Origin of the sequence: Pseudoalteromonas piscicida (assembly GCF_002744175.1) — a bacterium.
In the GTDB taxonomy this organism is placed as follows: Bacteria; Pseudomonadota; Gammaproteobacteria; order Enterobacterales; family Alteromonadaceae; genus Pseudoalteromonas; species Pseudoalteromonas piscicida_B.
On sequence record NZ_NKHF01000022.1, the window covers coordinates 1 to 54770 of the forward strand.

The 54770-nt window shown below is 43.0% G+C and carries 44 protein-coding genes and 3 pseudogenes; 24 read left to right on the forward strand and 23 right to left on the reverse strand.

What is annotated here, in order from left to right; translation table 11 throughout:
• Positions 1-409: 409 nt before the first annotated feature.
• Together CEX98_RS23190 and CEX98_RS04130 are read right to left on the reverse strand one after the other, a co-directional pair.
• The gene (locus CEX98_RS23190; RefSeq protein ID WP_242441617.1) at positions 410-1369 is read right to left on the reverse strand and encodes a methyl-accepting chemotaxis protein; all 960 of its coding nucleotides are present in this window, start codon (positions 1367-1369) and stop codon (positions 410-412) included.
• Positions 1366-3174 carry a HAMP domain-containing protein gene (locus CEX98_RS04130; protein ID WP_242441618.1) on the reverse strand — a complete coding sequence of 603 codons (1809 nt, stop codon included), beginning with the start codon at positions 3172-3174 and terminating at the stop codon, positions 1366-1368. Before CEX98_RS04130 ends, CEX98_RS23190 begins: the two co-directional genes overlap by 4 nt.
• A gap of 202 nt (positions 3175-3376) precedes the next feature.
• Between CEX98_RS04130 and CEX98_RS04135 the strand changes: the two genes are divergently transcribed.
• The 5 genes and pseudogenes from CEX98_RS04135 to CEX98_RS04155 all read left to right on the forward strand — a co-directional run bounded on the left by CEX98_RS04135 (position 3377) and on the right by CEX98_RS04155 (position 7322).
• Complete coding sequence (locus CEX98_RS04135; RefSeq protein WP_099640857.1) at positions 3377-4489, forward strand: sensor histidine kinase; 1113 nt, start codon at positions 3377-3379, stop codon at positions 4487-4489.
• The gene (locus CEX98_RS04140; protein WP_099640858.1) at positions 4482-5108 is read left to right on the forward strand and encodes a response regulator; all 627 of its coding nucleotides are present in this window, start codon (positions 4482-4484) and stop codon (positions 5106-5108) included. Before CEX98_RS04135 ends, CEX98_RS04140 begins: the two co-directional genes overlap by 8 nt.
• A gap of 39 nt (positions 5109-5147) precedes the next feature.
• Positions 5148-6053, forward strand: a complete 906-nt coding sequence (locus CEX98_RS04145) for a histone deacetylase family protein (RefSeq protein WP_099640859.1) — start codon at positions 5148-5150, stop codon at positions 6051-6053.
• Positions 6054-6203: 150 nt separating this feature from the next.
• Positions 6204-6496, forward strand: a pseudogene (locus CEX98_RS23195) (histone deacetylase); the annotation flags it as partial.
• 244 nt (positions 6497-6740) lie between these two features.
• Positions 6741-7322 carry a hypothetical protein gene (locus tag CEX98_RS04155; RefSeq protein ID WP_099640860.1) on the forward strand — a complete coding sequence of 194 codons (582 nt, stop codon included), beginning with the start codon at positions 6741-6743 and terminating at the stop codon, positions 7320-7322.
• A 208-nt stretch (positions 7323-7530) separates the two neighbouring features.
• Here CEX98_RS04155 and CEX98_RS04160 read toward each other — a convergent pair whose 3' ends face one another.
• The gene (locus CEX98_RS04160; RefSeq protein ID WP_099640896.1) at positions 7531-8211 is read right to left on the reverse strand and encodes a substrate-binding periplasmic protein; all 681 of its coding nucleotides are present in this window, start codon (positions 8209-8211) and stop codon (positions 7531-7533) included.
• 129 nt (positions 8212-8340) lie between these two features.
• Here CEX98_RS04160 and CEX98_RS04165 point away from each other — a divergent pair, with 129 nt between their 5' ends.
• The gene (locus tag CEX98_RS04165; RefSeq protein ID WP_099640861.1) at positions 8341-9219 is read left to right on the forward strand and encodes a TPR end-of-group domain-containing protein; all 879 of its coding nucleotides are present in this window, start codon (positions 8341-8343) and stop codon (positions 9217-9219) included.
• Between the two features lie 43 nt (positions 9220-9262).
• On the opposite strand, the gene CEX98_RS04170 is transcribed toward CEX98_RS04165, so the two are convergent.
• From CEX98_RS04170 to CEX98_RS04190, 5 genes and pseudogenes are all read right to left on the reverse strand, one after another.
• On the reverse strand, positions 9263-10096 hold the full coding sequence (locus CEX98_RS04170) for a hypothetical protein (RefSeq protein ID WP_242441619.1): 834 nt from the start codon (positions 10094-10096) through the stop codon (positions 9263-9265).
• 61 nt (positions 10097-10157) lie between these two features.
• Complete coding sequence (locus CEX98_RS04175) at positions 10158-10898, reverse strand: ferredoxin--NADP reductase (protein ID WP_099640862.1); 741 nt, start codon at positions 10896-10898, stop codon at positions 10158-10160.
• Between the two features lie 75 nt (positions 10899-10973).
• Positions 10974-11945, reverse strand: a complete 972-nt coding sequence (locus tag CEX98_RS04180) for a tetratricopeptide repeat protein (protein WP_099640863.1) — start codon at positions 11943-11945, stop codon at positions 10974-10976.
• A 349-nt stretch (positions 11946-12294) separates the two neighbouring features.
• Positions 12295-12995, reverse strand: a pseudogene (deoD, locus tag CEX98_RS04185) (purine-nucleoside phosphorylase).
• Between the two features lie 14 nt (positions 12996-13009).
• Positions 13010-14220: pseudogene (locus CEX98_RS04190) on the reverse strand (phosphopentomutase).
• A 308-nt stretch (positions 14221-14528) separates the two neighbouring features.
• Here CEX98_RS04190 and udk point away from each other — a divergent pair.
• The gene (udk, locus tag CEX98_RS04195; RefSeq protein ID WP_099640864.1) at positions 14529-15158 is read left to right on the forward strand and encodes a uridine kinase; all 630 of its coding nucleotides are present in this window, start codon (positions 14529-14531) and stop codon (positions 15156-15158) included.
• Positions 15159-15170: 12 nt separating this feature from the next.
• Positions 15171-16394, forward strand: a complete 1224-nt coding sequence (locus CEX98_RS04200) for a NupC/NupG family nucleoside CNT transporter (RefSeq protein WP_099640865.1) — start codon at positions 15171-15173, stop codon at positions 16392-16394.
• A gap of 130 nt (positions 16395-16524) precedes the next feature.
• On the opposite strand, the gene CEX98_RS04205 is transcribed toward CEX98_RS04200, so the two are convergent.
• Positions 16525-17412 carry a DMT family transporter gene (locus tag CEX98_RS04205; RefSeq protein WP_099640866.1) on the reverse strand — a complete coding sequence of 296 codons (888 nt, stop codon included), beginning with the start codon at positions 17410-17412 and terminating at the stop codon, positions 16525-16527.
• Positions 17413-17597: 185 nt separating this feature from the next.
• Here CEX98_RS04205 and CEX98_RS04210 point away from each other — a divergent pair, with 185 nt between their 5' ends.
• Both CEX98_RS04210 and CEX98_RS04215 read left to right on the forward strand, forming a co-directional pair.
• Complete coding sequence (locus tag CEX98_RS04210) at positions 17598-18587, forward strand: WD40 repeat domain-containing protein (protein WP_099640867.1); 990 nt, start codon at positions 17598-17600, stop codon at positions 18585-18587.
• Between the two features lie 171 nt (positions 18588-18758).
• The gene (locus tag CEX98_RS04215; protein ID WP_242441620.1) at positions 18759-19385 is read left to right on the forward strand and encodes a DUF3667 domain-containing protein; all 627 of its coding nucleotides are present in this window, start codon (positions 18759-18761) and stop codon (positions 19383-19385) included.
• A 154-nt stretch (positions 19386-19539) separates the two neighbouring features.
• On the opposite strand, the gene CEX98_RS04220 is transcribed toward CEX98_RS04215, so the two are convergent.
• From CEX98_RS04220 to CEX98_RS04230, 3 genes are all read right to left on the reverse strand, one after another.
• Complete coding sequence (locus tag CEX98_RS04220) at positions 19540-19791, reverse strand: DUF2999 family protein (RefSeq protein ID WP_099640869.1); 252 nt, start codon at positions 19789-19791, stop codon at positions 19540-19542.
• A gap of 8 nt (positions 19792-19799) precedes the next feature.
• On the reverse strand, positions 19800-20999 hold the full coding sequence (locus CEX98_RS04225; RefSeq protein ID WP_099640870.1) for an RsmB/NOP family class I SAM-dependent RNA methyltransferase: 1200 nt from the start codon (positions 20997-20999) through the stop codon (positions 19800-19802).
• Positions 21000-21133: 134 nt separating this feature from the next.
• On the reverse strand, positions 21134-22573 hold the full coding sequence (locus CEX98_RS04230) for a chitinase (protein ID WP_099640871.1): 1440 nt from the start codon (positions 22571-22573) through the stop codon (positions 21134-21136).
• Between the two features lie 214 nt (positions 22574-22787).
• Here CEX98_RS04230 and CEX98_RS04235 point away from each other — a divergent pair, with 214 nt between their 5' ends.
• From CEX98_RS04235 to CEX98_RS04245, 3 genes are read left to right on the forward strand one after another with little or no spacing between them, the layout of a single operon-like run.
• Complete coding sequence (locus CEX98_RS04235) at positions 22788-23345, forward strand: GNAT family N-acetyltransferase (protein WP_099640872.1); 558 nt, start codon at positions 22788-22790, stop codon at positions 23343-23345.
• Position 23346: 1 nt separating this feature from the next.
• Entirely contained in the window at positions 23347-24681 is a 1335-nt protein-coding gene (locus CEX98_RS04240) for an NAD(P)/FAD-dependent oxidoreductase (protein ID WP_099640873.1), read from the forward strand.
• Positions 24681-25211 carry a GNAT family N-acetyltransferase gene (locus CEX98_RS04245; RefSeq protein ID WP_099640874.1) on the forward strand — a complete coding sequence of 177 codons (531 nt, stop codon included), beginning with the start codon at positions 24681-24683 and terminating at the stop codon, positions 25209-25211. Before CEX98_RS04240 ends, CEX98_RS04245 begins: the two co-directional genes overlap by 1 nt.
• Here the strand turns inward: CEX98_RS04245 and CEX98_RS04250 are convergent.
• The 7 genes from CEX98_RS04250 to CEX98_RS04280 form a co-directional block, all read right to left on the reverse strand.
• On the reverse strand, positions 25192-26175 hold the full coding sequence (locus CEX98_RS04250) for an HD domain-containing phosphohydrolase (protein ID WP_099640875.1): 984 nt from the start codon (positions 26173-26175) through the stop codon (positions 25192-25194). The genes CEX98_RS04245 and CEX98_RS04250 overlap by 20 nt on opposite strands.
• A complete protein-coding gene (locus CEX98_RS04255) occupies positions 26172-29453 on the reverse strand; it encodes an MHYT domain-containing protein (protein WP_099640876.1) in 3282 nt (1093 codons plus the stop codon). Before CEX98_RS04255 ends, CEX98_RS04250 begins: the two co-directional genes overlap by 4 nt.
• Before the next feature lie 151 nt (positions 29454-29604).
• A complete protein-coding gene (locus CEX98_RS04260) occupies positions 29605-30669 on the reverse strand; it encodes a lipocalin-like domain-containing protein (RefSeq protein WP_099640877.1) in 1065 nt (354 codons plus the stop codon).
• Complete coding sequence (locus CEX98_RS04265) at positions 30659-33121, reverse strand: FtsX-like permease family protein (RefSeq protein WP_099640878.1); 2463 nt, start codon at positions 33119-33121, stop codon at positions 30659-30661. The genes CEX98_RS04260 and CEX98_RS04265 overlap by 11 nt, the downstream gene beginning before the upstream one ends.
• Positions 33114-33770 (reverse strand): ABC transporter ATP-binding protein, encoded by a 657-nt coding sequence (locus CEX98_RS04270; protein WP_099640879.1) that lies wholly within the window; start codon positions 33768-33770, stop codon positions 33114-33116. The genes CEX98_RS04265 and CEX98_RS04270 overlap by 8 nt, the downstream gene beginning before the upstream one ends.
• Positions 33771-33820: 50 nt before the next feature.
• Positions 33821-34513 carry an SDR family oxidoreductase gene (locus CEX98_RS04275; RefSeq protein WP_099640880.1) on the reverse strand — a complete coding sequence of 231 codons (693 nt, stop codon included), beginning with the start codon at positions 34511-34513 and terminating at the stop codon, positions 33821-33823.
• A 144-nt stretch (positions 34514-34657) separates the two neighbouring features.
• Entirely contained in the window at positions 34658-35044 is a 387-nt protein-coding gene (locus CEX98_RS04280) for an STAS/SEC14 domain-containing protein (RefSeq protein ID WP_099640881.1), read from the reverse strand.
• A gap of 169 nt (positions 35045-35213) precedes the next feature.
• Between CEX98_RS04280 and CEX98_RS04285 the strand changes: the two genes are divergently transcribed.
• The 6 genes from CEX98_RS04285 (at position 35214) to CEX98_RS04310 (ending at position 46012) form a co-directional block, all read left to right on the forward strand.
• The gene (locus CEX98_RS04285; RefSeq protein ID WP_099640882.1) at positions 35214-36011 is read left to right on the forward strand and encodes a putative porin; all 798 of its coding nucleotides are present in this window, start codon (positions 35214-35216) and stop codon (positions 36009-36011) included.
• 152 nt (positions 36012-36163) lie between these two features.
• The gene (locus CEX98_RS04290; RefSeq protein WP_172439718.1) at positions 36164-39415 is read left to right on the forward strand and encodes a S41 family peptidase; all 3252 of its coding nucleotides are present in this window, start codon (positions 36164-36166) and stop codon (positions 39413-39415) included.
• Between the two features lie 370 nt (positions 39416-39785).
• A complete protein-coding gene (locus CEX98_RS04295) occupies positions 39786-42119 on the forward strand; it encodes a ferritin-like domain-containing protein (RefSeq protein ID WP_099640883.1) in 2334 nt (777 codons plus the stop codon).
• Positions 42120-42131: 12 nt separating this feature from the next.
• Positions 42132-43082 carry an MNIO family bufferin maturase gene (gene bufB, locus CEX98_RS04300; protein WP_099640884.1) on the forward strand — a complete coding sequence of 317 codons (951 nt, stop codon included), beginning with the start codon at positions 42132-42134 and terminating at the stop codon, positions 43080-43082.
• Positions 43082-43957 carry an HvfC/BufC N-terminal domain-containing protein gene (locus CEX98_RS04305; RefSeq protein ID WP_099640885.1) on the forward strand — a complete coding sequence of 292 codons (876 nt, stop codon included), beginning with the start codon at positions 43082-43084 and terminating at the stop codon, positions 43955-43957. The genes bufB and CEX98_RS04305 overlap by 1 nt, the downstream gene beginning before the upstream one ends.
• A 111-nt stretch (positions 43958-44068) precedes the next feature.
• Positions 44069-46012, forward strand: a complete 1944-nt coding sequence (locus CEX98_RS04310; RefSeq protein WP_099640886.1) for a winged helix-turn-helix domain-containing protein — start codon at positions 44069-44071, stop codon at positions 46010-46012.
• Positions 46013-46063: 51 nt separating this feature from the next.
• Here CEX98_RS04310 and CEX98_RS04315 read toward each other — a convergent pair whose 3' ends face one another.
• The 4 genes from CEX98_RS04315 to CEX98_RS04330 form a co-directional block, all read right to left on the reverse strand.
• On the reverse strand, positions 46064-47173 hold the full coding sequence (locus CEX98_RS04315) for a tetratricopeptide repeat protein (RefSeq protein ID WP_099640887.1): 1110 nt from the start codon (positions 47171-47173) through the stop codon (positions 46064-46066).
• Positions 47174-47369: 196 nt separating this feature from the next.
• Positions 47370-47771, reverse strand: coding sequence for a hypothetical protein (locus CEX98_RS04320; protein ID WP_099640888.1), 402 nt, complete (start codon positions 47769-47771; stop codon positions 47370-47372).
• A 144-nt stretch (positions 47772-47915) separates the two neighbouring features.
• Positions 47916-49820 (reverse strand): S9 family peptidase, encoded by a 1905-nt coding sequence (locus CEX98_RS04325; RefSeq protein ID WP_099640889.1) that lies wholly within the window; start codon positions 49818-49820, stop codon positions 47916-47918.
• A 121-nt stretch (positions 49821-49941) separates the two neighbouring features.
• A complete protein-coding gene (locus CEX98_RS04330; protein WP_099640890.1) occupies positions 49942-50733 on the reverse strand; it encodes an AraC family transcriptional regulator in 792 nt (263 codons plus the stop codon).
• A gap of 98 nt (positions 50734-50831) precedes the next feature.
• Here CEX98_RS04330 and CEX98_RS04335 point away from each other — a divergent pair, with 98 nt between their 5' ends.
• From CEX98_RS04335 to CEX98_RS04355, 5 genes are all read left to right on the forward strand, one after another.
• Entirely contained in the window at positions 50832-51548 is a 717-nt protein-coding gene (locus CEX98_RS04335) for a type 1 glutamine amidotransferase (protein WP_099640891.1), read from the forward strand.
• A gap of 305 nt (positions 51549-51853) precedes the next feature.
• The gene (locus CEX98_RS04340) at positions 51854-52345 is read left to right on the forward strand and encodes a hypothetical protein (protein WP_099640892.1); all 492 of its coding nucleotides are present in this window, start codon (positions 51854-51856) and stop codon (positions 52343-52345) included.
• A 121-nt stretch (positions 52346-52466) separates the two neighbouring features.
• Positions 52467-52895 (forward strand): hypothetical protein, encoded by a 429-nt coding sequence (locus CEX98_RS04345; protein WP_099640893.1) that lies wholly within the window; start codon positions 52467-52469, stop codon positions 52893-52895.
• Between the two features lie 252 nt (positions 52896-53147).
• On the forward strand, positions 53148-53642 hold the full coding sequence (locus CEX98_RS04350; RefSeq protein ID WP_099640894.1) for a GNAT family N-acetyltransferase: 495 nt from the start codon (positions 53148-53150) through the stop codon (positions 53640-53642).
• A gap of 342 nt (positions 53643-53984) precedes the next feature.
• Positions 53985-54494 carry a hypothetical protein gene (locus tag CEX98_RS04355; RefSeq protein WP_099640895.1) on the forward strand — a complete coding sequence of 170 codons (510 nt, stop codon included), beginning with the start codon at positions 53985-53987 and terminating at the stop codon, positions 54492-54494.
• The last annotated feature ends 276 nt before the right edge of the window (positions 54495-54770 follow it).

Below are 54770 nucleotides of genomic sequence, written 5' to 3' on the forward strand. Positions count from 1 at the left end.
ATGCCCTTAAAAAGCGCCGACGGACTAACCTAACCAACTGCGAACGCTTGCTGGGTTAAATAGACTCACATTCATAACTTCAGTATTCCTGACTATGTGCTCTCAGGAGTTCTCCTGTGCGTGATAATAACTTTTGATCTTGAAAAGCAATTCATTTCTGTAAATCAACTGGTTTATACAAGTCTTATCCGCTAAAAAGCGCTAGAGATTAGCCCCTGTTCAGCGACTTTTCACATAAATACCTAAAATAACAGTGGGTGTCAGCTATTATAGTTATAGGGCAAGCGTCGAGAATCTACAGCTATACAAACCGTATTTTACTGAGTGGAGGAGCGTCCTTTCACCTCACAGTTCATTGCCGCTGGCCAACTAAGCCCAAGGGCTGGTAACCAGTACCAGCTGGCAAAGGTTAACTAACCGCTTTGACCAACTCCGTTTTTGTTTTGCCAATATCAAACTGCTCTACCATATCGCGCAGCTCATTGGCTTTGCTCAACAGAGAAAGTCCTGAGGCGTTGGTCATTTCAACTAAGGTATTGTTCTGTTGTGTGATCCCATCAATTTGCTTAATCGCGAGGTTTATCTGTTCGATACCACTGGATTGCGTATCACACGCTTCTGCTATGGTCTGTACTTGTGATGCAAGTCCGTAAACACTCTCAACGATGGTTTTTAGGGTTTTTCCAGACTCAGATGCGAGTTTTGATCCTTGATTTACCTTAATATTACTGCTTTGCAATAGCTCAGAGATATCTTTCGATGCACTGGCGCTGCGTAGTGCAAGGTTTCTTACTTCAGATGCAACTACGGCAAACCCTTTACCTTTTTCTCCCGCTCTAGCTGCTTCAACTGATGCGTTTAATGCCAGCAAGTTCGTTTGAAAAGCAATAGAGTCAATAACTTCTATTACAGTTAGAATTTCTCTAGCGCTCTTGCTGATCTCCGCCATAGACTCGATGGTAGCCTCTACCACTTCGCCACCTTGTTGCGCCTGCTGATTAACCTCAATGGCTAGTTGATTAGCTGATTGCGCATTACTGGCATTTGAGTGGACGGTATCGGTAATTTCACCAACCGATACCCGCGTTTCTTCAATGGAAGCGGCTTGCGAAGACGATCGTTCGCTAAGTTCTTCTATTCCCGTGGTGATCTGCTGCACTGAAACGGTAATAGACTCAGCCATTGCGAGTAGCTTTTGCATCATGTTCGCGAGATTGCCAACACTCGTATTAACCGACTGTTTCAACAATGCAAAGTCTCCAGAATAAGACTGCTCGACTTGACGGGTTAAATTACCTTGAGATAGCCCATCCATCACATTCATACATTCCGTTAGCGGTGCTTCAATGGAGTCTATGGTTTCATTCATTGCGGTAATGATACAGCCATAGGCTCTTGATGTTTTTGTGCTTCAGCTCTGTGATGTAAGTCCCCTTCACTGGCGGCCTCTGCAAGTTTTTCAGCATCCGCCAACATCATATTAATCGCACCGACACACGACGTTAGGCTTTGGTAGATATTGCCAAACTCACCTTTGTACTCTACTTCTGTCAGCGTTGGCAACTCCCCCTTAGCGATAGACTCTAGGTAACTACTTGTTAGCTCGACAGGTTTAGATACGGCATCGAGTGTTTCATTTACACCGCGGATGATCTTCTTAAACTCTCCTTGATGTTTTGTTTCATCGGCACGAGTTGACAATGCTCCCTCTCCCGCCGCAGCCACTAAACTATAAGTGTCATCTAACAACAGGGATAAGGAGGCAGTGGCACGCTGTAGCGCCGCATGAATTTGTGCAAATTCACCTTTAAATTCGCCATCAATTTGCTGTGGAATTTCTCCTTTTGAAAGCGCAGTTAAATACTGTTTGGTTTGACGAATGGGTTGTTCCACAGCGTCTAACAACTTATTGAGGCCGCCTGCAATCAACTTCATTGAACCAACATACCCTTCAAGGTTAACCCGCTCAGAGAGGTTGCCATCGGAGGCAGACTTAATTAGCTGCGCAACTTGCTTTTCGGCACGCCTAGCTTGGCTCAAGTCAGTAAATTCGAATACGGTGCCAAGTACTGCACCTTGTTGGTCTGATACCGGGTTAGCGGTTGTTGCAATGATCACAGCACCTGCGCACCACTCCCACTCTAATTGCCTCACCAATGCGCCAGACGCTTTAGCTAACTCAGCTGAGCTTTTCAGTAAAGAATCAGGAAGTGCTTGATTAACAAGCTGCTCGGGGACCTCTAGTGATGACTGGTATCGTTTGAATAAAGACTCACATTGGGCATTGATATAAATCACTTGGTTTTTGTCATTACATAACAGCACCGGTGCCGCCACATTATTTAAGGCATAGCGGATCCTTAGGTTTTCTCTGGCTTGAGTTTCTAGCTTTTGTGTTGCCTCAACTAAGTTAGTTTGCATCTGTCGCAAATTCAGTAATAAGTCGCCAATTTCATCATCACTATTTATATGTACATCATTATCTAGTCGCCCATTGGCAATGGCTTTGGCAACCACGGAGGCTTGATGGATTGGTCGAGTAATGAGTAGTTGCATAAACCAAGTCAACAGCGCCAAAGTTAACAACGCGACGACGACAAGCCCAATCGTACTGTACAAGATCACCTGATTTTTTGCTGCAACTGTGGCTGCTGTACGCACATTTACCAGTTCGTTTATTTGCTCATTGATGTCCAGTAAGTAAGCACTCGCCTTTCTATCAATACCACTCACTGCTTTATCGGCAAGTTTAATATCAAAATTGGATTGCTGAAAAATCGCCAGCGCCTCACGATACTTTTCACCCAACACAAGATGCTCTTGTTGATAGTCTTGGAGTTTGCCCTCCAGTTTACGCGGTAGTGAATAGTTAGCTAGAATTGCGGTGATCTGTGCTTGTACATTTGCCTCTTTAGCTTCAAACCTTGACCAGTATTTGTCAAATTGGCCACGTTCACTGCCTCTGATGAGTACGTTTTTCCATTCTTGAACTTGTGTTTTAAAGTCATCGAGTACCAGATTGATTTGCTCTCTAGCGGCAAGTTCGTTGTCTATTAACGCGTCATATTGCTCCGACACTTGTTTCATGGTGATCACAGTTATCATGGCACCCACTAACATTACTACTAAACCCGCTGTGACAGCTGTAATCAGTTTTGCTTTAACACTTTTCACTGCGCGTATCCCTAATTATGAAAAGATTATTACATAAAGATAGAACAGGAATTAAGGGGTCACAAATATTGCGTTTTTATTTATAAGGTAAAATTTGTGACATTCGTCATCATCACAGCGTCACAATTATCTGGTAGGATAATCTGCTGAGTATTAAAGGAATAACAATACCTGTTGCAAGGTGTTTTGGTGGAGTAAACAGATGTCGGGGTTTTTTCGCTATCCAACTTCTTGGTTAGTGACAACTATTGTTACTTGGCTAGCAGTTGCTATACCAAGCCTTGTGTATGCAAAGCAACAACTACAATGGCTACCTTGGTTTCAACATATTGGCGTGTTGATCTTAGTACTTTTATGTATCAATGAGTCTGAAAAGCACTACGGCTATAAAGTCAGGTACGCCATGCTGCTGGTATTAGCCCTGCTGATCCAGTCAATCAATTTAACCTCTCCCGCTGCTATCCATCTAATTTATAACGTTAAGTTTGTTGGAATTCTGGCCTTTTATGTGCCACTGAGTTTTGCACTTGGGTATATAGGCATGACGGCCTGTGCGTATATTGCTGCGCAATACTTTTTTTGGGAAAATGGATTTGAATATTTAAATGCAATATTGTTTGCCTGCTTTCAGCTATTTGCCTTTGTTGTATGCAAAAGAATGCAAAAGGAACAAGAAGCAAAAGAGGCATTGCAGTTAGCCCACAGTCAACTTTCTGCCACACAGTCCCTACTTAGTCAAAGTATCGCGAAACAAGAAAGATTGCAGCTAGCACGAGAACTCCACGATGATGTTGGCCACCAAATTACTAGCCTAATCGTAAACTTAGATGTCGCTCGTCGAACCGCAGCAGCACCTCTAACAGAATTACTAGATAGTTGCTATTTACAAGCAAAAGACACTTTAAAATGTATTCGTGATTTAGTCAGCGATAAACGCAGTAACGAACATATTGACTTGTATGACGCCTTATTAAAACTCACAGAATCCATTCCACGGCTGAATATCGAGCTGGACTACGAACACCACCCATTACTTGAAAAGCTAAGCTATGCCAATTGCATTTTAAAATGTTGCCAAGAAGCAATCACTAACACCTTAAAACATGCCAAAGCCGATAAAATGCATGTTCGGGTGTCTAGTCAAAATGGCTTGAAAATACAGATCAGTGACAATGGGATCACCTTAAATAGTATACGCTTTGGCAATGGTCTGGCTGGCATGCTTGAACGCATTCAAGAACTTGGTGGCAGTCTAGATGTGGCAACACAACAGGGCGTAACCTTAACAATCCAATTTGGAGCTCATAATGACTAAAATATCAGTATGTTTGGTAGATGACCAAGCGTTGGTGCGTCAAGGCATGCAAGCACTCCTTTCACTAAGCGGCGATATCGTATGTACTGGTAGCTATGGCAGCGGTGACGAGTTCCTGCAATCGCTTAAACTTGGACAAATCGCCACTGATATTGTACTGCTAGATATGCGTATGCCCGAGCTTGATGGTGTCGATGTGCTAAGCGCGCTTTCCACTTTGAATCTAAACTTTAAGGTGATTATTCTCACAACCTTTAACGATACCGCGAAGCTAAAGCAGGCTATCGAACTTGGTGCCAAAGGCTGCTTACTAAAAGATGTCGAGCTAGAGCAATTGATAGATGCCGTTCGACAAGTTCATCAAGGTGAAGTTGTCATTCAAGAGGAACTTGCAGACTCGCTGTTAAAGCCAGATGCCACCATGGAAAAGCTCACCACGCGAGAAAAAGATATATTAAGATTGATTGCTAAAGGTTACTCCAATAAAGAAATAGCAAATACCCTATTTAAGGCAGAAGGTACTATTCGTAACTCGGTCTCTTGTTTATTGTCTAAATTACAAGTTAGAGATAGGACACAAGCCACATTAAAAGCTAAAGCCCTCGGATTTGGAGACTGATATTGCTAAACTGAGACGTCACTTTTATTGGAGTCGTCTTTGAATAACCCAAATTTACCCTTGGTTTACCATCCGAATTATTCGTTTAATTTCGACCCTAAACATCGCTTTGTGATGAGCAAGTTTGCACGCCTCTTCCAAGAGGTAAAAACTATGGGGCTAGTAAATAACAATGTACATAACCCTGAAACTGGCTCGCCATCACCACTTGAGCTAGTACATTGTGAACAATATATTTGGGACTTATGGCGTAACCAGCTCGATATCAAAATGATGCGAAGAATAGGCTTGCCTTGGTCTGAAGCACTCATGGCACGTACTTTTACCGCACCACTTGGTACGCTAAAAACTGCAGAGTTAGCGCTTGAACATGGCATAGCTTGCCATCTAGCTGGCGGTACGCACCATGCACATTTTGATTTTGGTTCAGGCTTTTGCATGGTAAATGACCTCGCCTTTGCGGCCACTCATCTTATCAACACCAAAAAAATCACCAATGCACTCATCTTTGATTTGGATGTCCACCAAGGAGATGGCACCGCTGCGATGTTAAAGCACAATCCATACGTGTTCACCTGCTCAATTCATTGTGAGAAAAACTTTCCCTTTCGTAAGCACGCCAGTGATTTAGATATTGGGCTTGAGATTGGTTTAAGTGACACCCACTATTTAGAAGTTGTGGCAAGCACCCTTGAGTCGCTACTGTTAGACCTCAATCCAGATATTGTTTTTTATGATGCTGGCGTCGATATTTGGCAAGGTGACAGCCTAGGTAAACTTGATATTTCTTGGCTGGGAATTGCCAAGCGAGATGCGCTAGTACTTGGGCTATGCCAAAAGCATGGCATTCCCGTAGCTACTGTGATTGGTGGTGGATACGACAAAGATCACCAGCGTCTTGCAAAGCGACACGCAATAGTGGTGCAACAAGCTGCAAAATTTTAAATGCTTTAAGTGGTTTGAGTGACACCCACTGTTTAGAGGTTTTGCCACCCCCCCTGAGTCGCTGCTGCTAGACCTCACCTCAAATGTTGCCTTTTATGATGCTGGCTCGATATTTGACAAGGTGACAGCCTAGGTAAACTAGAAATTACTTTAAGTGACACCCACTGTTTAGAGGTTGTGGCAAACACTCTTGAGCCGCTGCTGCTAGACCTCAACCCAAATGTTGTCTTTATGATGCTGGCGTCAATATTTGGCAAGGTGACAGCCTAGGTAAACTTGATATTTCTTGGCTGGGAATTGCCAAGCGAGATGCGCTAGTACTTGGGCTATGCCAAAAGCATGGCACTCCCGTAGCTACTGTGATTGGTGATGGATACGACAAAGATCACCAACGTCTTACAAAACGACACGCAATAGTGATGCAAAAAACTGCAAAATTTTAAAAATAGTTGATCCCTTTTAAATCGAGCAACGTTTACTATTTTGAAGGGTTTGAACAGCCTAAAGCTATTGGATAACCCCCCTTCACGATGGCACTGATTATGCGCACCACTGGTGCGCATATCCTCTTCAGACAAAGCTCTCACCCTTACCTAAGCAAAAAACAAACATTTAAAATTCATTTATTTACTAAAAACACAAAAACTGTTAACGTACCGGCTTTCACAACAATAACAAGGAGTTATTATGAAGACAACCCTCACGCTTATCGCATCACTATTTATTGCAAATTCAGCTTATGCTTCTGTTGATTTATATTCTGGTGCAAATCACTGCTCATTGGATGCAACATTAGAATCTAAGGCTTTCACAAAATATGCAGGTATTGTCGGTACTACTGAAGCAATCAAGCAAAAGCTAAGCGAAGAGATGGGAGCTACGGCAAACGGCTACTTTGTTTTTAACCCTACTTACTTAAGAACTGAGCGATTCTTTAACTGTAGCGTACCGTTAAATGCAAATATGGATCGCTTCACATTAACGGTTAGCGGCATCACTGAAGGGCTGAACAACTCAAATGGTGGCTGCCTTATTTCTAGATTGCGTAAGGTTAGCGATGGTGGTCAAGACAAGTGGATAAAATACGGCACAGGAAAAGGCTTCGACTGGATTGATTTATCAGACTCAAGTATTTCAGGTGAACAGTTTGTAACCTATAATACTACGCTAGATAACAACAATGATAGCGACAGCATCTTAACATTAAAATGTAGAACAACTTGGGCGGAAGGCAGCGTTTCGGTCGGTCAAATAAAGCTTAACTACTAATTAATACTATAAGCAAATAATCTATTTTGAGGCGAGAAAATCTTGTCGATAACAACGCTACCGAATCCTGCTCACACTAAGGCACTGACGCCCATGCAGGCAAGGAAAAAAATTTGCTATTTAGTTGTCTAAATAGCAATTTTTAACAGAGTTAGCGTCTGGTTTCCTCCCTCATATTGAGCAAAAATCAAGGCTAGATGGTATTACATCAAGGCCCAACAAACGCTTTGTTGTGCTGAGCTAAAGCCCGCTTCACACTGTCAATAATGACAGGAGCTGTTTCTTTATTAAATGCGATACAGCCTCGTTGTTGATTCGCTTTCGTAACTTCTATCAATAACTCAACATCATCATATTGCATTCCAGCTTCTTCTAGCGCTTCGCTCATCAGGTATTCTGTAGACATCACTAAATCAATGCGCCCTTTAAAAAAAGGCTTATAAAAGCTATCAGGTTGTGCTGAAACAATCAAATGCTGACCAGGAATAAAACCATGCTCGATTAAAAACTCGTGATAGAGGTTGCCCTTTACCACTGCCGAGGTGTAATTCTTCGCCTCTTCAAGGGTCGCAACTTGTATATCATTGCGGGTTTTCAGCTTGAAAAAATACATGGGCACAGGACGAATAAGCGGACAAGCCCATTCAAAGTCGTCTTCTCTACTTGCCGTCCGGTAAATAGTGTATAACATGGTATTGGGCCTAGTTTTAGTGGTTTCCATCGCTCGGATCCATGGATAGCTTTTTATCTCGTAGTCGACTTCTGCTATTGCCAAGACTTCACGTACTTTTTTTGTGGCTCTCCCCACAATAAGGCCTTGCTCATTGGTATAATTATATGGACGCCACTCTTCAGTTAATACCAATAACTCGGTAGCGTTTATTCGCATGCTCAGTGTGAATAAAAACAGTAATTGTAATAAAAAACACCTACCCACCCTGACCTTCCTACCTAAGCTTTTGCAATTCCAAGTTAACTCATGCACCATATCGCAAAATATAGTTTTTAGAACATTAATATGAAAAGCATAGTACTATTTATTTTTCTTGCCGCTTTTAGTTTATCGACTTTTGCAGCAGAGCAAACAGCGCAGAGCAAACCATCCGAGGGTCAACAACAGCAAGCGCTATCACAATTACAAGAGCCTATGTATCGCCCTTTGATTGAGCGTTATATTCTTGATGAATTGAAAGCGGTCAGAGAAGACCAAATGCGCTTAAGAGCAGATATTGAAAAAAAGATCAGCCACTCGCAACTGGATACCGCAGACCGCGCAATCACTTACACAACGGATACTATCAATAATGTGCTTTTCTTGATCACTGCTGCTGCATCTATTTTAGTGGTCGTTGGTTGGACGTCATTCAGAGATATAAAGAGTAAAGTAGAAGATATTGTCAGCCAACGTGTTGGCACTATTACCGACGAGTATGAAGAGCGCCTACAGGTACTCGAAGAAAAGCTTCGCGAGCGCTCAGAAGAAATTCTTAACAACCAAAAGAAAATCTCAATTACCAATGAAGTTCACTCACTGTGGATGCGAGCAAACCTTGAAAGTGATATGAATTCAAAAATTGAAATTTACGACGAAATTTTAAATCGCAAACCAGAAGATGTTGAAGCCATTGCTTATAAAGCCGACGCTTTGCTGGAGCTAGGCCAAACCAACACGGCTATTGCCCTATGTAATCAAGCATTGGAGATTGATAGTGACTATGGCTATGCCTACTGGCAACGAGCTTGTGCTTACGCCATGTTATATAAACATGCAGACGCCATGGCAGATATAAAAATGGCACTTGAATACGCTCCAAACTTAAAGAATGAGCTACAACATGAACCGGCGTTTGCAAGTCTTGCGGACAATCAAAGCTTTAATGACCTGGTAAACAGTTAATATTAAGGATGAGATTGCGGGTGTTGGCTTTACAGCAATTGTATTACTCAACACCCAAAACTTGTAACAGCTCAGTCTGTAACTGAGTGATCATCTCAAGCTGCTTTTTTGAGGCGATTTGTGAGTTATCTAGCCGGTAAATCTGCGCGTCGTTGAGCTCTATACGTTTGAACTCGCGCATCAATTTACTGCGATAAAATAAGTCATGTAAAGTGCCGTCTTGCATCGCCAGTTCAAGACCGCTTTTAATCCGTTTATACAGCCCGTTGTCGTCTTTTCTAATATAAAAGTAAACCATTGAAGGGTAAACAAATAAGTGCTTTTTACTATAGCTTACCTGACCCTGTTTATGGGCCTCCAACTCTGGCAATAACTCAATGAGTCCCCGCGGAAAAACTTTACCTGATGTGTTGGCAAGTACACGATAAATCTCGGCTCCATGCGCATAAGTTTCTACCTTGAAAGTCGAGTTGTTAAAAATAGTGACATCAGGCCAATCCTTTCCCAGCAGAATGTCAAAGCGTTTCATTTCATCAAGCGTAAGAGGAACATTGAACTTTCCGCTATCTGCAACATTGAAGGCAAGTAGCCGAACGCCAAAGCTACCAAACGCAATAGGTATGGGTATTGGGCGAGCTTCAGCATTTCGCTGCGCTGTAGCGACAGTCCAGAATACGTCAATATTGTGCTTGGCAAGTTCCTTAAACTGGCGAGACTGAATAATCGGCAAGTCAATTGGTTCTATCCAATATTCCCCATACTGCGTCCGAGATTTATCAAGCGCTAAGCGCAAGACCGACAAGAAATACTGATTCTGAGGCGTACCATTTTCCTCTGCCGCATCAATTACCCTTACCACAGTAGGTGCTGCACTCACTGAACTACAAAGCACCAACAAGCATATAAACAGTAGACTTTTACTCAACACTAGCATCGCTTTACCAATATTGTTCAACCGTGATTTGCCCAGGCTTCGCCCTACGGTGACGGGCATAGCCACGATTTTGCAACTGACTACTGAGCGCTTTGACCATCTCTGGATTTCCGCACAACATAAAATGGCTGTTCTTTGGGAAATCGTCAAACTCAAGATGTGTAAGCAGTGCTCCGTTATCAATCAGTTCTGTCACACGTCCAGACAACCCAACCTGGGGCTGCTCTCTAGTGATCAAAGGTACATATGTGAACTTGGGTTGGTTATTTTGTAGAGATTCAAGCTCTGCCCGATAACAGAGATCGTTATTTAATCTCACCCCATGGATCAAGATCACTTGCTCTATTTGTTGCCAAACGCTTCCCTCCATCAGCATGGATAAAAAAGGGCCTATCGCTGTTCCCGTGCTAATCATCCAAAGCGTATCGCACTGCGGTAACTCATCAAGGGTAAAAAAACCATTCGCTTGCTTTGCCACTTCAATTTCGTCACCAACTTTTAGCTGGTGCAATGGCGGGGTTAACAGCCCTTCTTTCACTTCAACGAGTAAAATTTCGTGTAAATCTGACTCCGGACTGTTAACAAAGGAGTATGCCCTAGCCACACGTTTGCCGTCTCGCTGTAGACTGATCTTGGTGTACTGGCCGGCCTTAAATGGTGCAATGTCTGCTATGAATTTGATGCTAAATAAGGTATCGGTCCAGTGAATTATCTCGACTATTTCTCCAGTTACCCATTGCGACATAATGCTCCTCAAAATCTCGACTAATAGCGTTAAAACCCTAACCTTTCTTTAACCATGGCAAAGATTGTGAGATTGTCAAAGGCTCCGACACCAAGGTTTCGCCAATTCATCTGGTAGCGGCGCTCGATTGGCACTAAACTTACTGACATGTAATAGAGGTAAGGTAAACTGATCAATATGAGCATTCACAATGCGAGCATAACCTTCTTTGGCAGCGCCTAACGCAAGCGCTTGCATATCTTCTGTGGTCGAAAATACTTTGCCTCTTTGTTCTGCTTCTAAGCGCTGCGCTAACAAAGCTAGCCATTTCATGTAGTGCGCTGTTTGGGCCACAAATCTTTTGTCTTGAGCCAGAGCTTTCAGTTTGTCAAAGTAAGGCATGAGTTCTTGGCGAAGTATATATACACCTAAGGTATTTAGCTCCACCTCCCAAACCCCTCTGCCATTACCCGCTTTAGTATGGTAGGCGCTAGCACGTTGATAGTGTGTCAGTGCTTCTTGGTATTTTCCTAAAGTAAAAAGTGCATTACCTAAGGCTGTGTTTAGCCCAGCTTGCATAAAGCTGGGCAGTAATTCACTATCAATCCCAATGAGTAAGTCATAACCCACTGTGGGCTGACCCAACCTCATATACGCAATGGCAATATTGACCTTAAGCGCAGACTTATGATGGTAGTTTGACGATGCATTCATGGCGCAGCGATAGTGCAGTATTGCTTGTTCGTTTTGGTCCCGCAACCGATAACCAACACCGATATTGCTTACCAGCTTCACTTTATTCTGTTCGACTAGCGTTTGAAACTCATCCGCTTGTAACGCCTTCACTGCGTTGCTAAAAACCTGATTGTCAAACGCCATTGCACTGGCCCTAATAGCAGCGAAATGTAAGTCATATTGTGTTTCAACACTCAGTCCTGGCCGGACAATTTCTCGTTGATATTGCTCTATTGCCTCAGCTGGTTTATTTTTTACCAATTGTTTAAAGGCATCAAAGTCAAAAGTAGTGCTCGCTGTTGTCACTAATAAGAAAAACGCTACAATTTTCAAAGTTCAGCACCAAAAGTGGATAAGGCTTATCACTAGTATAATAGTAATACCAATTGAGTTAACTCTCTAATCAATTTGAATGACCAAATCGCATATTAGCGTCGTTAAAAATTTCTTATTTAGAACCACTAAATAGCAAAACTCTTGCCTAGCGACTAACGCTATTTCTGTGCTTCAAATAGTGCATGTTCTTAATACAAATGGTGCAAAACCCTCCACTTTGCTTAAGCGTCATTATTGATGGGCAAAAAAAAGCCGCAAATAGCGGCTTTTTTGGGTGTGATTCGCGTTGTTTTAGGCGTGTCTCCAAAACTCTGCGATTACGTTACCAAGGAACTTTCAAATTGTATTAAATTGACTCTAGGGCAATTTTTACCATTTCATTGAACGTGCTTTGACGCTCTTCTGGGGGGGTTGCTTCACCTGTTATTACATGGTCACTTACTGTGAATAGTGCCATTGCTTTTGCGCCGTACTCAGCTGCAACGCCATATAAACCGGCGGTTTCCATATCAACAGCCATTACGCCTAGCTTGTCTAATTCTTTGTAGAACTCGCCATCAGCTTGATAGAAAGTATCTGTTGTAAATACGTTGCCAACTTTTGCATCAATACCTAAGCGTCGTGCTGCGTTTACACCGTTTTCTAATAAACCAAAATCAGCGATAGCGGCAAAATCATAGCCACGTACGCGTGCACGGTTTACGTTTGAATCTGTACTTGCACCTTGGGCAAAAATAACATCGCGGATCTTGATGTCTTGGCTAATACCACCGCAGGTCCGATGCGGATCAGATTTTTTACGCCGAAACTAACAATAAGCTCACGCGCGTAAATTGACATAGAAGGGATCCCCATGCCTGAGCCCATGATACTGACTGGTTTACCATTATAAGTACCAGTAAAACCAAACATGTTGCGAACATCAGTTACCTGGCGAGCATCTTCCAAAAAGTTTTCTGCAATATACTTTGCTCTTAATGGATCGCCTGGCATTAATACCGTTTCTGCAAAATCACCTGGCTTTGCGCTAATGTGTGGAGTACTCATATTGTTTCCTTTAGTTAGGCTTTTATCTCGGCCTTAAAGCCTTCACCGTACTGCGTTGCGTCTAAATCAAACCACTGGGCAAGTGTTTGACCTATGTCAGCAAAACTTTGTCTCTCTCCTAACGGAGTATTGTTCATACCCGGTGTATACGCCAATACCGGCACGTACTCGCGAGTATGATCTGTACCTTCAGCGGTTGGGTCACAACCGTGATCAGCCGTTACTAATAGCAGGTCGTCTGCTCTTAGCTTAGCAATAATTTCCGGCAAAAATGCATCAAATTCAGCCAATGCCTCAGCATATCCCACAGCATTTCTGCGATGACCAAACTTTTCGTCGAAATCAACCAAGTTGGTAAAGATAAGGCTGTGATCCGGCGCTGAGTCCATCACTTCGCTAGTCTTTGCAAGCAAATTCAGCAAACCAGGAGCTTTGTGCTTTTGCGTGATCCCTTGATGCGCGTAGATATCTGCAATTTTACCAATACTAATTACTTCACCACCATCATTTGCCAGTTTATCTAGCACTGTTGGTGAAGGCGGTAACACCGAATAATCTCGGCGGTTACCGGTACGAATAAAGTCGCACTTGAAGTGCCTATAAATGGCCGCGCAATCACTCGTCCTATATTCATTTCATCAAGCAGTGCCCGTGCGATTTCACATACTTGATAAAGCTTGTCAAGTCCAAACGATTGCTCATGAGCGGCTATTTGAAAGACGCTATCAACTGAGGTGTAACAAATCGGCTTGCCGGTTTGCATATGTTCTTCACCTAGTTGTTCTAAAATCGTTGTGCCCGATGCATAGCAGTTACCCAAAATACCCGGAATATCTGCACGCTTGCACAATTCATCTATAAATTCTTGTGGGAAACAAGGGTTAGTATTTGGGAAGTACCCCCAATCAAACAATACCGGCACCCCTGCCATTTCCCAGTGGCCAGACGGCGTGTCTTTACCACTTGATAATTCTTTTGCATATCCCCAAGCAGCACTTGGTGCAATATTTTGCGCAACCGCGCAGGTTTCTTTTCCGGCAGCTTCACAGGCTGCGATCAAGCCAAGTTTAGAAAGATTCGGTAAGTCTAACGCTTGCCCTTTTTCTTTTTTATAAGCCTGTAATAAGTGTGCGAGAGTATTAGCGCCAACGTCACCAAACTTTTCTGCGTCCGGTGCTGCGCCAATGCCTAGGCTATCCGCCATTAAAATGATTGCTCTTGCCATAGATACCTCTCTATACTGCTTAGGCTGTTATTTATTCTTAAATACATGGTTACCTTAAGCGTTGGTTACTTTATGTTTGGTTAAAAAAATCGTACAGGACATAAGTCCGCTGAAATAAAATAGTCACAAAATTCACGAAAAGCTGCGATCTTGCTAATTTGACTCAGTTGTCCACAAGCGGACATAAGTCCTGTTTTGAGCACGCTAAACCCGTTAAATTTGCTCATTAAGCGAGGCAAAAGAGATTAATCGTGTCTTTTTTGCTATTGTGATCTTCCATCATAAACAACTGCTGGGTGTGAACTTTAGTGACACGAACTATTATAGCCATAGCTGGCGCATCTGCGTCCGGAAAGTCTCTTTTTAGTCAAACGATCTACAACGAATTAGTAAATGAGCTTGCCTCAGGTACTATCGCGGTAATCGAAGAGGACGCCTATTATAAAGATCAATCGCATTTACCTATAGAGCATCGTACTCAAACGAATTATGATCATCCTGATGCGTTTGAACACGAGTTATTACGCGAGCATTTAACTAAGCTTCGCCAAGGTGAATCCGTAGAGGTTCCTACCTACGATTACGGACAGCATACACGTAGTGATAAAACACGAATAGTAAACCCTGCTAAGATATTAATCGTAGAGGGTATATTACTACTGAGCGATCCTGCATTAAGTGAAGAGTTTGATATCAAGGTGTTTATTGATACACCTTTGGATATCTGTTTGCTGCGTCGCATGCAAAGAGATATAGAGCACAGAGGAAGAAGTTTGTCTTCTGTGGTAGATCAATACCAGGCGACGGTAAGACCGATGTTTTATCAGTTTATCGAGCCATCCAAGCATAATGCCGACTTGGTTGTGACCCGTGGCGGTATGAATCGCGTTGCGATTGATATTATAAAAAGTAAAATAAAATATTTGCTACAAGAATAACGGGAAATTGGCATGACAACAATTATGAGCCTAGTAGGCATGATGATGCTTCTGGGCGTGGCATTTGCGTGTTCAACAAACCGCAGTGCTATCAATAAGCGTACCGTGGGCGTTGCATTTATCTTGCAAGTCCTCATCGGTGGCTTTGTACTCTTTATTGAAGCGGGCAAAAATGTACTCGCTTCAATGTCTAGCGCAGTTGCCAAAGTGATTAGCTATGCTAATGACGGTATTGGCTTTTTGTTTGGCCCGTTAGCCCAGCAAGACTCGCTAGGGTTTATTTTTGCGATTCAGGTATTACCGGTGATCGTGTTCTTCTCAGCACTCGTTGCTGTGTTGTATCACCTTGGTATCATGAATTGGATCATTAAAATTTTAGGTGGTGGTTTACAGAAGCTACTGCAAACATCACGACCTGAGTCGTTATCTGCTACGGCAAACATTTTTGTTGGCCAAACGGAAGCGCCTTTGATCGTCAAACCATTTATTCCAAAAATGACACAGTCAGAATTGTTTGCTGTCATGGTAGGTGGTTTAGCAACCGTTGCAGGTTCGGTGATGGCAGGCTATGTAGCAATTGGTGTTGAACTGAAATACCTTATTGCCGCAAGCTTTATGGCAGCCCCAGGCGGTTTCTTAATGGCAAAAATGATAGTGCCAGAAACTGAGAAACCACATGAAAACCTATCAGAAGTAGATAGCGGCGACGAAAAGCCGGTAAACGTTATTGATGCTGCGGCATCTGGTGCATCTAGTGGAATGCATTTAGCGCTCAATGTAGGTGCAATGTTACTTGCGTTTGTCGCACTTATTGCACTACTGAACGGTTTACTTGGCAGTATTGGGGGAATTTTTGATTACCCAACACTGACGCTACAAGAGATTTTAGGCTACGTCTTTGCCCCTGTTGCTTGGTTGCTTGGGGTGCCTTGGTCGGAAGCTGTAACGGCAGGTAGTTTTATCGGCCAAAAATTGGTAGTTAACGAGTTTGTTGCCTACCTAGATTACATGAATTATCGCGATACGTTGAGCGCTCACACTCAGGCGATTGTCACATTTGCTTTATGTGGATTTGCTAACTTATCGTCGATTGCCATCTTACTAGGCGGACTTGGTGGTATGGCCCCAAGTCGTAGAAAGGATATCGCTCGCCTAGGGCTCAGAGCAGTGTTAGCAGGGTCTATGGCTAACCTCATGAGTGCAGCAATTGCAGGTTTCTTCCTCTCGCTAGCTTAGAAACTTATTGAGATAAGCCGCAGTTGCAAAACAATTGGTTGGTTGCTTTAAGGGGTTAAAGTGACCACACTAACTTGAACGATACTTCACCAAAGGGCCTTTTAGGCCCTTTTATCGTTTCTGAAGCTGCTTATTTCACTACACTATGTTCTTTCGGTGGGAATATCTTCTCTTGTAACCCTGTCACTAAGCTTACTCCAAGCAACACCAAAATGCTGCCAAAGATGGTATTTGCGCCTATCTGTTCTTGTAAAAAAACATGTCCCCATAAAATGCCAAAAACCGGAATTAAAAAGGTTACGGATAACGCCGATGGCGCACCAAGCTCCTCCACTAATTTAAAATATAGGATATAAGCAAACCCGGTACATACAATACCTAGCCCAATCACAGCACTAATTACCGCACTATCTGGTGTTTCTCTTACTGGCATAAACCAAATAAACGGTAAGACTAATAATGCCGCTCCCCATAAATTGCCATGTGCATGATTAAATGCCGTCATCTTTGGAGCCGTTTTGGTATAGTGGGAAGCGACAGCGTAGCTTAACGTTGCGCAAAGCGTCGCAATAATAGGCAGCCAAGCACCTTGGTTTAACACCGTACTATCTAATCCAACCAATGTGATCACACCAGCAAGTCCACAAACACATCCTAACCATACAGACTTTTGCATTGGCACTTTTAACCAAAACGCACTAATCATAACGCCCCAAAACGGAGCTGTTGAATTTAAAATAGAGAGCATAGATGCATCGAGTGTTTGTACTGCGTAAGCAAATAACATGAAAGGAAGCGCTGAATTAAACAACCCGAGGATCAAAAAATGTCTTTTGTGCTGCCAAAAGTTGAGGTTACGTTTCAAAATGAGTGCAACCGCAGCCAAGGTTAATGCGCCAAATAAAACCCTAAACTCAATCAACACAGCGGGGCCTAACACCCCTGCGGCCACTTTCATAAACAAAAATGACCCGCCCCAAATCGCTGCCAATAATACCAGACCAAGAAACCCTTTCACTCCATACTCCAAATTCAGATTAATGCAGCCTTACTTTATGCCGATATAAAAACAAAGCACAAGCCACTTTTGGTACTGACATTAGCATTATCTGGCTTTTGAGATAGTATGGAATAATACCAATTTGTCTTAATACTGGCTCAAGTTGAGGGAGCTAATTGGTCAAAACAAGGTTGAGGCTAATAATGAAACTGGCAATTCAAACAATGATCATCGCCTTGCTTATCCTCTGTGGGTGCAGCAAGAAGCAAACATTAGCCCCAATCGCGCAAATACAATTGACTCAATTGCCAGTGAACCTTGCACGGCTTTCCAGTGATGCTGCACTAACACTGCTATTGATTGACGATCATTTAATACAAGTTTGGGATAATCAGAGCCAACAACTTGTAAAACAAATAAAAGGAAGAGAGCACCAGCTGACCTTCCGTGAAGCCAGTATAGCCCCTAGTAAGCGCAGTATCTTGAGCGTCTCAGATTCACAATTAAACATCTGGCAGCTGTATTCTAATGAAGTGCTAAATTACCCGTTACCCAAGTTTGAGCCCTATATAAAAATTACTAGGGCCGCATGGTCAAGTGACGAGCACCTAATCATACTTGGGTACAATGACGGCAGTGCTGTGCTCTTAAATTTAGAAGAGAAAACATTTAGGAGGATAAAACTCCATGAAAGCAGTATTACCCACTTGATTTTTAACCGAGCCTTATCTGCTGTCTACTCAGCATCGCTAGATGGCCACGTAAAGCAGCTGGATTTACGCAGTGGCAAAATTACCCTAGATCACGAATTGCCTCATCGTATTACTAGTCTCGCATTGTCGCAAAGTGAACATTGGCTGTTTGTCTCGGATGCCCTACAAAAACAGCAACTCATTGATACCAGCACGGGGGAATCTGTGCTTACGCTCTCTTATCCACAGCGGTTTAAATTTTTTCGCGGTGCTCAATTTTTAGTGGATGATCAGTTTTTACTGACAACGTCCTCTAAAGCCTATGTTTCAATTTGGGAATTAACCTTGGGAAAAGAAGTGATTAGCTGGCCCATTGCGCAACAAAGTTTAGGCAGTACAGTGTATGACCTGAATTTATCGAATAGTAATGTATTAACCACGATTAGCTCAGATGGCGTTTTGGAGAAGTGGTCGTTAACATCAATATTGTTTGATTATTAGATACAAGAAACGCTAGCATATAACAAGAATAACAATAACCGCTGAAATATGAACCAACCAAGATTTGAAAATCAAACACATTGTTTAAATTGCCAGACTGAGCTATTGGGCGAATATTGTTCGGCTTGTGGACAGAAAAAGGTATCAACATTCACATTTCGTCACGTGAACATGCTACTGCAAAGCGCCGTACTAGACTTAGAATCCCCCTTTTTTAAGTTGTTTGTTGGATTATTAATTCGGCCATTTAAGACTATTCTTGGTTACTTACATGGTCAAAGAAGCCGCTATGGTAACCCTATTAAGTTTAGCTTTATTTTACTTACCGTGATTGTTTTAGCTTCACATTTTTTTGGGCTTTCTTTTATTTCAAATTACACGCTTGTGGAAGCAAAGCAGCAAACAGGCATAAAGCTCTACGAGGCTACGCATGTTTATCGGGTGTTTGTATTGGCTCTACTTTTGGGCATTGCGTCAAAGGCAATTTACCGCCACTCAACCTATACCATGCTTGAGTACGCAATCGGACACCTGCTGATCCTCACCATTACGATATTTTTGTTTGTGGTCCCATTGATGTTTGGGCTGTTAAACGAGCAACTCTATGCCGCTCTATCTTTTATTTTCTCCAGTACTTACAGCTTGATCTTAAATTATAAGATGGATGAGCATAGGCAAAACATTTGGCGGGCTGGGCTGCGCGCTACAATCGCTTATACCCTTGGAACACTGACGTTTTCGGCGATTACCCTATTTACTATTGGGGTATACACTGGTCTTGTTGGCGGGATGCAATAATACCCCACAGGCATGTGGGGTAAAGTGACTAGAAGTACAAAGTCTCTATTGCAAGACCCACAGAGGCTCACTACGTTAGCTCTGCCTTTTATCAACACCAGTCAACAGGTGCATAAACAAACTTAAAAGGTCGACAGAGCCTAATAACTCGTATTTATTGCTTTAGCTGTGCTTTTGCCGCTTCAACTTTCTCAAAGTCTAACCCGAGTTCATCGACCGCTTCTTTGATCAATGCAGGGTTTTGCATTACCAACCCCATCAGCTGTTGTAGTTTTTCTGGTGGAATACCTAACTGCTGGATAGTAGCCATCGCCATCATCGGGTTTTCGGTCAGCTGGGTAAATACCGCTTCAATTTGTTCATCCGAAATATTGTGTTCTTTAAGTAATGCAATGATTGGGTTCATCTTGTTTCCTAACTATTTTTTACTAATCGTGCGGCATAAAAACCGTCAAATTCCGAATTTACTCCTGGAAGTAAGCGTAGTGAGTCTTCTAACTGCCAATTGGGGTTGTTAGCCAAAAAGCGCTCTACCTGCAGCTCGTTTTCGGCAGGTAAAATAGAGCAAGTCGCGTAAACTAACTTGCCACCCACCTTACACATTTGACTGTAACGCTCGAGAATATCGGTTTGCAAAGCAATAAGTGTGTCTAAATTTTGCGAATTCAAGTGCCATTTTGCATCAGGGTTACGCTTTAATACGCCGAGGCCTGAACAGGGGACATCCAACAACACACGGTCAAACTTCTCTTTTTGACGTTTAATGGTTTTATTGTTTTGGATAGTACGTGTTTCAGCAACATGGACACCGGCTCGTTTCGCCCGCTGCTTAAGCGTTTCAAGTTTGTGCTCATGAATATCCAAAGACAGTAACCGACCTTTGTTTTCCATCAGTGCCGCCAAATGTAAACTCTTTCCACCAGCGCCAGCGCAGGCGTCTACCACTTTATGCCCTGGCTGAACATCCAAGAATGGCGCTATTTGCTGAGAGCCAGCATCTTGCATTTCAAACCATCCAGCCTGAAATGCTTGAGAGCGAAATAGGTGACTATTAGATTCCACTTTTAAAGCGTGATGAGAATCAAGCGCAACTTGTGAAACTTTGATCCCTTCTTTTGCTAAAGACGCCGTGACCGCTGCTATATCACTTTTAAGGGTATTTACGCGCAAATATTGCGATGCACTTTGATTTAATGCCTCTGCAATCGCTGGCCACTGTTCACCTAGTTGCGCAGAAGCCACATCGTTTAACCAATCAGGGAATGATAAACGAACGGCTTGAGGTGCCTGCGCTATTAAACTTTCTAGCTGTTCTAGGTTATAACGCTCGGTATCCACCCACTCTGGCAGTGGCTGTGCTGTAACAACTTGGCAAGTCAACCAATAGCCAAAGCCATCTAACGGCATTTCTTCATGTTCAAGTAGATAAGCCAGTAATCGTTTAAAACGAAAAATATGATAATAATTACTCACCACATACTGCCTTTCATCAAGGCTCCACTGAGGGTTGTTCTGTAGTAATTGAGTTAATGCTTTATCGGCATGAAGAGAGGTATCTAGTACATGTTCAATGCACTCAGACAGAGTTTGAACTAACGCGCGAGTTACAGACACAATATGGTCTCGATTATTGCTAAAACACTATTTTAGCGCGCATACCATGGGGCATCAATTGGAGTTTATGATCTTTGGCAAGAATCTTAAAAGTTGTGGGGCCAAAGTAACCAGCCCCACAGCGACTAGCTGTATTAGTTAACAGCCAACCAAGGACCAGAACCATCGGCAGCTGGTATATTGCCTTTGGTCCACCATTTCGCTTCGTAGATCGCACCATTGTAGCTGGCGCGATCGCCTTTTAGATACACTTTGTCTGCATCCCAAGCGGGTACTCCATCGACAGGCGGTTCTGTTGGGGTCGTTGGTAAGTCATCAACTACACGCACTTCAGGCCAGCTTGCATGTGACTCATAGAAGTTTGTCACACATTTCTCATAGTCTCCTGGAACTAGTGCCGAATAAGCTGTTTGATACCCAACCAGTTTACATTCAAATGAATAGCCTCCGGGGCGATCTGCGTAATAAGCCCAGTCTCCTTCCCAGTTGGTGTAAAGAACATCGGTTGCGCCATCTAAGTTTAAACTGCCATAAGGCGTTTGCTGCCAGCAGGTATTTTCTTCATCGGCTTGAATGTTGATGTTGTAATGATGCGATAATCCTTCCCAGTAGCGGATCCGGTTAACTGGCTGGCCTTTGTCTTTATTCTGCGCGCCGCACTCAATACCGCCATTGATGATATTAATCGTTGTACCAAAGCCGTAACCAATCCCAGCATCACTTTCGCGTTGTGATGGCGTCCAGGTTCTATCTATGACATGAAGCATGGCCGGTTTTGGCGCTTGCGGCGTTAAGAAAAACCAAATTGCTGACGCTAAATTGAGCCAAGAGTCTGCCACTAAACCTGGATTATCTAGTAATACGGTGGCATCGCCATTAAACATCACCTCGCTAAATGCACCATAGTTAAAATGATACGATAGCTGCTTTGCGCCACGGCCAAAGTAACCTTGTCCCGCGCCACAGGGCCAACGGCGATTTTGCCAATCATTTTGACCACATCCAGTTGTGTAGCCCACCTCGCCTTCAGACCAGCCCATTTCACGCACATGAACTAATGCCTGTTGCCACTCTTCTAATCCCAGCGGATTGTCAGAGATGTTGTCCTTAGCAATATGCCCTCCGGTTTCTTGAGCGAAGTGAGCAAAAGCAGTCACTATGGAGCGTTTGCAGATAGCATCAGCGTCCCGACCGTCACTGTAGTCGCCACAAAACGCAGGAAACTTACCGATTGCACGTAAAAAGCGCGTATAGGTGTATTCAGGTGCCGCCATTTGAGTAAGAAACTGCCATTGCGTTTGCCCAAATACGCGTTCTGCTCTTTTTACATTATCGGGGTTACTGGCAAGACCTGGGGCAATCGCCTCGACTATGGTGTTGTCTCTAGTTTCAAGGGCTTTAGACCAAATAGCGTACATTGGATCATCCGTCTTTGCGCGTTCGGCACTCGTTAATTCGACCCGAGAGACAACATAGCCATTGGGGTTTTGCGGGTCAGGTTGCGGGTTCATTGCCATTACTTGGCTTGCAGCAATAGCCAGCGAGACTGAAGTTGCTAATTTTAGAGTATTCATACTTATCCTTTACATATTGTTGTTAATGGCGAAGTCGCCAATTTAACAATTATTAACAAAATGACATCGCTGTCAAATTTTGTTCACTCTTTACGCTCTACTATTCCATTGCATTGAACTCAAATTGAGCGCTGCCGAAGCTTTTTGGTACATTAACCAACGTGATATGCTAGAGCGAACCGCTTCACAGTAAATAACAACAATAGAGCAGCTTATGAAAATCATTCCATTGCAACCAGCACACTTTTTACGTGTCATTGAACTTGGTAATCTCGTTCATGGTGATAACTACTTAGATGAAACTGGCATTGAGCAGATGTACCAGAAGGGCTGTAAAAACGGCATTAACGCTTCCTTTGTCGCGTTAAGCGAAAGCGATGAATTACTCGGCTTCAGAACGTCTTATAGTGCTGGGCAATGGCCAATTGATAAGTGGAGCACGCCAACACTTTGGCCCGTTGATCAAGCGGATATGGCTTACTTTAAGTGCATCGCTATTGCACCTTCAGCACAGGGGCAAGGTATAGGGCCACAACTACTGCGCCACTCAGTGGAAGCGCTTAAGCAACAAGGTGCAAAGGCTGGCGTTTCTCATCTTTGGAAGCAAAGCCCTGGTAATGGGGCCGTAAAATACTTCACCAAAGCCGGTGGCAAACTCATCAAAGTACATGATGATAAGTGGTTAGACGACTGTATCTATCATGGCTATGTCTGCACTATCTGTGGTACTGAGTGCCATTGTCAGGCAGCCGAAATGGTGTTGGAGTTTTAGTATGTCAGGATTTGATCCACTTACTCACTCCCATTGCCAAGGCCAAGCCTTTGCAAACAGTTATTGGGCCGCCACATGCGATATAGGCACGTCACTTCCTGCGCTCGATAAGCCTTTGCAAGTCGATGTTGCGGTCATAGGAGGGGGCTTTACCGGTTTACTTACGGCATACCACCTTGCAACCACCCACCAACAAAGCGTTGCTTTGTTTGAAGCGAATCAAATCGGCTTTGGTGCGAGCGCGAGAAATGCAGGCTTTGTTCTGCCCAGCACTGGACGTTTAGGTTATGCCCAACTTGCCAAAAAATACGGTCTAGAGATCAGCAAAACCATTTACCGTGAATACAATGATGCAGTTTCTTTGGTGCGTAGCCTTATCGATGAGCATAACATTGACTGCAATGTTCAATCAGCTGGATATCTTAAGGTTGCCCACAATCAACATGCGTTCGCACAACTAAAAGCGCAGGCCGAATACCTAAGTGAGACGATGGAGAGTAACCATCACCAACTGCTTTCCCGTCAACAACTTGCTGAGCAGTATATGCACAATCAACAAGGGTTTGGCGCGTTGAGATTTAATAATGCATTTGGTGTTCACCCATTAAAATTGTTGATGGGCTACAAGGCATTAGCGCAGCAAGCTGGCGTGCAAATTTATGAAAATAGCTTAGTGACGCATCAGCAGCATCAAAGTGACAAGCATCAACTCGTGGTTAATGGTCACAGCGTATCTGCAGATAAAGTCGTGATTGCGGCGAACGCATACAGCCAACGACAATTTTCACCATTAACACACGGTCGCTACCTGCCTATTCTAAGTAGCATTATTGTAACTAACCCACTTAGCGATGAAGTGCTCGAAGCAAATGGTTTGTTCACAGAGCAAGTAGTGATGGATACTCGACGACTCAAATATTACTACCGCCGACTGCCTGACAACCGTATTCTATTTGGTGGTCGTGGTGCCGTGTTTGGACGCGATCAAGATAATTTAAAGTATCAACACAATTTACAAGCGGCGCTCAAAGACTGCTTTACACAGTTACCATTTACGGTCGATTACTTTTGGAGTGGCTACATCGCCGCCGCACTTGATGACATACCGCACATTTACAGCGAAAATAATACCGGTTATGTTTTGGGCTACTGTGGCTCTGGCGTGGCGTTCAGTGCTCAGGCTAGTATTCGGTTAGCAGAAAAGTTGATGGGTATTAAAGTGCCGAATATACCAATTTACACTAAGCCACTGCCGAAGTTTCCTCTGCCACAGTTACGACGTCTCGGCCAGCTCGCTTATTACCAATATGCACAAGTTATGGACAAGGTAAGCTGATGACAACTCCGATAATACGCTCAGCAACCTACGAAGATGCACAATCACTTGCCGCGCTATCGATCCAAGTTTGGCTCGATACATATGCAGTCGAAGGGCTCCGGCAAGAATATGCAGAGTATGCGTTATCTACCTTTACACAGGCCTACTTTACTTCTTTGCTACAGCGAGAAGAGATAAGCATTTACATAGCAGTGCATCAAGATGCTATACAAGGTTATGTCCAAGCTAATCACCACTCAAAATACCACCAGCAAGACCTTGGTTTTGAAGTAGAAAAACTCTACGTGCTAAGCCGATTTCAAGGGCTTGGGATAGGTCGGCGTTTACTTTCTCATATGGTAGAAAAATTTGGCGAACGATATTGGCTGTATACTTGGGTCGAGAACAAATCAAATCGATTTTACGAAAAACTGGGACTCAAGCTGATTGGTAAACACCACTTTCAATTTCATCATTGGGAAATTGAGAATAATGTTTACCACGCTCCGGGTATCGTACCCCTTGGTATTAATCAAACTGAGCCTTAATTTTTAGTAGTTCAGTTATGTTTTCTTCTAACAATGTCACCAGCTTCGGGTCAAAGTGTTTGCCACTTTCAGAGTGAATAAATGCCAATGCTTTTTCAATTGTCCAAGCTTCTTTATAAGGACGCTTTGAAGTAAGTGCATCAAAAACATCAGCGAGGGCACAGATCCTGCCCTCTAATGAGATCTCTTCCCCTTTTAAACCTTTGGGGTAACCGCTTCCATCAAACTTTTCGTGATGCTCCATCGCCATTAAATAGGCAAGTTTAACCAACTTTGAGTCGGAGTCTGCAAGAATATTGGCCCCCAGCTCAGCATGCTGCTTCATCACTTCATACTCGTCCGGCTCTAAACGTCCGGGCTTTAACAGAATGCTATCAGCAATGCCGACCTTACCTATATCATGCATAGGCGCAGCCAGCATAATGTCTTCAGCATATTCATCAGGCAGACCACAGGCTTTAGCTAGCACAAAACAGTACCGGCTCATTCTTGCAATGTGCTGGCCTGTATCATTATCTTTATATTCTGCGGCCTGTCCAAGGCGCTGCATTAGCTCAACATAGGCACTCTTAAGCTCTGTTGCACTGACTAAAGACAAGTGTGTTTTTACGCGTGCTCTTGTGATTGCAGGGCTAATTGGCTTGGTAATATAATCCACACCACCGAGTTCAAAGCCCTTGGCTTCATCAAATTCTTCACTTAACGCGGTAACAAAAATAATCGGGATCCGAGCTGTATCTGGATTCTCTTTTAGCTTTTCGCACACTTCAAAGCCTGTCATTTCAGGCATCATCACATCAAGTAGAATCAAACTCGGGCGTTCTTTATCTATTAAATCTAATGCCAGCGACCCCGATTTGGCAAACTTCATACGGTATTGGTTACCCAAGGTTTGCTTTAAAATTTGCAGGTTCGTTGCTTCATCGTCAACGGCTAAAATTAGAGGCTTATGATCATTTATCATTGCACATCGGTACTCATTAAGTGTGCGAGAACTGCTTCTGCACGTTCAAATTCAAAATCATCCAATGCATGTATTAATGCCTCTACCTGGCTACGAGAGGTTAACGGTGCACTTCTCAACAATGCATCTAATACATCATCTTCCACTTGCGACTCATCAATCATCTCTTTCACTTGTAGTAAATTTTGTTTAAATAGAAAAACATCGCCTTCACTTAAAGCGTTAGTGACCACATCTTCATCACTAACCCCCACTACGTCATCAAGTTTTTCAATAATAAGTGCGAGTTTGGATCTGAGACGTTCGTCGATTTCCTTTTTACGTTCAATTTGCTCCAAAAGACCAAACAAGGTTTCTAGGGCAAGATTACCCGCAATCCCTTTTATAGTATGAATGTTGCTTAGTGCATCATTGTGTAGCTGCCCTTCATAGGCAAGCAATGCAATAACCGCTTCTCTTTTTGTTTCCCAAAAGCGCGAGAGCTCTTTCAAAAACTTGGCCTCACTTCCCCATAAGTTTACCGCCCGAGCTCTGTTAATCAGTTGCTTATTGTTCGTTTGGCGAACCCCTACCGAGGTATGGGGAATATTTATATTCAGTGTTTCAGCTATGGTTCTGGTTAAATCCTCAATCACCACAGGTTTTGAAGCAAATGCAGCCATACCCGCAGCTTTTGCCGCAGCTCTATCTTCACCCAATACACTGGCAGTGAGGGCAATAATTGGCGTTTCAGGACGCCCTGCATTTTGCTCAAAAGCGCGAATAGCACGGGTTGCCTCCAAACCATCACAATCTGGCATATGAATGTCCATCAGGATGAGGTCATATTGCTGCGATTTTGCTTTTTCAATGGCCTTTAAGCCATCATTTGCAATGTCTATGGTATGTCCTTGTTTACTGAGTAACAGAGTTAATAACTCAGTATTTTGCGGAATATCATCAGCAACTAATATGACCAGTGGCGGCAGTGTTACATGCATGTCTTGGGCAACCGTAAAAGCCGCTATTTTTTGTAATGGCACCGTAAAATAGAATGTCGAGCCTTTCCCGAGTTCACTGTGCGCCCATATCTTCCCGCCCATCAGTTCAACAAGCTGTCGACTGATGGTAGTGCCAAGCCCTGTTCCACCAAAGCGACGACTCATGCTGCCATCGGCTTGTTCAAACGGCTTAAAAATCGAATCAAGCCTATCACTGGCGATCCCAATTCCTGTATCTGCAACTTTGAACAATAGGTAGTCGTCGTGGGACGACTCAACCGTCAACTCCACACCCCCTTGCGATGTAAACTTAATCGCATTACCAAGTAAGTTGACTAGCACTTGGCGCAATCTATCTGATGCCCCGTGATAAGTCTGGTGCAAGTGTGGACTCATATTAAGGTCGAGCTTCAAGCCTTTCTTTTTCGCTTGATACCAAAAAGTCGAAACAACATTATCCAGCAGCTCAGAGATGCAAAAGTCATTTTCGATTAAGTCCAACTTGCCTTGCTCTAACTTCGCTGAATCCAGAATATCGTTGAGCAAGTGTAGCAGCGCTTTTGCGCTAGTCAGAATGGTGTTTACATGTTTACTCTGCTCAGGTTGCAGTTCAGACTCTTTAAGTACTTCACTAAACCCTAATATTGCGTTCATTGGGGTACGAATTTCGTGGCTCATGTTTGCCAAGAACGCTTGTTTAGACGCAGCGGCACTTTCAGCAATACTTTTTGCTGCACGGAGTTCATCTTCCATGTTTTTGCGCTCGCTAATATCCAACAGTACTCCAGCAATGCCCTCGACACGACCAGCTTGATCGTATTCGAACGACCCTTTGTCGAGTACCCATTTAATATGGCCAGACTTATGTAAAATCCGATACTCTTGAGAGTAACTGCCCTCACCGCATTGCAATGCTTGCTCTACGACATCTCGACTTATACTTTTATCTTCTTCTACAATGAGATCATCAAAGTGCACATGCCCGGCAATAAATTCTTCGGCCCGATAGCCAGTCAGCTGCTCTACGATGGGGCTTACAAACGACATACTCCATTGGTCGTCGATACGACACCTAAATGCGACTCCAGGCATGTTATTGAGTAGAGTTCGATATCTTGCCTCTTGCTCAATGAGTGCTTTTTCCATTTGCTTTTGTGGTGTTAGGTCGGTAATAAAACCGACATAGAAAGAAGCTTGATCTTTCAATTCAACTTCACCTATGCCTAAGCGAACTGGCACTAAGTGGCCAGACTTATGACGCGCTGTTATCTCCTTTCCGACCCCTGTGAACTGCTCGAGATAAGCGCCATCAAATGTAATACTAGACTGGGCCTCTTCTGGTAAAAGTAGTGCCACGTTACGACCGACAGCTTGATGTTCAGGCCAGCCTAAAATCTTCTCAACCAGTGGATTACAGCTTTGTATTATTCCCTTACCATCAATGGTGACGATGCCATCTACCGCAGTCTCTAAAATGGCGGCCAACCTTGATTCATTCGCCGCTTTTAGCTCGGCCACCGTACGGTATTTACTGGCGGTGTGGATCAGGGCAGACAAGGCACTGATGATAATACTGACAGCAGCAATAAACAGCGCAAGAGACTGGGTATGCTGTGCTTGCATTTCTTGACTAATTAGCGGCGTATCAGACACAAACCTTGCGGCCTGCATCCCAGTGTAATGCATACCAGACACAGAAGCCCCTAATGCCAATGCGCCGAGACTTCTAACCAAGCTAGTATTACTTGTACGAGAATAATGCCTTAGTTTTGCTCTAGTTTGAATGGCAATAAAGGCAAGTGTTACCGCAACAATAATGGAAAGCCCAAATAGTGAGGGGTCGTAGGCCAAGACAGGGCCAAGCTGCATTGCCTCCATTCCAGAATAATGCATAGTGCCAATCCCAGCACCTAAAATCAGTGCGGCAACGCCTTTATTTGCAAGGGTAACTTGAGGCTTGGTGATCAGATCAAATGACACTAGACAGGCCAAAAATGCAGGGAAAATAGAAGCGGCAGTCAACCAAGGGTCGTAATCAACCTCAACACATAACGAAAAGGCGAGCATGCCAATAAAATGCATACTCCATATTCCCCCCGACATCGCTACTGCACCGCCAAACTTTGCGAGTCTTCGAATGCTACTTTTTTGATTTTGTTCGGCAAAGTCAATTTGAATTAGGGTAAAAAATGAAGCTATCACAGCTACAAATACCGACAACACCACTAAAGTAGTGTCGTAAACACCACTGAGCAGTAATTCCGGTGCTGGATCAGAGACAAAGAAAGAATTTAGCATAGCAACGCAGATAGTAAGATATGCTTAGAGTCTAGCTGTCCTAAGCCCAGTTTTACAGAAGAAATCGTTGTCAAAACGAGATTTCAAGATAAATGCCTGCTCTTTTAAATTTATTAGTAATATCAGGTACAAAGAGCTTGCTATCGTTACTTTATTCATATCCCACCAACTCCGCATACCCTTCTCCAATAAAACCACCAGACGCGCGAACCCGGCCCTCCCAATATTTAACGGTGAGTTGGTTGCGAGCATCTTTATTAATACTGTCGATGATAATTGGATCTCTGCCTTGCAACTCTAGCTGCCATGTTGTTGGATAACGTACACCATCCAATAAGGTTTCCGTGAGTACCGATAGCTGGATTGCTTGCGGCGGAATTTGCTTAATCGCTTTTCCAGCTTTCGTGATTTCTGTCCCTCGGCACTCTTTATAAGTCTGCTGCTGATCACGAATACAAAAGACCATCAGCGCTTCCCTTTTGTCCTCACCACGAATACTAAACCAGTCCCAGCCTTTGTGATGTTGGTTAATAAATGACGAAGACCATTCTCTGTCGAGCCAAGCATCACCTGTGACTTGATGTGATTGACCTTGAAATACCAGTGTGCCTGTTACCGTTAAAAATGGATAGCTGTAGTACATAGAGGCATGACCGTCCGATGTTTTTACGCTATAGCCTTTATTTCCATGTAACACTAAAGGGCTGGTGTCTAGCACTAAGTTTATGTCGTTACTCGCTGCACCTGCGTTCAGCGCTAGTGGAAAAAACGCACTTTGCTCACTTTTTAGATACCAGTTATCGAGACGCGCAACAAAAGGTTCTGCTTGGATTTGCACTTGTCCCGCTCGGCCGTAGCGCTCAAATGCTTGATGGCTTGTGTCGCTCTGAATGGCAAAATGCGCGAAGTAAATCTGGTTATCCCACCACTGACTATCAAATTGATTATTGGGTATTGATGTTCTGAATAACGTCCACTGTACTCCAAACCCTTGCCCCGTTTCGCTTTTTAAATTAGCCGTTACATACCACCATTCAATTCCTTGGGCTGGATGGCTTCCATGATCCCGAGGGAAGTCTAATTGGTAACTTGAAGAAACAGGTTCCCCCTGTTCAAGACTAAAAAAGTGAGGAGCAGCGCCTGACTTTGAGGGTTCTGGTATGCATGCCGCACTTAGTAAGCAAAGTAGCACAGCGATTAAGGAACTATTCTTCATACAATAAATCCGCAACGGCGTATCGACTCAGCTTTAGTAGTGGTGCTACGCTCACTAGGAGCGCTAATACATAAATCAACACAATAAAAACGAGAATATCCTGAAAAGGCAACAACAATGGAATGGTCCAGCCAAAGCCAATGGGCATGACAAATTTTAGCAACACCCAGCCCAGCAATCCACCTAACAGTATTGCCAGCAATAGCGTTACCAGTAAAATAATTGAGCTTTGCACAAGTTTAATGGTAAATGCTTGCACGGTTGTCACCCCTAAGCTTTTCAGTAAAGCCAACGGTTGGATCTGCTTAACCCCCAGCGTCAATAACGATACCCAAAGGCCAAATAGCGCGATGGCAACAATCATTAAATTCAGTGCTTTTGTCGCATAAAATGTATGCTCAAATAGCCTTGTGGCATAGCGTTTGAACACCTGGTTTTGCACTACGTGTGAGTCATTAAGATTAAAATGCTGAATGAGTTGTTGCTTGAATAATGCCTCGTCAACATTGGCTTTTAACCCCAGCGAAAAACCCAATGCTTGATACTGAAACATTGCTTGTTCAATTGCTTGCGTAACGACAACAAATACAGGTCGCTGCTCACCATAATCGTAATAAAACCCAGTTATTTTGCAACGAATGTATCGTTCTCCCTGATATAACGTAACAAGCTGTCCGAGCTCAACGTTGTGAAGTAACTTACTCGGTTCATTTGCAAGACACCCACTTAAATTATTGGTTTCGTCGAAAAACAAAGTGCTGATGCTAGGAGATTCGCCCGATAACAAAGTAAGGTTTTGATGTAAAGCGGGCTCATTACCAAAACTGATAACTCGAGCAGAGCGGTTGCTATCACCCAGATTACCTGACTGATAATTTGCTTGTGCCTGCCAAAATACGCCTAACGTTTTTACATTCTTATGGTGCGCTAGCCATTGATATTGGGCGTCTGTCACATCATTTGGTCTCACATAGAGCTCGGCACTTAGGCGACCATTTAAATGAATTTGTAACGCCGTACTAAAACTGCTTACCATGATTTGTAACCCCACCGACGTGCCAACTGCAAGTAATACGGCGTAAACGCTAATCGCCAATACTCGTATCTGTTCATCACTGTCTGCCTTGATCCACTTCAGTAACGGGTGTTGAGTGGGAATAACAGAAAAGACTGCACGTAATATCATCGGTGTAATGATAAAAAAAGCCAGCAGCAAGCATGCACATAGCCCAAGCGCATGGATGGGGGTGTCGCTGGTTAAATAAAGATACCCAGCAATGTAACTGAGCCCTATCAGAAGCAATAACTTATGAAACAATCTCACTTTCATTGAAAATAGCTTGAGTTGAGAACAAGCAACACCAGTAAGCACCAGCACATTTAACGTAAAAGCCTGCAATACCACCAACCAACTAAATTGAACAGGTAAGCTTCTGTCTAGTTCAAATAAGCTTTGTAGCGCTACGGTGATCTCATTTACGAGCAGGTTAGCACCAATATACGCAATCCCCGCCCCCACCAAGGCCGCGACCAAACTCAATAACAGTACTTCAATAATTAATGCTGTAATTACATTAGCTTGAATACAACCAAGTAGCGTGAGCTGTTGGTGCAACTTGTGACGGGCATGAAGAGATAATTTAATGGCATTGAAACTCAAAAAAGCTCCAACGATATAACCCAGTAAAGCTAACGCCTGTAAGTTAAAGAAAAATGCTTGAGACAGCGAGTCAAATGATTGAGCCTGTGCACTTTGGAGCTGCGCTTTGTTGCCTAGTAGCTGCTTTACTTTGAGTTCATTTAATTCTGCATTTGAGACCTCAATATAGCTAATTTGGCCGGATAGGTTTAATAGGTGATCAGCTAACGCGATGTCGGTCAGTGCGGTATTTCCCGACAGCTTTGGGAGTACAGCCAACTTAAACATTGTACCGTTAATGGTGAGAGTTTGTTGCTCGCCCACAGCAAGTCTATTTGCGAGCTTTTCTGATATATAAATCGTATTAAAGCCAAACTGCATGCTTCCACTTTGACTTCTAGAAGCCTTTTCTTGCCTTGGTGTTATCCATTGCAAGGTGTTCACACCTTTAAGCCAAACCCGTTTACCACTTGCTAAGGTAAGCAAACCTTCTACCACAGGTTCAGCCGATATAAACCCAGCAGATCGAAGTTGCCTCCAAACATCAAAACTGAGCGTTTCGCTGCCTTGGTTCGGCCGAATAAAATGACTAATGGGGTTGTTAACAAGCGCACTGGTTTGGTCATAACGTTGAGTTGCTTCTTGATTAAGACCTTGGATAGACCCAAGTAAAGCGCTCCCTAGAGATAACCCAAAAACAAACAACAAAAATAGCCAAATATGCCTGCGATAGAAACGTATAAATACCGTGAGTATCAGTTTGACTTCAGCGTTCACAGACAGTGAGGTCGAAGGTTTGGGGCACTCAGCCATAAGCGCATTGATTCTCTATGGTGATTTTTCTATCCAAGCAATCAGCTAGATGCTGGCTATGGGTTACCATGATCAGGTTTACCGCTTTTTCTTCACATAGCTCACGTAACAGTGATACAACCTCTTCACTTTTGGCTGTATCTAAATTTCCGGTGGGTTCATCTGCAAGCAGTAACTGGGGTTTATTTAACATAGCACGGGCAATACCAACCCGTTGCTGCTCACCTCCAGAAAGTTGTTCCGGGAACGCATGTAGCTTGTCTAAGATCCCTAACCGCTCAGCAAGCGCCTCAACTTCTGTGCGCGAAGGCATAAGGTTATTAAGCTGCGCTTGAAAAGTAATATTGTCATAGACATTGAGAGGCGCAAGGAGTTGGTAATGTTGAAAAATCATCCCTATGCTGCGGCGGTATAAAGCCTGAGCGGTATTATCGAGTAGAGTAATATCTTGCCCATCAACCAAAATACGGCCACTATCTGGCCTTAATAACCCGCCAATTAAATGTATAAGGGTGGTTTTGCCAGAGCCGCTATCTCCTACGATGGCAACTTGCTCTTGGCTTGCGATACAAAGACTCAGCTTGCTTAAGATCGCTCGACAAGCACCTCCATCTCGCCGTGTAAACTCTATGTCTTGAACTTCTACCACGGGTTTATAGTCCTTTGATACTTTCCCACAATTCGTTTAGCGCAGTATTGCTACCAAGGAATTGCATCTCCCTTGTAGTCATAAAATCCACCGCTTTGCGCATCGACAAAATGAGATAACAGAGAATAAATGCCATTTGCAGACTCTTCAGGGGTAATAAGCGCGTTTGCTCCCCCCATCTCGGTCTGCACCCAACCGGGGTGAAGGGCAACGGTGCGGATCCCTTCGTTCAGTAAATCGTTAGATAAACTCTTTATCACTGAATTTAGTGCGGCTTTAGAACTGCGATAAATATACCCTCCCCCTTTGGTATTCATCGTATGACTACCTACTTTTGAAGAGAGCGCGGCAAATATTTTCTCTTCACCCTTACTTAGATGAGTGTAAAACAATTCGGCCAAGCGCATGGTAGCAAATACATTAACTTCCATGACTTCGCGCCATGCTTCAATGTCTGTTTCACCAAAAGCATAGCCTTTAGGGCCGTATATCCCAGCATTGTTTATTACTATATCTATAGCGACAGGGGCGAGTTTTTCGCTGAGTTCTTCCATTTGGTCAAAGTTGGTAACATCTAAAGCAAAAACTTGCAGCTCCGGAAAGGTAGGTGCCAGCGCATTCAATTCAGTAGCGGCAAGTGGCTCTCTGCAGGTAGCCAATACGTGCCAGCCAGACTGCAAATAGGTTTTCGTTAACGCAAGTCCAATACCGCGATTTGCACCTGTTATCAGTATTTTTTTCACAGATGGAGCTCCTAAGCGATTGCGACAAAGCCAGTGTTAGTATTACTTCACTATACATGAAGAAACGGAAGATAATCCAATTTTTAACCACTAAGCTTACGCGTAAAGGTAACCACCAACAACTTGAACTTATCTCAACTTATTTTACGTTCTTACATTAAGCCACTGAATAGCACTTTGTTTATCTTCAAAGTATTTCACTTCACCTGTAACAAACCAGTTACCAACAGTCGCAGCAAGCCGATGCCAGTTTTGCCCTCCGTAAATGGCTACTTTGACAAATGCACGGCTGTGTTCAAAGGCGAGTTTGAAGTCGTCCCACATGGCTCGAGGCTCCCAACCATCAAACTCAGTTGCATCGACAAAAGCATAGATTTTGGGTGTGTTGACTGCTTTTAACGCCCCCTCAATGATTGGAGTAATAACAACATAGTCTTCGTGGGTGAGTTTACCTGTGGGCTTAAGTGTGAGATAAATGTCATCACCATGCCGTTCAGTGCCGATTGATATCCCATGAAATGAATTGGCCACTTTTCAACCCTTTTGTTCACTTTAGATGCAAAAAGCATAATTAAGACTTAAATATTTTTCCAATCTCTATACTTTATTAACTTCTTCAGTTTCTGTTCAGATTTCGGATACTACCATGCGCGCCGTTGAGTCAATGTAGCTCAATAATATGGAAATATAAGGGATGAACATGAAAAAACTACTATCTATCGCAGCTGTTTCACTACTTGTTTCAGCAACCGCTCAAGCTAACGCTGGAAATGTACAAAAAGAGTGGTTCAACGCTGCTAGTTATACAGATTACGATGGTTCTGATAACAGCCTACTGATGCTTTCTTCTGACTACTTTTTCGCACCTCAAGAATCAGTTGGCGTATGGGATGACTTTGGCTACCTTGATACGGATAGCAATGTTGGCTTAAGTTATGCGAATGATGATTACTCAAACGCTTTCTCTGCACACGGTGAAGGCTTTATCACTAAAGAGTGGTTCGTTACAGGTAGCATTTCAGATCTAGGTGAAGCCGACGATCATTACTCTTTTGGTTTTGGTTATTTATATAACGACAACCTGAAGCTAAGCATTCGTCAAGAAGAGTTTGAAAATGGTGACACTACTTGGTTCAAAGCTGAGTACAACCACGAACTAAACTCTACTGATTACATTGGTTTTACTATTGAAACTGAAGATGAGTTCGATTATCTAAACCTAAGTGCACGTTACTTCATGCACGTAGAAGGTGAAAGCTACTTCACAATCGACGTAGAACATAACCGTATCGACGTTGAAGGTTTTGACGACAACGTAACCAACGTGTTGGCGAACTACTACTTTACTCGCAACTTTGCTCTTGGCCTAGGTTCATATGATTCTGACCTAGCAGCAGAAGCAAAATACTTCTTCAACGACACTTACTACCTTAAAGGTAGCGTAGTTGACACAGATGGCGGTGAAACAAGCAACCTAACTTTCGTTGCACAATTCTAAGTTGACACTGCTATGGAGTACCGTGGTACTCCATTGATTTTCCCCAACTACTCAACACCTCATCGCGACCACACTCCGCGTTGGGGTGTTTTTCACATTTTGAAACAGGTTATTTGTCTAATATAGGTGCATTTCATTGTTCAATCGTTATTATGTATCAAAATAATAACGGAAATGCCTATATTATGATGAAAATAAAAACACTCGTGCTGGCCATCGCTGCGGCAGCCGCGCCTTTTGTTTCAGCGTATCAAACCGAAGATACTCGCTTACTCCGCTTTCCAGATATTCACAAAGACAAAGTCACTTTTGTGTACGCTGGCGACATTTATATCGCAGATACCAATTCAGGCAAAAGCCAACGCTTGACCGACCACATTGGTTTTGAAACTTTCCCTAAGTTTTCACCAGATGGCAGAAAAATCGCTTTTGCCGCTGAGTATAATGGTAGCCGCCAAATCTATGTGATCAATGCCGACGGTTCAGGATTAAAACAACTAACATATTATAACGACGTAGGCCCAATGCCTCCGCGCGGTGGTTTTGATTACCGTGTGATGGATTGGACGCCTGACGGCAAACATATCGTCTTTAGAGCAAACCGTACGCCATGGGGCAAACGTATGGGCCGTCCATACATGGTGCCTGTAGATGGTGGTCTCGAGCAGCCGCTGGCTATTCCGGAAACCGGCGGTGGCATGCTTTCTCCAGATGGTAGCAAGTATGTTTACACACCAATCGACAGAGAGTTTAGAACGTGGAAACGCTCGCGTGGTGGCCGTGCACAGGATGTTTGGATTTATGACCTTGAAAACGATACATCTAAACAACTCACAACCGACAAAGCAACCGATCAGCAACCAACTTGGGTAAATGACAGTATTTACTTCGTGTCTGATCGTGACTACACACTTAACCTTTACAAATACCGCGATGGGAAGTCACCGATTAAAATGACTGACCACAAAGACTTTGATGTCCTATGGCCTTCTGCAGGCCCCGACGCCATCGTATATGAAAATGGCGGTTACCTATATCGCTTTGATGAAGCAACTAAGTCTGCCAAAAAGTTGAACATTGATGTTGCAGGCGTGCGTCAATATGCCATGCCTTACAGCAAAAATGTCAGTGACTTTATTGATTCAATGGATATTTCACATGATGGCAAACGTGCATTGTTTACTGCCCGTGGTGAACTATTTTCTGTTCCGGTAAAACAGGGCCCTACTCGCAATCTATCTTATACGCCTGAAGGCCGTGAGATTGAAGCAAGCTGGTCACCAAATGGCCGTTATATTGCCTACATGAGCGATAAAACAGGTGAATATGAAATTTATTTAAAAGACCGAGCCAATAACAATAAAACTATCCAGTTAACCGACAACGGGACTATCTGGCGCTTCACACCAATCTGGTCAGCAGACAACAGCAAACTATTGTTTGCAGATAAAAACCATACATTATGGTGGATTGATGCTAAGTCTGGCGATATGCACAAAATCGATACCGCCAAATACGATGAAGACGGCCTAACTGAATATACTTGGTCACCAAACAGCGAAGATATTGTTTTTGTTAAGAATAACGAAAACCGCTATGCCTCTCTGTGGCACTACAATATCGAAGATAAAAAGGTGACTCGACTCACTGACGAAATGACCAGTGAGCGTAACCCAACCTTCTCGCCAGATGGAAACTATATTTACTTTACGTCTGAGCGTGACTACAACCTTACCTTTAGCAGCTATGAATTTGACTATATGTTCAACAACGCGACTCGCATTTATAGCGTCGCTGTGAACCCTCATATTCAGCCACTAAATGCTTTTGAAAGTGATGAGTTAACCATTCAATCAGATGACGAAGCAAAAGAAGAAGGTGCTAAAAAAGAAAATCGCATTGATGCCAACGGCTTTATGTCTCGGGTTGTATCACTCTCAGCACCAGCTGGTAACTACGGCGCCCTAACTGGCGTCGAAGGTGGTGTACTGACATTAACAGGCGGCGCATTAAAGCTACTCGGTAACAAGCCTGATAGCAAACTAGAGACAGTCGCAGAAGGGGTGAGTAGCTATAAAGTTGCAGCAGGTGGTAAGCACCTAATCGCTCGTGCTGGTAACAATTACAGTGTTATTGCGCCTAAGCCAAAACAAGATTTAAAAGCCAGCCAGCTTGATCTGTCTAAGATGACACTCAAAATCGATCCTAAAGTTGAATGGCAACAAATGTATGTGGAAGGCTGGCGTACGTTACGTGATTGGTTCTACGATGAAAATCACCATGGTCAAGATTGGGATGCAATCCTAGAGAAGTATCAACCGCTAGCCAATGCGGTTGCACATCGTAGCGACTTAGACTATGTACTGAGTGAAATTGCAGGTGAAATCAACGCCGGTCACATTTATGTTCAATCTGGTGATGCGCCTACTGCAGAGCGCAAAAAACATGGCTTGCTTGGTGCTGAGATAAGCGCTCACCAATCTGGCTATGTTAAAATTGAACGCATTTTCAAGGGTGAAAACTGGCATGAAGACTACCGTTCACCGCTTGACGAAACTGGGGTAAATGCCAATGAGGGCGATTACATTATCTCGGTGAATGGTCGCTCAGTAAAAGACGTGGTTAATTTTTATGAGCTGCTTGAAAACACCCAAGGTGAGCAAGTTGAGTTGGTATTAAGTAAATCACCTAGTCTTGAAGATAGCTGGAAAGTCACAGTAAAACCGGTTGCCAGTGAGCAAGGGCTACGCTATATGGCATGGGTTCAATCACGTGCTGACTACGTAGACAAACTATCCAATGGTAAGATTGGCTACGTTCACCTACCAAATACGCACTATGATGGTAACCGTTCACTATTTAAGAACTTTATGCCACAAACGACGAAAGATGCGCTGATCATCGACGACCGTTATAACGGCGGTGGCTTTATTCCTGAACACATGATCACTTGGCTTGCCCGTAAGCCACTTAATTATTGGAAACGCCGTGGTGTTGAGCCAACAAAAACACCTCAGTTTGCCCACGAAGGTCCAAAAGCAATGCTGATCAATGGCTATTCAAGCTCAGGTGGCGATGCCCTACCTTACTACTTCCGTCAGGCAGGTCTTGGCAAACTGATTGGTACTCGTACTTGGGGTGGCCTAATTGGTATCTCAGGTAACCCGAGCCTAGTTGACGGTGGTCAGGTGATCGCAGCGACCTTCAGAATTCTAGATAACGACGGCAACTGGATCATCGAAAACGAAGGGGTAAGCCCTGATATTGAAGTGATCGATAGACCTGAACTTGTTCATGCAGGTAAAGATCCTTCTGTTGAGCGTGCTGTAAAAGAGTTGTTAAAAGAGCTTAAAGACAATCCGAAAAAAGCACTCTCAGTACCGCCAGCTCCCACTAAGTTTTAAGTAAATACTTAACCTAAACTTGGGATAACAGCTTGTTTTCTAGCAGCTGTTATCCCTTATCACTGCGTTAATTTATACCAAATGTATTAAAAAATAACTCCTGGCTAGCGTGATATTACGCTTTTCAGTTTCTGAATCTCATCTCTTTTGCCTCCCACGTTAGGGTGTTATAAAAAAGTAACTGTTACGTAATGGTGTGTAATCGATTTTCTTTCGATTTACGTCTACTTTTTATAACGAGAGTCTATCCCTCAACTATGCCAATTTGCTTAAGTTTTTGAGTTACCTTGAATGCATAATTCATGTCTTAACTTATTTCTATTTAAGCCAGTGGTATTGCACAACGTTCACCGTCACAAAGGAGCAAACCATGAATGTGCAGAACAAAACGGGTCAGTCGGTAGAAGTGGATAAAGAAATTGATGCCAACATCCTGCTCAGTAGTACACAAAAAAAACAAATCAAAGCACGTGATAGCCAGTATAAAGCGGCCGATTTATCTTGCTTACGGGCAATTGCACAAGCGGCAATAAATGTCGAATTATTCACTATTCCACTTTACATGACCGGTCTTTACTCAATTCAGGGCACCCACCAGATTGCAGACTCGTCTAACCTCTACCCTGGTCGCTACTGGCCAGGACTTGGCCCAACAGCGGGATATATACCAGAGCACCGCCTAAATAAAGGCTACGACGTAGAGCTTAAACCACTTTTCAATATCGATACTTTGGTTGGTGACAATGACGATCCAAACAACCAAAAGGACTCATTTAAACTCTCTGTGAACCAGCAAGTGTTTAACGGCGTGTATAGTGTTTTTATCGAAGAAATGCTGCACTTACAACTCGCCTCAAACATGGCAAGTAAATTGGGCCTCACACCAAGCTTTACCAGCCAAGCATTAATTGACGAGAAGTTTGGTTGGAAGTGCTATAACAATCAAAGCGGTATTCCACACATTTTGGACTTTGCTGATTGCAGCGATGACTTGTCTAAATTAAGCCCTGAAGTTCAAGCTTACTTTAAGCAAATTTTCCCAAATAAGACGTTACAAGATCTCCGTGTTAATGCCACTGAGCTCAACAAAGAGCAGACACTACTCTTTATGTTGATTGAAGAAACGGAAGAAAACGCAAAGAAAATTATCCAAGAGCAATATTTAGAACCAAACAAAGAGACAAAACGGCCAAAATATTTTGAGCAGGCACCTTATGACTGGTGGAAACCCAATTACACTGAAAAAGATCTGCCGCTATTTGGCTCGATTGGACACATGTACCTCAGCTATTGGGATTATATTCAGATCCGATATGATGATGGCACCAGCTTGCTCGACTACGCTACCATTCAGCGCGACTATTTTAACGAACGTCCTGGTAACAAAGATTATCAGCCACAATTCCCAGGCATTAAAGGCTCACTCAACGTTAAAGAAGATCATACTGCATTAAAAGAAGCGTTAATGAATAATGTAAATGCCATTACCGATCAAGGTGAAGGTGATGGTGTGGCTGATATGATTTGTAAACGCTGGGCTGATGAAAAGTGGGCACAAAACCTCCTAGCAGCAAAAGCGAATAAAGCGGAAGATACCCATCTCAGTACCGTAGAAGAGAAGTTTCAACCTAGCGCGGAAGCATTAAAGGCGGATTATCCCGCAAGCTGCGGCGAGGGTCCAATTTCGGGTTCAGCGTGTGCGCGGATCACTAATAAATACAAAGATCACTTTCAAATATTCACCGATACCATGAAGCTCATTGTCGACTTTGAGAAACCTTCAAGTCAATCAGACGAACGTTACATGACTTGGTCAACTTGGTTTGCTGAAGGTAATAGCTGGAATGAGGCGTTATTGGACCCCAACGGTGGTGATGAAGCAGCTAAGAACAACCCAAATCTCCCTTGCGTCAGCAGCGTAGTAAAAGCACTTAACAATCTTAAGCTCTCGTCCAATGTTGGCAATACGCATCAATTATTCAGTCAATCTGCGGTAGGCACTATTAAAGGCCTAACAACAGCGCTTGACCGTTATTGGTCGGGTAAAACCAGTGAATTCCCAGGCCCAGCAATGGGTGGTTCTGGCGATAGAATTTCTATTTGTTGGGCAACCACAGGAATTGCGCCTGATTTAGTTACAGGGATTAAAGCACAAGATCCAAACACCCTTTACCACGCCTGCCAAGGGATGAGTTACACCAACATTGGGGCAGATGTTCTGCCGCCTCCAGAGGTCTATCACAGCTGTAAAGGCAGTAACGATTGTAAAGCACAAGGTGGCTGTGGCTTTGTTCATAGCACAACGCCAGGTGGTAGTTGTGGTGGCAGCGTATCTACAGGGCCAAAAAGTGCACCTGCTGATAATAAGTGTAATAACTTGGGTGGCTGTGCTGTACCTATCTCAGCTTCTCAACTCTTCCCAGCACTTTCTGGTGAAGATCAAGAGTACGACATGCAGCTATTTAAGTTTAACTTAAAAGATAATACTTTCTCCCCGATGGATTACACTTTCCCTAAAGACCAAAAAGCACCGGCAGGAAAGTCTGAAGGTAACGTACTAATGCCTTACAAAAAAGGAGATGCAGTGTACGATATTGCATGGCAGGCATACTGTAATGCCAATGGTTTGTTAAAAGAAGATGGCACACCGGAAGACAAGCCAGCGGCTTCAGATATTCGTCTCGCACTACCACCATCGACTTGATAGGCAGATAGCATGACCAATCCAACTCGGACGCAGCAATTTGCTGCGTCCGCTATAGAACAATTGACCGACTTAGGGTTTGGTGTTGGCCTTAGAAGCCAGCACTACCCCTTTATTATGCCCCAATTGGAACGCGGAGCATCGCTTGATGTTGACTGGTTTGAAATCATTAGTGAGAACTATATTGATAATCACGGTTATGGCCGGTATGTCCTCGCTCAACTAAAGGAGCAATATCCGCTAGTGATGCATGGCGTATCAATGAATATTGGCAGTAGCGATCCGCTAAACTTTGAATACTTAGGCAAACTCAAAGCGCTAAGCGAGTTCGTTCAGCCACAGCTTATTTCTGATCATTTGTGTTGGACAGGCATTGCAGGCTTAAATAGTCACGATCTCCTACCTATGCCGTTAACTGACGAGAGCCTGCAACACGTGATAAACCGTATTGACCAAGTACAGGATTTTTTAGCGCGACCTTTGGTGCTTGAGAACCCATCAACATACCTTGAATTTCAACATTCAACTCTCACTGAAAGCGAGTTCTTTAGTGAATTAGTCACCGCAACAGGCTGCGGTATGCTGTTGGATGTAAACAATGTCTTTGTCAGTAGCTTTAATCATGGTTTTGACGCCGAAGCGTTCATTCGTCAACTTCCCCATAAGCACATAGTTCAGATCCACCTAGCCGGTCCTAGCGACTGCGGTGATTGTTTGATAGACACCCATGACCAACCTGTGCCTGCCCAAGTTTGGCAACTTTACCAACTAGCGCAGCAGTTAACGGGTGGCGTGTCTACCTTACTGGAATGGGATGCCAATATCCCCAGTTTTCCTGAACTCGTTGCGGAGTTAAACAAAGCGAAACAAGTGCTTGCTGGAGACATTCCAGAGCAAAGGGCGCTCTCCACCAGCAATGCGATTTCGACCCCAATCGTCAATGAGCGAGCAGAATTAACGTAATGAAAACGCCAGACTTAACGCAAACTCAACAATGGCTTAGCACCGTTTTGATGGTACGAGGCGACCTATCACAAAAGCTCAATACCGCTGCTGCCCCTCATGGGGTGACACTGCATGACTGTGTAAAAAGTAGTAAAAAATTGGGTGCCATGAGAAGAGTAGACATCTATGCCGCAGGCTATGTGATGCGGTTGGTAGAGTGCCTAAAAGGCGAGTTCGCATTGTTGTGCCAATTTATGGGAGAGGAAGTATTCGAGACTTTCGCTAAAGCCTTTATCGTCACCTTACCCTCAGAGTCTTGGACACTGCACCAACTTGGCTCACGCTTCGCTGATTTTTTAGCACAGACAAAGCCATCAGGAGATTTTGATCCCCATCAACAAGCTATGTTTAGTTTGCCCTGCGAGCTGGCAAAGTTAGAAAGAGCCAAAGCGCTTGCACTATTAAAGCCTGGGCCTGAAACACAGCAATCAACCACGGCAATAAGCGAGATTGAGCTCCTTTGCGGCATAGCCGAAGACTTTGTCATGTCGGTGCCAGGATCCGTGCAGCTTATTCAAACCGATTACCCCTTGCTGCCGCTTATAACCCAGCTTGAGCAAGCAGAGCCATATACCATACCGGCACCAGCGCAAACACACATTGCGGTTTCTAGGCAGCAATATCGGATAAAAATGTGTGTATTGAATGACTGGCAAGCAGACTTATTGCTTCATTTGAGAGAAAAACCGCTACGCTACCAAGAAGCAGTAAGCTATAGCGCTAGCCGCCTAAACTTAAATCTACAAGCGCTGCAATCGCAGTTAGCAGTTTGGCTACCAAGCGCAATTAATATGGGACTGTTTACGTTACAAAATGAACCAGTGCCCCACTGATCCAATCAGCTAATAATGGCTCGGTTGATAAAGTGAAATAGCCCTTAATGGGTTATTTTTATATCCAATACAAGATAGACTAGCCTTATCGACTGCTGTTCCCAAATAATAATGATAACAATCAATAACCGTAAGTTAGACTTGGTCACGGGTGAACTTGTCTACCTTGATGAAACCATCACATTAGAGGCAAAGGTGCTAGCAGTATTTGAAATACTTTATCAGCATCGTGGGAAGCTTGTTACGCAAGAGCACCTACTCAATTCAGTATGGCAAAATACCGTCGTCGCCCCAAATGCCCTACAACGGTGTATTGCTCAGCTTAGGAAACTACTTGGCGATAATGATAAGCGTATTATCCAAACTTTTCATAAAAAGGGCTATCGTTTACAACTTGAGGATCACCACACGAACTTACGCCAAAAGCTGAAAATATGTGCACTCTATTTCACAGGTTTCATCACCCTCTTTGGCATATTGTTTATCTACTCAACTATGCCAAAAGCTAAGTTCCAACTTTCAGAGGTGACACCTGTAAGTTACGGATTGGAGTTGGAAAGTACTGCGACACTCACCTCAGACAGGAGGTTGTTATATGTGGCCAGAACATCGCAAACAGCAGAACTAAAAGTAAAGGAGTTAGACTTCCAAACGACTAAACTCATCTCCCGCGCATTGGATTATACTGGTCAGCCGAAAATCAGCAATGATGGTAAAAGAGCCGTACTCATTGAAACGCGCAAAACAAAAGAACAAACTAAGTGTCAGCAGGTTATCGTCGCGTTACCAAAATTTGCTGGCAGGAAAGTGATCTCTCCTTGCTTAGACAATGAAGTACAGCAAGCCTACTGGGTTGATCATCAAGTGTTACTTATCGCCAATAACGAGTATGCCCTTTTTACTCCGCCCGCAGACTCAGTAACATTTAGTGCTTTGCCTATAGAAGCAACAATTTTAGCGTCTTCATTTAACGAGGATCACCTTACTTTGCTTAGCCAAAACTCAGATGATGAGACCTATCTTTCAAACTATATATTAAGCAAAAAAGGGGAACTTCGACTGCTTCAACAAGAGAGCTTACCTCGCTTGGAGTTAAGCCAGCCCATATTAGTATCAGGGCCTGATACAACACACATACTTTCAACCGCATCTGCAGTCTACATTTTCCAAAGCCTTCAGCTTGTACAAACCATTCCTGCAATCGGCTCAGAGTCGCTTTATGTAACCGAATACCATGGCGATAACAACTATTTAGCGACACAAGTGCAAGAACAAAAGCAGATTAATATACAAGACAGCCACTCTACAAACCAACTCACATCCAGCCACTACGACGAGCTCTCAGGACAATTCCAACCTAATGGAAATGCCATTGCATTTCTCTCTACTCGCACTGGCACCAGCGAAGTCTGGATAAAGGATTCACACCAAGAAATGCCCCTCACCCATAACAAACATATCTCATCTTTTGTTTGGGCAGACGATGGTAAACAATTGTGGGCGGCATCAAAACACGGTTTACTGAAAATCAATTTAGTCACTGGCGTTGAAGTGTTTCCTGCTTTATTTGATAATAAAATCATACTGCAGTCGATTAAAATAAAAGGAAATAACTTCCTTCTCGTTAATGACCTTATCGATGAGCAACTGGTACTTTTCGACCCTATAACAAACCATAAGCAGCCACTTTATCAAGGGCAGATTCACTGGGCACAAATTCAGCAAAACGGTACAGTCTATATAGCCACACCTGATGAGCCAAACTTAAAAGTACTCGTCAATGGTGCACTTAAATCTCTGCCAATAACAAGCAAAGTGATCTTACATTGGCGTTTTTACCTAAGAGGAAATGAGCTGGTTATTCCAGACAAGAGGGCGACTATCTGGCGCTATAACATCAATACGCAAGCAGTGGATATATTAGGACAATCTGATGAGCAGACTCGCTTGATCACGGATGTTCAAATTCATCCTTTTAGGGTTTTAGCTGACTCGCCAAAAACACTTAGAGCAAACCAAGTGAAAGTAAAAATAGCGAGACCAGAAAGCCACTAATGTAAAAGCGGATCACACCGGTTCGCTACCTCTATGTCACTCTTGATAATGCTAAAGCCGAGACAAAACTAGATTAATATACTGCTGGGCTTCTTTATTTTTTTGCTCTGTTGCTAGCAGCAAGGCTCGCTTTAACTGAAGTGTTGCTTTTGTCGCATCGCCTGTATTCAAAAGAGTCTGGCCATATCGTAAGTGGTAAATAATAGAGTTAGGCGTAGTCGCAAGTAGCTCATCAAACACTATTTTCCCAAGCCTTGTATTGCCTTGCTCGAATAAATATTGCCCTAAAGCAAGCTGGTTGGCTTTAATATCAATCGGATAGCCATAGCGCTGTTCTAGTTGTTGGTGATATTCTTGCAATCCCTTTAGGCCTGACTTGTTAAATTGAGCATAATCTTGAAGCTTTATTGCGGAAAAAATATGTTGTAGTCCATGTCTTAGCCCTAATTGTGCGCCTACATGATAATGATGTTGACTTAAGTCTTCTAACATCAGGTGTTGGTGTCGTTTTGAAACGGCGAGCGCAGCAAAAAACGGCCTATTTTCATCAAAGCTGCCAAGACTGATATATAGGTTATTGGAGAGTTTGCCCTTGGCGATATTGTCACTTACGTTTTCTTTTAGTTGCTTGGGAAGTTGACTCCAAACTGGCGCAGACAATATCGCGCCTTGGAAGTATCCAGACATTTCCCCTAATAAATTCAAGGCAATAGCGGCTCTGCTTGAGTACCCTTCAATAACTCTAAACGGCGACAAATTAAATTGCCGTATCAGTGTTGGTTCAACTTCATTCGCTAATACGCGAGCTAGCAAGGCAAAATACGCTTGATCAGATAACTTGTCAGCCCCAGCAAAATTCAATTTGGGCACTCGCACAATCACAAGTTGCGGGATAGGTGAAAAACTGGTGTGACTCAACCAGTCCACTTCAGCTTTCAGTACATCAAAACGGCTCTCTCCCGCAGTTGTATAAAGCGTTGAGTATGGCTCCTTTCGGTTAACATCAAAATCAAAAGGCAGATACACTTGTACATCAACAGGCTCTCCCACTAACTTTGAACTCACTGTAATATGCTGTAATTTTGAGGCTATCTGTGCGTGAGCAACTAACGCAAACAATGCGCAATTTAACCACATCAGAGTTTTTAAAAGTATTTTCATGCTTTTCTCCATTTTTAGCTAAGCTTATGAAATAAAAACTTTTAAAACTTGATGCATTACTTATTTTTTATTGATTAATTGCTGATGTGGATCAATCCGAGTTTGTTAGAGGCTAAACATCAGGTGTTAACACGGCTACCTAAATCGCGACGTTTAGTATAGTGCTACTCATTGTAAAATGTGATGTGAAAGCTTATTAATTGCGCGTATACACGTTAAGCAACGGAAACTTGTTCTCACCGAAAGCCAATGTTATTGAGAGCGTTTCTCCGCCATCAAAGCTTTCAGAAAGTTTCATTGGCGCGATCCTTTGCCCGTTTGCTGTTAGTGCCAGCAGGTGTTTTTGTGTTAATGTTCGACGTCCGCTCGATTGATTTTTAACCGTGATCATTGCCCAGCGCTCACCGCTTTCGTTACTCATCAATACCGCGTTAAGTACCTTGAAATCACTGATATCTGGGTAAATATTGGCATCATTCGGAAAAGCCAATTCCATATTGTTAGGCACTACGCTATCAATCGTTAACGCTTCTTCAGCTGCCTGAGTATTGACAGCGAACGCAAGTAACCACAGTCCAGTTATTATCCTTCTAATCATTTAATTTCCCTCCTATTTTCCTTTAACTAATTCAATTTTTGGGCACAAAAAATACTTGCGCAGCACCAAGGTAACACTGCAAAACAAAAATGCCAGACTACACACTGTGCGATCTGGCATGTTCTTAACTAGTCGTGACATCAATTATAAAGTTTCTTCTAACCACTTGAAGAATTCACGCTGCCAGACTATTCCGTTTTGCGGTGTCAGTACCCAGTGGTTTTCTTCAGGGAAATAAAGAAAACGGCTTTTCAAGCCACGCAATTTAGCGGCTTGGAAGGCTTGCATACCTTGGCTCAGCGGTACACGGTAGTCTTTACCACCATGGATCACGAACATCGGCGCATCCCACTTATCAACATAGCTGATTGGGTTAAACTGATTGTATGCTTTGCTGATGGCCGCATTGTTTTGCTCCCAGTACGCGCCACCCAATTCGTTGTTCACAAAGAACATTTCTTCGGTTGTGCCGTACATACTGCGCAAATCAAAAATGCCACAGTGCGCGATAAAGGTTTTGAAACGACCATCGTGATTGCCAGCTAAGTAAAACGCAGAGTAGCCACCAAAGCTTGCGCCAACTGCCGCGATACGTTTGTTGTCAACGTATGACTCTTTCGCAACATCGTCGATTGCATCAAGGTAATCTTGCATTACCTTACCACCCCAATCTTGGCTGATGTCTTTGTTCCATTTCACACCGTGCCCTGGCATACCACGACGGTTTGGCGCAACCACAATATACCCTTGTGATGCCATCACTTGGAAGTTCCAGCGGAAGGAATAGAACTGTGATAACGGTGACTGCGGGCCACCTTGAAGGTATAGCAGCGTTGGATATTGCTTACGCTTATCAAAATTAGGTGGGTAGATAACCCAGGTTAGCATTTCTTCGCCGTCTTTTGTCTTCACCATTCGCTTTTCAACGTGAGGTAAATCCAAATCAGCATAAAGCGCCTCGTTCACATTTGTCAGTGCAACGAGCTTTTTGCTATTCAGATCAAAGCGGAAGATCTCTTTTGCTTGATTCATGCTATTGCGAGTAACAACTAACTTATCGTCTAGAGCTGCTACAATGCTATTAACATCAAACATGCCCTTGGTTAGCTGCTTAATTTTTGGTTTGGCTTTGGCTTTGGTGTTCACCGCTACTTGAAATAGCTGGATTGTCCCGTCAATTGGTGCAATAAAATAAATATGCTTACCGTCATGACTCCACTCAAAACTACTTACTGTGCCGTCCCAATGCGCAGTTAGGTTGATTTCTCTGTCACCCTGCTTAACGATGATGTCATTTTTATCCGCCTCGTTACCGGGCTCATCCATACGTAAGAAAGCCAGTTGCCCTGTCGACGAGAACTCAGGGCTTTTATCATACCCCAAGTTTTGCTCGGTTAGATTGGTGGTTTTCTTACTGCCTAAGTTATAACGGTAAATATCTGTGTTGGTACTGCTCGCATACTCTGCGCCAGTCAGCTTTTTACTGACATAGTAGATATTTTCACCTTTTGGACCCCAAACATAATCGCTTGAACCACCAAATGGTGACGTCGGACTATCAAAAGGCATCCCTTTCATGATGTCGACTTTTTCTTCTGTGATTAGATCCTGATAGAACACATGTTTAACACTGCCGTCTTTCCAAGTATCCCAATGGCGGTAGTTTAAATCATCAAATACATACGCATCTGCTTGCGTAAGCGCTTTATGTCTATCCGTAGCGAGCACAGCTTCAACATTAACGGTGTCATGAAATAGTTTTTTGCTGCCATCTGGTGAAATGTTGTCGTCTGACAATATTCCTTGATACGCGCTTAAAAGCTGAGACGCCCCACCCTTTAACGGCACTTGATAAACTTTGCTATCAAAATCATTGTTTTCAACGCTTGGCGTTGTAACTCGATAAATTACATGGGTGTTGTCTTTAGATAACCCAAGCGCACTTACGCGCTTTACTTGCCAAAGCTTGTCTGGGGTCATTACCTCTTTGGCAACTAACCCAAAACTTGGTGCTAATCCTAAGCTAGCACATAAAAGAATTCGCAACATCGCGAAATGCCTCCAATAATCAAAACCAGAATAGACTACATAAACCCAGCAGAACTTAAAAGCATTCGCGATAAGATATTTGCGCCTATAGCGCGAGTCACATGCTAGTAGCATAAGTTGTTCAAAATGAATTTACATTGTGCTGAAGGTTGGCAATACGGTACTTTCTCGGTGTTTGGTTAAACAATTTCTTAAACGCTTGTACAAATGCAGAGTCAGAAGCGTATCCCAACTCGATAGCAATTTCCTGTATGCTCTTTTGCGACTCTAACAATTGCAAAGATAAAACTAACCTTACATTTTGCCTCCACCGTGAAAATGATTGGGAAAACTCTCTTGAGCACAATCGCGACAAAGTGCGCTCAGAAGCCCCAACTTTTGTTGCCCATTCCTTTAACGTAAATGGTAGATCCGGTTGCTCTTTAAGCTGTAAGAAAATGGATAAAAGACGTTTATCGGTAGGTATGAGTAGGGGTATTTCATAACGTTTTGCGATCTCGATTTGATCCCGCAATACCGTTAGCAAATGTGTGATATTGGACTGTGCTTGAGTGAGCGTCTTGTTTTCGAATAGAAGCAGTATTAATGCTTTAATAAATGGCGTTACCAGACAGGTTTTTGGTTCGTCTCCATACTGAACATATTTGTCGGGATTAAGGTAAATCGCCAAAAACTGTGTATCTGTAATCGCTATGGATTTATGCACTGTATTTGCAGGTATGTAGAGCATACCATTGTGAGGTACGATCCCGCTTTTATCGCCGATACTTGATTGCAGCAGCCCCTGCAAAGGAAACACAATTTGATGCCACGAATGTGAGTGGAAGTCATCAATATAGCCAGAAGCCATATTAATCGCTTTAGTTACGATTTGTTTATCAGAAGAACCTTTGATGAGGTCATTAGCTTGCATCTTGGCGACTTATCAACATTAAACGTCTGTTAGTATAAGTTACGCCATCCAAATTTAATATACCATCTACAGCCTATCGTTAATTAAAAGGCACAAAGATGCATATTCACTTTATCGTTCATGAACATTTTGAAGCGCCCGGGGCCTATGAATCGTGGGCAAATAAACGCGGTCATACCATTACCTATTCGCGAGTTTATCAAGGCGAATCTCTCCCAAAAAATATCGAAGACTTAGATTTTTTGATTGTAATGGGAGGACCTCAAGATCCGGCAACAACTATTGAGCAATGCCCACACTTCGATACAAAAGGTGAACAAGAAGTCATCTTGAACTCGATTACCGCCGGAAAAGTTGTGCTTGGCATATGCCTAGGGTCGCAACTCATTGGTGAAGCGCTAGGTGCAGCATTTGAATCTAGCCCTGAACGTGAAATAGGAAAATACCCGATAACCTTAACGGAAGCTGGGATGACACACCCACTATTCAGCCATTTTGGAAAAGTGTTGGATGTTGGCCATTGGCATAATGATATGCCAGGACTCACCAATGGCGCACAAGTGATTGCATATAGCGCAGGGTGCCCAAGGCAAATTGTCGCCTATCGCAACCTAGTATATGGATTTCAGTGCCATATGGAATTTACCAAAGATATCGTCGCATTACTGATTGAAAATGACGACTTAAGTGACGCTTTACAGTATCGATTTGTAGATGAGCCAGAGGTTTTACTGAATCATAACTATGACGAAATGAACCAAAAACTGTATGGTTTTTTAGATAAGTTAGAAAGCTTTTATAAATCAGAAAAATGAGTGTTAATCATACTATTATACTTATAAAATATAATTGCTTATCCAGCCAAATTTAGGTGTAATGAATACATAATAAGCGTTGAGCAATGTAGGGAAAGCTTACATAACAAATAGCTAAGCTGATTAAACTAACTAAGAGCGCTGAAGCCTCTAAAAAGCCTATTTTTCTAGGTAAGCCATAGCATAAACGACACCAACTCTGTCACACCGAGCAGGTAGCGGCTCAACCCAACAAGCGATTATGCGACACAAACTGTGTGTCGCATAAATACTTAAATGTTATACGACTACGGATAGCCCAAAGTATGCCCAATCCTTTTATTCCTGAATCGTTCAAGCCTCCGACGTTATTTGATAGTGAAAATTTTCACTTCAGAGTGCTTGAAGAAGAAGTTGCTGAGTTAGACTTTGAAGCTGTAATGTCCAGTCAAAAAAGGCTACAAGGAATATTTGGCCCTAAAACTGAGTGGCCTAAAGTTAATATGACCCTCGAAGAAAATATAGAAAGCTTAAGGGCTCATAAACAAGAATTTGAATCAAGGGATGCTTTTGCATATTCCGTATTTAACAATTCAAAAGAAAAATGCCTAGGCTCTGTTTATATAGATCCAAGCCGTTCACTAAATTATGACTGCGAAGTCTACTTGTGGATTCGAGATGATAGTATTGCGTTAGAAAAAATACTTTATCAGACTGTCTTAAATTGGCTTCAATCAGTGTGGCCTTTCTCAAAAATAGCATTACCGGGCAAGTCGATTTCATGGAAAGATTGGACTCATGAGTTAAAAGTTGTATAACAAGGCAATAATGATAATTAGACGCAAAACGCTTGGCTTTCGCTCCTTTTTCACTTAAATTACCCGGCTATTTTTCGCCGTTTATAAAGGCGTTAGTGTTAAAGAAAGAGTGGAGATAAATTTGAGATTTTCAGAAGAAGAAATGGTAAACGCGCTAGTTGCATTAAGGGCAAATGAAAAACCTGTCTATGGCTTTTTCGCTGCTTTTTTTGCTTTAATCCCTGCTGTTTCAATGTACTTTCTATTCGCAGATATGGGAGGTGCGCTTTATATAATGTTTGCTATTCCTCCTGCGATGGTTGGTTTTGCTGCTAGATTTGTTGGTCGTAGTTACAAGTTTAAGCACCGTCTACCGGTCGGCTGTCTTGGTGTTTTAGTTCATTTGATAGGTTGTTACCTGCTAAGTTTAAATCCATTTCTCTATCTAATGGCTCCTGTAGCCTTTGTGATTTCTGCTAGTGTCGCAAAGGTTAAACTAGAAAGAGTTCATATTTGGGCATTAGATCAAGAAGAAATGGGAAAAATTAATACTAACAAGGCACTAGACTAGGCTAGCACTGACACCCACTATAATTTTCACCTATGTTATGGTGGGTGTCCGCGATTTAATTTATGCGGTTAATTGGCATATTCAATTTGGATGCAGCGGTGACTAAAGCAGAGCAAATGAGCTTGCAGCCAAGACAGCAGCTTAAAATCTGTTAGTTAACCTGCTTAATTGCTCAGGGTAGTAGCTCTGTTCAACAATCGATCATGCTACACAAGCTAGGTGTCGCATAAATACTAAAGTGTTAGGTATCAAATGGAAATCACAATACGGAAAGCTGAAATTGCTGATAGTGCTGCATTAAGTATGTTGTGGCAGTTTTACCAATACCATCAGAGCTCATTTAATCTAGAAGATGTTGGTTCTGACGGTCGCTTTGATATCGATGAAGAATATCTTGGCTCTGTTGTGCGTGGTGAAGAAGAGTGTGCCGCTTACCTTATTGTCGTTGCCGACCGGGTTGCGGGCTTTGCTGCCGTTGAGCCAACCAAGATCATGGGCAAGGAAATGCCGGAGTTAGCCGATATTTTTATTCTTCCTAAATACCGAAAGCAAGGCATCGCAAAATTTACCATTCAACACTTGATGCAATCTGGAACTAATCAATGGCATGTAGCGGTCTACTTAAACGACAGCTTAGCGTTGAAATTTTGGAGTAATTTGTTTACTCAATTAAATGTGGCACTTATTGATAAATTAGAGCCTTCTGAAACAGAAGACTTTCACGAATTTGTCATCACAAATGCCTAACACATATGAACCTTCTCCGATCAAGTAGGCATAACAGAAAAGAGTAGACGCGCGAAGCCGCGACCTTATCCGAGTGTTGAACGAGCCCTGCGCCGTTATGTGATAAGCGAATACAACGTCGCGCGATGGCACTTTACTTTTTTGGAGATTTCAGAAGTTGAAATACCCAGTTCAAAAAAGGCTAAGATCTGGTATCTTTTCCCCTCGGCCAACAGCTTATGACTCATAGTAGTAGTGCTTGTTTATTTGACAAAAAGAGCGTACCACTTTCGGCAGTTAGCCTTCTCTTTCACACCTCTCTATAAGTGTCGCACTTATTATCTGAAACCATGGGGTTACGACATGACGAAATTCACGTATTATAAAAATTTATTTTTATCAGCTATTGGCATAACGTTAGGTCTCTCCATAGGATTTGTAAATTTAAATCAGGTTAATAGTGGTTTTCCTTTCAAAAGTAGCCTCGTGGAAAAAAGTGGTTTTGTAGATTGGGTTCAAGCATACGACTATGGAATACGCTTCGGGTTTGTTAATGACCCAATGAATTTTAATTATCCATCAAAATCAAATGGGCAAGGCGCTGTTGAACAGGCTCTTTTGAAATCAAAAGGTCAACTTGTTACTATTTTATTTGAGGCTTCTGATACACATTCGCCGATCTATTCTTCGAAGAAGTATTATAATTTTTTTGAGTTAAAAGTGAATGGACAGCTTGTTCGGTCGTATGAAGAGTCTGAACAAGCTTGGAAGCTAGACAACAAGTTAACACCTTTTATTGTTGCTCTATTCTTGATTGGCGGAATATATATATGGCGCAAAACAAAAAAAGAGTACAAATATACTCAATATTGAAAAAGAGTTGACCGTGACACCCATCGTTATTTGTCTACATTGAACCAGCCTTTAAGTAAGGTGCAAGTGAGATGCAACAGCATGCTAGAATAACACTGAAGGTAGAATAACACTGACACCCACTATAATTTTCACCTATGTTATGGTGGGTGTCCGCGATTTAATTTATGCGGTTAATTGGCATATTCAATTTAGATGCAGCGGTGACTATAGCAGAGCAAACGAGTTTGCAGCCAAGACAGCAGCTTAAAACCTGTTAGTTAACCTGCTTAATTC

Excerpts from the sequence above, each read along its gene's own strand:
- CEX98_RS04335 (WP_099640891.1), top strand. The coding sequence starts at position 50,832 with ATGCATATTCACTTTATCGTTCATGAACATTTTGAAGCGCCCGGGGCC.
- CEX98_RS04285 (WP_099640882.1), top strand. The coding sequence starts at position 35,214 with ATGAAAAAACTACTATCTATCGCAGCTGTTTCACTACTTGTTTCAGCA.
- CEX98_RS04330 (WP_099640890.1), bottom strand. The coding sequence starts at position 50,733 with ATGCAAGCTAATGACCTCATCAAAGGTTCTTCTGATAAACAAATCGTA.
- CEX98_RS04175 (WP_099640862.1), bottom strand. The coding sequence starts at position 10,898 with ATGTCGCAATGGGTAACTGGAGAAATAGTCGAGATAATTCACTGGACC.
- CEX98_RS04220 (WP_099640869.1), bottom strand. The coding sequence starts at position 19,791 with ATGAACCCAATCATTGCATTACTTAAAGAACACAATATTTCGGATGAA.
- CEX98_RS04325 (WP_099640889.1), bottom strand. The coding sequence starts at position 49,820 with ATGTTGCGAATTCTTTTATGTGCTAGCTTAGGATTAGCACCAAGTTTT.
- CEX98_RS04165 (WP_099640861.1), top strand. The coding sequence starts at position 8,341 with ATGAAAAGCATAGTACTATTTATTTTTCTTGCCGCTTTTAGTTTATCG.
- CEX98_RS04295 (WP_099640883.1), top strand. The coding sequence starts at position 39,786 with ATGAATGTGCAGAACAAAACGGGTCAGTCGGTAGAAGTGGATAAAGAA.
- CEX98_RS04320 (WP_099640888.1), bottom strand. The coding sequence starts at position 47,771 with ATGATTAGAAGGATAATAACTGGACTGTGGTTACTTGCGTTCGCTGTC.
- CEX98_RS04310 (WP_099640886.1), top strand. The coding sequence starts at position 44,069 with ATGATAACAATCAATAACCGTAAGTTAGACTTGGTCACGGGTGAACTT.
- CEX98_RS04315 (WP_099640887.1), bottom strand. The coding sequence starts at position 47,173 with ATGAAAATACTTTTAAAAACTCTGATGTGGTTAAATTGCGCATTGTTT.
- CEX98_RS04255 (WP_099640876.1), bottom strand. The coding sequence starts at position 29,453 with ATGCTAAATTCTTTCTTTGTCTCTGATCCAGCACCGGAATTACTGCTC.
- CEX98_RS04235 (WP_099640872.1), top strand. The coding sequence starts at position 22,788 with ATGAAAATCATTCCATTGCAACCAGCACACTTTTTACGTGTCATTGAA.
- CEX98_RS04355 (WP_099640895.1), top strand. The coding sequence starts at position 53,985 with ATGACGAAATTCACGTATTATAAAAATTTATTTTTATCAGCTATTGGC.
- CEX98_RS04340 (WP_099640892.1), top strand. The coding sequence starts at position 51,854 with ATGCCCAATCCTTTTATTCCTGAATCGTTCAAGCCTCCGACGTTATTT.
- CEX98_RS23190 (WP_242441617.1), bottom strand. The coding sequence starts at position 1,369 with ATGAATGAAACCATAGACTCCATTGAAGCACCGCTAACGGAATGTATG.
- CEX98_RS04260 (WP_099640877.1), bottom strand. The coding sequence starts at position 30,669 with ATGAAGAATAGTTCCTTAATCGCTGTGCTACTTTGCTTACTAAGTGCG.
- CEX98_RS04210 (WP_099640867.1), top strand. The coding sequence starts at position 17,598 with ATGAAACTGGCAATTCAAACAATGATCATCGCCTTGCTTATCCTCTGT.
- CEX98_RS04250 (WP_099640875.1), bottom strand. The coding sequence starts at position 26,175 with ATGATAAATGATCATAAGCCTCTAATTTTAGCCGTTGACGATGAAGCA.
- CEX98_RS04305 (WP_099640885.1), top strand. The coding sequence starts at position 43,082 with ATGAAAACGCCAGACTTAACGCAAACTCAACAATGGCTTAGCACCGTT.
- CEX98_RS04215 (WP_242441620.1), top strand. The coding sequence starts at position 18,759 with ATGCTACTGCAAAGCGCCGTACTAGACTTAGAATCCCCCTTTTTTAAG.
- CEX98_RS04140 (WP_099640858.1), top strand. The coding sequence starts at position 4,482 with ATGACTAAAATATCAGTATGTTTGGTAGATGACCAAGCGTTGGTGCGT.
- CEX98_RS04135 (WP_099640857.1), top strand. The coding sequence starts at position 3,377 with ATGTCGGGGTTTTTTCGCTATCCAACTTCTTGGTTAGTGACAACTATT.
- CEX98_RS04265 (WP_099640878.1), bottom strand. The coding sequence starts at position 33,121 with ATGGCTGAGTGCCCCAAACCTTCGACCTCACTGTCTGTGAACGCTGAA.
- CEX98_RS04155 (WP_099640860.1), top strand. The coding sequence starts at position 6,741 with ATGAAGACAACCCTCACGCTTATCGCATCACTATTTATTGCAAATTCA.
- CEX98_RS04245 (WP_099640874.1), top strand. The coding sequence starts at position 24,681 with ATGACAACTCCGATAATACGCTCAGCAACCTACGAAGATGCACAATCA.
- CEX98_RS04230 (WP_099640871.1), bottom strand. The coding sequence starts at position 22,573 with ATGAATACTCTAAAATTAGCAACTTCAGTCTCGCTGGCTATTGCTGCA.
- CEX98_RS04200 (WP_099640865.1), top strand. The coding sequence starts at position 15,171 with ATGACAACAATTATGAGCCTAGTAGGCATGATGATGCTTCTGGGCGTG.
- CEX98_RS04350 (WP_099640894.1), top strand. The coding sequence starts at position 53,148 with ATGGAAATCACAATACGGAAAGCTGAAATTGCTGATAGTGCTGCATTA.
- CEX98_RS04240 (WP_099640873.1), top strand. The coding sequence starts at position 23,347 with ATGTCAGGATTTGATCCACTTACTCACTCCCATTGCCAAGGCCAAGCC.
- CEX98_RS04160 (WP_099640896.1), bottom strand. The coding sequence starts at position 8,211 with ATGCGAATAAACGCTACCGAGTTATTGGTATTAACTGAAGAGTGGCGT.
- bufB (WP_099640884.1), top strand. The coding sequence starts at position 42,132 with ATGACCAATCCAACTCGGACGCAGCAATTTGCTGCGTCCGCTATAGAA.
- CEX98_RS04290 (WP_172439718.1), top strand. The coding sequence starts at position 36,164 with ATGTATCAAAATAATAACGGAAATGCCTATATTATGATGAAAATAAAA.